Genomic DNA, 57,671 nt, shown 5'->3' with positions numbered 1-57,671 from the left:
ATGGTTAAAACCATAGTGAACAGGATGACTGCGAGATTGCCTATGGACCTCGCAGATAAGGAATCTCTTGTTAATGCTGGGATAATTGGTCTTATGTCTGCTTTAGATAAATTTGATGAATCCAAGAATGTTCCTTTCGATGTTTTTGCAAAGTTTCGTATTCGAGGTGCGGTGCTAGATGAGCTTAGGGCAAACGATTGGATACCTCGGTCTGTTAGACATAAAGAGCAAAAGGTTGAAAAAGCTATCAATCACCTAAGACAAACACTGAAAAGGGAACCTACAGAAGAGGAGATTTCTGTTCATCTTGGTTTATCAATTGAGGAGTATTATGAGTTGCTGGATGAGGCAAAGTTAGTGACTCTTTTAAGTGCTGAGGATTTGTCTTCTGATTACATTGATTTTCACGTTGATGAAGAGTGGCTCAACTATCTCGACAGGGAGAATCCTCTTGATCTGCTTGAGTCTGAGGAACTCAGGAGATTGTTGAAAAATGCTATTGATAGTCTGCCTGAGAAAGAGAGGATTGTTTTGTCTTTGTATTATTATGAAGAGATGACGATGAAAGAAATAGGAGCTGTTCTTAAAATTACAGAATCACGGGTCTGTCAAATCCATTCACAGGCAATCATAAGATTGCGATCACACCTATTACATCTTCGGGAGACAGTGTCTGTTTAGAGAGGGTGTATGGCAAAGAGAAAAGCTAAACTAGATCTTTACGAGATACCTGAAAGTCAAGTCGAAATAACGGATTCACCTTCTAAAGAGCAGATCTCTTTTAAAGAGAAGTTGTGGGGTTCATATATCATACTATCGTTTGTTGTTTTATTTTTGATTGTCGCAGGAGGGAGCTGGTGGTATTTTAGAAACTTCTCAGAGAATTTAAAAGAAAGGACTGGAGTTTCACTAGAATTTGATAACTCAGTTCCGAAGGTGGAGCATTTTAGTGTTGATGATTTGCTCGTATCTGTTAAGGATATTAGAGATCGACAATATATTTTGTCGTGCAGTTTCACCTTGGAGGTTGATGATGGGAGAAGGGAACTTGTTTTAGGAAAACTGGAGGAGATAAGAAAAATTATATATCAGACTCTTGATGATGAGAAGGATGATTTAATCTCCAATACGTTTGTCAGGAAAACGTTGAAAAAGAAGCTTAAAGATAACGTCAATAGGATGATAGGAATGAGTTGTGTGCGTGATATATACATAACAAAATTTCTGGTAATCTCATAAGAGGAAGACCATGGAGGCGCAGAATATTTACAAAAAGCTGGAAGAGGATTTCAAGTCAACGATTGTGAGTGAGCTGATACCAGGTATCATTCATAACTTTGCTAATCCATTGAATGGTATCATGGGGCGGGCACAGATAATGAGTAGAAGGATTCAACAACTTGTAGCTCTAATCGAAGAGAATCACCCCGATGTTATGAATCATTGTGGTGAACTTCTTAGTAGATTAATCAGAGACGTTGAAATAATGAACGATGAATCAGAGCGTTTTCACAGGATGTTTGAGGTTGTGGGTACTAAATTCCAATATTTGCACTACCCTGAGGAGGTTACGATTTCGTTAACTGATTTTTTGAAAACGGAGCTTAGTTTTGCTGAGAATTACCTAAAATTCAAACACCAGGTGGTGAAGGAATTTACTTTGGAGGATGATCTTCCAACTTTGAGGACTATACCGGCGTTTCTTTCTGTTTGTATATGGGCAATTTTGCATAACGCTATTAGGGACATCGAAAAAACACAAGATAAGAAGTTGAAAATTTCAACGTTAAGAGAGGGGAATCGTGTAGGACTGAAGGTGTATTATCCCTTTGTTTCCAATGGCAGCCTTAATAATGAAAATGCGGATGTGGGGGATGATTGTCTCGTTCCGGTTAAGGATATAATAAAACTTTTACAGCTTATTGGGTGCAATACATCTTGTAGGGTAGAGGATGGAACTCAGGTTGTGGAAATTTGGTTTGAAAGTTAAAAAAAAGAAGAACCGTAACCGATTATTATAGCATAGACGGTAAATTCATTTCTTAAGTAGAAGCGGTGAAACCTATAGATACTCAACAAGCTATAACACAGTTGCACATAGCTGAGAAAGTGCAGAATATTCAGCAGCAGTACTCTGATGTGCAACAGCGCCACTTTGCCCATCAGTTTGATGTGGAAAGAAAGAAACAGCGGGAGACTGTAAAATTTACACCTGAAGAACAGCCTCTAAGTTTTCAAGTGGATCGCTACGAAGGCGGTGGTGGCAGTCATAAGAGAGAGAAGGGTAGTGGAAAGGATAAGGGAGAGGAGAAAAAAAGTGGGGGTGAGCTTCCACGGACTAAAAAGGATCACATTGACATTAAGGTGTGAAATGACGTTGATCACCTTGCAGATTATTCAACTACTTATAGATGTTTTCCTCCTTGCTGTTTTGATGTTGCTTTTTCGGACTATACGCTCCAAGGAAAAAGAGCAGTTAGTAGTCTCTCAGGCTGATTTTGTTGAACTTAAGCGTTTGATGGATGAATCGCAGACTTTTGCCTCCGAGTTTATGGCAAAATTGGATGAGGGCAAAAGGGAACTACAGACTATTGCCACATCACTTGATGAGCGAGAGAAACGCCTCCATGAAATTGTTGAAAAAGCGGAGAAGATGTACAGCCTTCCGTCGAATAGAGAAGATGAGGAAGTGGAACGGGAGAGATACGGTAAAGCTTTAAAGTTGTTAGAGATGGGGCACGAACTTAAAGATATAGCGAGGGAACTTAATTTAACGGCCGGCGAATTAGACCTCCTCAATAATATCATAAGGTTCAGAAGTTCTCAGAAAGAATGAATTTCAACGTAAAACCACCAGAGTTGTTACGTAGTCAAGGCGCTTTTATGGGTGGGGTCCAAAGTGAGATGATTCTGAGGGAAATCTTTAGACCCGGTGCCGTATTTGAGGCTTATGTTTTGAAAAAAAATGGCGATGCTGTGGTTTTGCAGATAGGTAATAGAAATCTTCTTACAGTAAGAACAGAAACACATGTTGAGGCAGGCAGTAGTCTTCTGTTGCGTGTTAAAAATGTTTTCCCTCGTATAGAATTGGAAATTCTCTCTACGAAAGAGTCTGACTCTGGTATCAAGTATTATTTGCTGCTACATCGGTCCAATCCCCAGCGATTCACACATTCATTGATGGAATTCTTTAAATGTATTGATGCACTAAGAGATGTCTCTCCATACACTCGAGAGGTTGTTACCAAACATGTTGAGAGGGTTAATCATTTCTTGAAGAGGATTTTATTTTCTTTCGTTAGAGGTGGTGAAGGATCACCTGATATTAGTGGATATGTTAAGCACATGGGGCTTATCTTTGAAAGTGGTTTGTTGAAAACTCTCCATGATAACAGGTCTGATTCGAAAATCAGAGAGAGGGCGGGATTAAAGGGTGCATATTTGGAACTTCTGCAGGTATTGAGGAACTTAATGGAGAGTACGGATGACTGTTTAGAAAGGATGTTTATTGAGCAATTCTGCAAAAAAGTACAGGAAGCGGTTGAATCGATAGAAACACTACAGATTTTAAATGTCGTAGCTGAGCAGTACGGTGATCCGTATTACTTTCCCATACCAGTGATGATTCCAGGTGGAATACTACAACAGGACCTGTATATAGAAAGATGGATACAGAGTGAATCCACCAACGAAAGAACGTATCACTTTGTTATGTTGCTTAATCCCGATATGTTGGGTGAGATATTTGTCGAAGTGTGGATAAAGGGTAAGAGTATGGATTGTCATATTTGTTGTTGTGAAAAATCCACACATTTTGAGATTTCAGAACAGTTGCCAAAATTGAAAGATCTTTTGATTGATGCCGGATTCATAGTTAATTATTTTACGTGCACATACGAAGCTGATTTTAAAAGGATGATTACGGATTACAGAAGTAGACTATTTGTAAATAATCTGGAAACGTTGAGTGTTTTCGCATAGGTCAGAGAATGAAGAAAAGGTCCGAGAAACTCCTTGCCGCTGCTGTTGCTTATGATGCACAAAGGGACAGAGCCCCACGCGTAGTCGCAAAAGGCCGTGGTTTTGTCGCTGAAAAAATAATCGCACTTGCTCGGGAGCATGGAATACCAATAAAAGAAGATCCCTGGCTTGTTCAAGTGCTGTGCCGGCTGGAACTGGAAGAGGAGATTCCTTCAGAACTTTACCGTGCGATCGCAGAAATTTTGGCTTTTGTTTATCGACTAAACGAGAAAAAAAGGGAAAATCTGCCAAATAATTGACTCGGGAAAAAAATTCCTTCCTTAACTTTCTACGCACGTTGAAATCTATTTTGCAAACTTAGCTGAAATTTCACTCTGTTGAGTGAGATAAATTATTGGCACATCAATTGCAAAATAAAATCACAAAAAAGAATTTTTGAGGTAGATGATGATAAACGATGTGGTTCAGGTATCTCATTTTGCTGAACGGGTGATGAAGCGTATGGATGTTGTTTCTAACAACCTCGCAAATGCAGCAACCACCGGTTTTAAGCAGGATTGTATCGTTTATGAATCGGGTAAAGAAAGTAAAATGTTTGATGAGAAAACGGTTATTGATTTTCGTCAAGGCTCTGTTCAGTTTACGGGTAATCTTTTCGATTTTGCCTTATCGGGAGAAGGTTTTTTTGTTGTGCAGACAGCAGAGGGACTCCGATACACAAGGAGGGGAGATTTTACAATTGATCATGAGGGTTATCTTGTTACTCAATGGGGTGATCGTGTGATGGGGATCTCGGGTCCTCTGAGAATTCAGGGAAGCAATGTGGATGTGAGTTCAGATGGTACGTTGGTTGTTGATGGTAATCCCGTTGGTCAGTTGTCCATTGTAACGTTTAAAAATTTAAACAAACTGTCGCGAGATGTCAACGGTTACTTTAGATCAGAGGAATCTCCGGAGCAGGTAGAAAAACATCACAATGTGAGGCAACGCTACCTAGAATTTTCCAATGTGAATGTAATACGAGAAATGGTGAACATGATCGAACTCCACAGGTTAATGGAAACATATCAGAGATTGATTCAAACGATAAATGATGGAGACAAATTATCCACAAGCCGCATTGGTCGCATTGCGTAGAAAGGAGGCATCATGATTAGATCTCTTTACACGGCAGCTACTGGAATGACAGCACAGCAGATTGAGCAGGATGTTATTGCCAATAATCTTGCAAACATAAATACAGTCGGTTTCAAAAGGTCGAGGGCCAATTTTCAAGATCTTATGTATCAAGTTTTGACAAAGGCCGGCTCAACTTCGGCAACGGGTAACCAGCTACCAGCAGGAATGGAGATCGGTATGGGTGTGAAGGCTGTCTCTACCCAGAAGATATTTACTCAAGGTGATTTTGTTCAAACGGGTAATTCCCTTGACTGGGCTATAGAGGGAGAGGGATTCTTTCAGGTTGATGACGGTACTGGCAAAACGGTTTATACTAGGGCGGGTAGTTTTAAACTAAACAAGGATGGTAATATCGTTAACTCAGAAGGGCTTTTATTGGTACCCACAATAAACATCCCCAGTACCGCTCTCGTTATAACGGTAGACAAGACAGGGGTTGTTTCAGTCACGGATCAGGCAGGTAACATAACGCAGGTAGGTCAGATTCAGATAGCACGTTTTGTCAATCCCGCAGGTCTTACTAGTCTAGGAAGGAATCTCTTTGATAAAACGGATGCCTCTGGGGATGCCCTTGTGGGAAATCCCGGCACAGAGGGTAGAGGCTATATAAATCAATTCTTCCTCGAAATGTCTAACGTTAATGTTATCGAAGAAATGGTCAAAATGATTGTGGGGCAGCGTAACTATGAGATCAATTCAAAGTCGATACAAACTGCTGATTCTATGTTGGGCATTGTTAATAACCTTAAACGCTAGTCATCAATTGGGTGCCTCTGAACTCCACAAAACCCAGATGGTGGATGAAAGATCTATAAGACAGGTTGTGCGTCAATACATTGAAGGAGGTATCCCATGGGCGAAGGAAGATGTGCATATTGAATTCTTGGAAAATGCTTGGGCGAGGAAATTGCCTGTAGGGGAAAAGGTGATTATTTATGTGGAAAGGATCGGAAGTGGAGAGTTTATAGGAAATCTTTCTTTCAATGTCACTTTGGAAACTTCTAAAGGTATGAAAAAAAACATTGTGGTTCCAGTTCGTGTTGCTGTGAATAGGCCGGTTGTAGTTGCCAGGGAGTCCCTTGGTAGAAATAGGATTCTGCAGGCTGAGGATGTAGAAGTTAAAAGTAAGTGGGTTTATCATTTAAATCCGAAGCTTGTGTCCTCTGTTGATCAGGTCGTAGGGAGAGTGCTTGTTGCACCTGTTGCAAAGGGTGTAGAAATTACGCAGGACGTTTTAAAGGAACCTATCCTTGTGAGAAAAGGAAAGGTGGTTAAACTTCAGCTCGATAGAGGGTCGATACAGATAGATACAGTGGCCATCTGTGAAGAGGACGGCATGAGAGATGCGATAGTGAAGGTTAGAAACATGTCTTCTAATCGGATTGTATATGCAAGGGTGGTAGGTGAGAACCATGTTGTTATTGATTATTAGAGGGGTTTTGATATTTATTGTTTCTATGCTGTTTATCTGTGGGTGTGCGGAAAGGTACAGCGTGAAACCGGAACATTACAATGCCTTTCCTGAAGCAAAACATGCACCGAGTGTTCAACCAGCTCAAGGTTCCTTGTGGGTTGGCGAAAATAATAGGAATATGCTTTTCACCGATAACAAGGCTCGTTACGTCAATGATACAATAACAATTGTAATAGAAGAATCGTCTCTGGGACAGAACAGGGCTACGACAAATACCAGCAGAACAACTACTACTGGTACCTCAATCTCAGCGCTTCTAGGTATAGATACCTCAATTTTAAAGCGAAACCCCAATATGGGAAGTTCCATCTCGGTGGGTGGGGAATCCACGAATTCTCTTAAAGGAAGCGGAGACACGAGCAGGGGAAGTACGTTGAAGGCTGTGGTAACTGGTAGGGTTGTTAAGGTGCTGGAAAACGGAAATCTGTTAATTGAGGGACGTAAGCAAATAACGATAAATGCAGAGGATCAGTACCTTATAATAACCGGTATTGTTCGTCCACAGGACGTTACAGCTGAAAATTATGTGTATTCAACAAGTATTTCTGATGCGCGGATAGTATTTACAGGTTCTGGTGTTATTAATGATAAGATGCGACCGGGATGGGGTACACGTATCCTTGACTGGATATGGCCTTTCTAGCCTACTGATGGGGGCGTGCTAATTTTATGAAATCTGTTGGTTCTTTTGTTTCTAAAGTTTTGATTGTTGCAATTATAGCGGAATTTTTTTCAATCTCAGTTTGTTATAGTGCACGCATAAAGGACATAGCGGGTATTGGTGGGGTGAGGTCCAATCAACTTGTTGGTTACGGACTAGTAGTTGGTTTGATGGGGACAGGCGACGATGTCAAAAATGGTTTCACAAGGGAAACTATCGCCAACATGTTAAGCAGACAGGGACTTTCCGTTAAAGAACGTATGGAGAGTATAAAATCAAAAAATACGGCAGCTGTGATAGTTACTGCGAATCTCCCCCCTTTCGCAAAGAATGGGACGCGCTTGGATTGTACGGTTTCCTCCCTTGGGGATGCTACAAGTCTACAGGGTGGGACACTTATCATGACACCACTTAGAGCGCCGGATGGAGAAGTGTATGCTGTTTGCCAGGGGCCGGTTTTTATCGGAGGTTTTACCGCAGGGGGTGCAACAGCGTCAGTGACCAAAAATCAAACGAACGTGGGTGTAGTGCCTAACGGTGCTCTTGTGGAAAGAGAGGTTCCTCTAGATTTCACGAAGGTGAACACGTTCACAATTAACCTCTACAATCCTGATTTTACCACTGTTAAAGATATGGCTCACCGCATAAATGCATTAATGTCCGATAGGGTTTATGCCCAGCCGAAGGATTCGGGGACTGTCCTTATTACATTGCTTGAAGGTGTACAGAAGAAGATAATGGAAGTTATTTCCGATCTGGAAAATATCGACATTCCTGTAAGCCAGCCTGCTGTTGTCGTAATAAACGAAAAAACCGGGACAGTAGTTATGGGGGAGAACGTAAGAGTTTCCACTGTGGCTATTGCCCATGGTAATCTTAGTATAACCATTAAGGAAAGTATGCGGGTTTCACAGCCGTTGCCTTTTTCACCAAGACCTCCGGAACAGGCGACTCAGCCTTCCTATGAAGGGAAGAGTGGCACAATTGTGGCTCCAGGGGGACAAACCGTGGTTACCAAAGACACTGACGTTAAAGTGTATGAAGAAAAGAGACAGTTGCACCTTATTCAAGAGGGTGTGAGCATCCGGGACATAGTGCAGTCTCTTAATGCTATTGGGGTTTCTCCCCGTGATCTAATAACAATACTACAGGCAATTAAAGCTGCAGGGGCGTTACAGGCTGAACTTAGGGTGATTTGATGAAGCCATTTGGTAAAATTGACGGTGTTTCAAATCAAGGAATAGCTTTTGAGAATCAACAAAGCAACAATGAGAAGCGTTTGAAAAGAGCCTGTGCTGATTTTGAGGCACTCCTCATTTACCAGATGTTGAAGACAATGAGGCGGACCGTTCCAAGGGGGGGTGTATTCAGTCAGGGGGTTATTACAGATACGTGGTATATGGTTATGGATCAAAGTATTGCAGAAAGTATAGCTCAACGAAACGGTGGGTTGGGTATTCAGAATATACTTTACGATCACCTTGTGTCGAATACGGGTAAAAAAGATCGCTTAAGGAAGTAAAGTTTTCTTTTGGATTAACCGATAATTGTGTTAAGAACAATAACAAGGTCATTGAAGGTACGGCCATGAAGATAGGAGACTATAAAGAGATTGTACCTGATGCAGTACAGAGGTATCACAAAAACGAATCAGTAGCAGGTGCCTCCGAGAAAAAAGAGCAAGTCGGTGCCTACCCTTTGCCTGAAGAAAGAGTTAGTCTTTCTGATAGGGCAAAAGAATTCAATGAGATGAAGAAGTTAATAGAGTCCCAACCTGAAGTGCGAGATGATTTGGTCAAAAAAATGCGAGAGAAGATAGAGAGCGGTGAATACAAAGTTCCTGCTGAAGATCTGGCGAGAAAAATAGTGGGCGAGAATTTGATAGACATTTTTGCCTGAGTTATCCGACCAAGGTAGGAAAAATTTTCCGAGCTGCAGATGTATACGGCCTTATATAAGGCCGTTTTTTTTGGAAAAATACAAGAATTTAACATGGTATGTTAATTGCTTAATTAAATAGAAAACGAGGTTACTTAAATTTTTACGAGATCTATCATGGGTGAGAAAGAGAGTTTAAAGACGATTTTAATTCTTACGTTAGAACTTTACAGGAATCTTGAGGAAGTCCTGGTAAATGAAAGAAAGGCCATAATAAAGGCTTCTCTGGATGATATGATATCAGTAATAAAAGAAAAAGAGAGAATTGTGCGTGAGATCGCGTTGTTGTGGGAGGGGAAAGGGGAACTAAAGTTGTTATTTCACAAGAGTGGTTCATCCCGTAACGTGGGTTTACATGATTCATCTGAGAGTGACTTGGTTAATGATGATAGGGTTTTCTCCTTGATAAAGGAGTTAAAAGATCAGTGTTCAAGAGTTCATTCGCTGAATTTAGCCAACAAAGAGTTGATAGAATCTGCCATTTCGTACCTCAGGGATTGGCTTTTGTACCTTCAGAATTTGATGAGTCCCCACTTAATTTATGCAAAGGGGGGCAAAGTTATACTTAACAGTCGGCCAGGTTGTGTGATCAATAGGGAAGGATGAGCGATGTCAATAAGCACAATACTTAACGTAACGAGAAATGCCCTTTTTGCCAATCAGTTAGCCATTGATGTTACGGGTGGAAATATAGCCAATGTGAACACAGAGGGTTACTCCCGTCAGGTGCCTGTGTTTACGGCAACTGGAAATGTTCAGGCTGGGGCTGCTTCAGCTCAGCTGAGTGTGGAGATTACAAAGATCCAGCGGATGTTTGATAGCTTTACAGAACTTCAAAGCGCTCAGCAGATTCAGCGACTTGGTTACTGTGAGGCGAGGAACGATATATTGAAGAAAGTCGAAACGGTGTTCAATGAAGTTTCAGGTGGTAAGTTAAGTGATGCTCTGAATGAATTCTGGAGGGCGTGGTCAGATTTAGCCTCTAATCCAACAGGACAGGTCGAGCGGCATGCAATTATTGCCATCTCTCAAAGCCTTGCGGATCAGTTTAACTTTTTTGCCGATCAGATTTATAATATTCAGGTAAGTATTGACAACACCATTAAAGATGTGATCTCGGAAATAAATAATCTTACCTCCGAGATCGCATATCTTAATACACGCATAGGGCAAATATCGGGCGAATCGGGTGAGGCAAATCGTCTTTTAGACGAGCGTTCAAAGCTTCTTCTGAAACTGAGCGAACTCTTGGATTGCCACTATATTGTCGATGAAAACAACGCCTTGAATATTTACCTGCCAGATGGTGAGGCAATTGTGGATGGTGTAACTAATTATGACTTGAGGTTGGTTAAGAACAGTTCATCCACCTTCCATGATGTGTATTTGAGTAACGCCAACCAAACTGTTTTGAATTCCTTTCTGACGCGTGGTGAGCGGGGGAGATTGGGGGGACTTATAATGGTGAGGGACGATAAACTTGAGGATTATAGGGACAAACTGGATGAGATGGTTAAGGGGTTCATGAAATCCGTAAATGAAATCCACGTAAGTGGATACGACCAGTACGGAAATCCTGGTATTTGTTTCTTTGTACTTCGCACCTCAGGTTCTGAATCCTATGCACGGGATATTATGTTGAATCCTGAAATTGTTGGTGATCGAGGTAAAATTGTGGCATCTTCTACCGTCAACGGTAATGGGGAAAAAGCGGGGGAAGTTGCAGCTCTCAAGGATAAGCTTATAATGAGCAATGGAATAGAGACGATTGGGAGTTACTACGCGTCTTTTATTGGTGAGATAGCTAGGGATATAAGCCAGGCGGCACGTAGTGTGGATTACCATAGAACAGTGTATGAGCAGTTGAAGCAACAGAAAGAGAGTATAGCCGGTGTTTCGCTTGATGAAGAGATGATAAATCTCGTCAAATTTCAACTGGCTTATCGTGCGGCAGGTAAACTCTGTCAAACTGCAAATGATTTAATGGAAAATTTGCTGGAGCTTGTTAAGTAAGAGGAGGTTCATATGGCACTTCGTGTTACGGATAGCATGAAATACTTCACGATTTTAGACAATATTTTTTACGCAAACGAAAGATACAATAATGTTATGGCTAAGCTTTCAAGTCTCAAAGAGATTAACAAAATTTCTGATAACCCTCTCGGGGCTTCTCAGTTGCTTGATTTGAAACAAACTGAAAATGACGTCGATATGTACTCGCGGAGTATCAATAATGCTAATACATGGTTAAAAGAGACAGAGTCAAAGCTTTCAAGCATAAGTGACCTATTAACCCGGGTGTCAGAGATTGTTATGTCTCAAGTTTCGGCCACAGCGAACAGCACTAGCAGAAGAATTGCTGCTCAAGAGATTCAAGAGGTATATGGGGAAATATTGTCCCTGGCAAATGCGAAGTTGGGGGATAGGTATATATTTGGTGGTTCCCGGGATGACACTGTCCCTTTTGTAGGGGGTTGGAGTGAAGCTTATGTAGATACTCCTGTTGGGGCAAAGGATAATAAATACACCGGAAGCCTATCGGTAACAGGTGCTTTTACGGGTGTAAAAAATAGAACGATAGTTGTAAGGATTGTCCACGGTGGTAATGAGGAAGAAGCAACGTATAAGCTATCCACCGATGGTGGAAAGACGTGGTCCGAAGAGAGCGCACCTGGTGAATTGAGTGATGGAATTGATCTTGGGGAAGGATTGGTTCTCATTTTTGAACCAGGAGAGTTCGCAGAAGGAGATACGTTTTATGTACGTGCGTATGCACCTGGTAATTTCCGAGGTGATCTAGAAGAACAGTGTATAGCTGTGAGTAAAAATGCCAAATTCAGTTACAGTATTTCTGGAGCAGAGGTTTTTACCAAACAGGGCGGGGGTAAAGTAGAAGTTTTCAAGCTTTTGGCAGATATTAAGACAGCTCTTGAGGAAAACGATGAAAAACGGCTTTCAGAACTACTTCCAGATCTGGGAGCCGCGCAGAATCAAGTCAACATTGCCATTGCGAGCTGTGGGGCCAAGATGAATAGATTGGAGATTGCAAAGAGCAGCCTTGATCAGATCAGGTTGGAAGTCAGTAAGATGATTAGCGATATTCAAGATGCCGATGTGGTTCAGCTGGCCACTCAATTGTCTATGAAAGAATTGGCGCTTAAGGCATGTTACTATGCGGCCTCGCGTATACAGGAGATAAACATTATGCCGTATCTTGAGTGAAATGGCTTCCAGGGGAAGTAAGTTTTATGCTCGTCCTAACGAGGAAAACTGGTGAGAAAGTAAATATAGGTGACAGTATACAAGTTACGGTTTTGGAAATAAGAGGAAGCGCAGTGCGGTTGGGGATAAAAGCACCAAAGAACGTACCCGTTTATAGGGAGGAGATATATAGAATGATTCAAGAACAGAATGAAGCAGCCGCACTTACAGTTATGTCACTTGCCGATATAGTGGGAAAAATTGAGAAGGGGGAAGTAAAGTGAATGTTTTAACTACCCGTTTCGGAAGTATAGAAATTGAAGAGGATAAGATAATTTTTTTTAAGGGTCCCATACTGGGATTTGAAAAGTGGAGGCGTTTTATCCTATTAAAGTCTCACGAGAAGGATGCACCATTTATGTGGTTGCAATCTATCGATAATGCGGCTTTAGCCTTTGTTGTTGTCAATCCTCAGATTATCAAAAGGACTTATGACCCATTTCTGAAGGAAACCGATTTGGAATTTCTGCAGATAGAAAAAATTGAAGATGTGGCACTGTTCTCCATTGTAACGGTTCGATTGAATCCCTTGCGAATTACGGCGAATCTTAAGGCTCCCCTTGTAATAAACGTATCAAAACGTTTTGGAGCTCAATTGATAATAGAAGAAGAAGATTACCCTGTTCAATATGACCTTATTGATCATAAAGACGAAATTTTAAGTTCAAATCATCTGATAGAAGACACAATCATGGAGAGGATTGTTCATGCTGGTTACATTGCAGGGTGACTTTCAAATTTTACCGTTATACAGGAGGCCTGAGAGTTCACACATCCTTTGGTAGAGTCTCTGGAGTTCTTCTGGGGGTATTTCGCGGATCACTTTCCCCGTTTCCTTTTCTACAACAAGGATCGCTATTCTTTCGTTTTTCTCTCCATATGTTGTGAAATTTATGGATATGTTCATGTTTTGAAGATAAGTTTGCATTTTTTCTACGAGTCGGGAGATTTCGTTTTTGGAAGCGCTTGTCATTCCATGTTGGCTGGTGTTGTTTTCCTTACCTGAGGTTGTGAGAGTAAGCGTTTCTTTGCCCAACATAAACGTAGATATTAAATCTGCAGGTTCTACCTTCAAGTGATGGTCACCTCCTTACCATATCCTTGCATCATATAAATCGGCAGCTCAGAAAATAAACTTGAGATTTAATGCACTAGATTCAATATAGACTAAAGTTTGACATCTAAATAGAGGGGAGTTAATTTTTCTTCATTCTTCAATTTTTTTAGTAATTCTTTTTTCTTAGTAATCTCTACAGCTTCTAAGTTCAAGGTTCTCAGGTAGTCGTTCATGAATTCGATGCACTTTTCTTTTTCATGAATTATTTGCTGTAATATCGCTTTCATTTTAGCCAGTAAATTTGCTGTTTCTTTCTTGATTTGCAAGATCTCGAATTCTCGATACTTATCCTGTTTTTTGTCAATGGAATTTATGAGTTCCATTAGTTTTTCACATTTCATTATACATTCATTAACTTTTTGGGGGTTTTTGTTCTTCAAAAAGATATGGAGATTTTGCATGGTGAGGTATAAAAGATTATAAATTTTGAGCTTTCTTTCGAGTAGCTCCAAGGCTTTAATCTGGTTCATTTTAATTTATGCGCTCCATGCATGTAAGAGCGTACTTTGAAGGGCTTTTGAATCTATTTTGAGCTCTTCGCTACTGGGATGTGCCTCTTTTGCTGTGCTTTTGTTATTTTCAATGGCAATCCATGCCGATTCCAGATCAGATAATATAGAGATAACTCTTTCAATCATAGCAATATCCTTTTTAAGATCAGCATTGACGAGTGTTTTTATGATGAAATGGTAAAGACTTCGCAGGTTAGCAGCTATATGACCCCCGCTTTTCATATCTAATGCACTGTCGAGCAAATAGATAATGTCCAATGTTTTTTGTAAAGCTTGAGCCTTCTTAATATAGTTACCTGCTTCATAGGCCACTTTTGCTTCTTTTAAGTTCTCTATAGCAGCACTATAGCACATTACCACCAACCTTAAGGGATCGGTGGTGGTTTGTTTAGCTTTTTCGTAAGATTTAAAAGCCTCTCTGTACATAGTTTAAATCCTCCATGGATCCTTGTTTTATTTACAAATTCCAAGATTTCTTGATTGTTTCTAACTGTCCAGTGAGCCAGTCACTCTGGTATTTGAGTTTTTGTATGGCCGCTTCCATTTTTTGGAAATCTCGCAAAAGTTGATCCTTGCGTTTGTCGAGAAGTTTTTCCATATCATTAATTTGATCTTCGTAGTCCTTTATTGAATTCTCTAGAGATTGTTTTTTTGTGGTTACGTATCCATTGGTAGAATCTGTCATGTTGTAGAGAACCCTGTCGAAAAGTTCGGCCACACCAATGGTAAGAGTTAACGTTCCCACATGGCCTGTCTGAGTACCGGTGTACTTTATTACAAGACCGTCTATGTTTGGTTTACCGGCTGTTCCTCTGAGTAGCTGTCCTGTGCCTGTGGCCAATTCCCCGTTTATCGTGCCCTCCACATCCTCTCCATTATCTACTACCTGATCGCCGCTGTACCATAACAGATTGTTTTTCTGGTGGATGGTAAAAGAGTGACCAGAACCATAGTGGTTGCTTCTTATAACTAGGTGACCCTTTGTGTCGAGATAGGCTGTGAGCCCGAGATCAGTCACCTCGCTGTTTATGGCATTAACTATTTGGTCCATTGTCATTCCTTGTGTTAATTCAATTACTGCAACCGATCCTAGCGAAGTGATGGTTAATGTTTCATCTCCGGACAGTTCAGTGGCATCAGAAGGATTGGATGTACTTCGTGTTGCAGCTTTCGTAATGTAAACGTCGTATGTACCTGGTTTTGTGTGTGTCCCGTGTGATATGTACGTAATCATTGACGAAGATGTTGTTGCGGATACTGCAAAAACCTTCATTACGTCCATGAAATTGCTATTCAGCAAACTTCTTAGTTTATTCTCGTCTATGGAAAGTTGACCGTATCTGTCCACACTGACACCGATCAAACCGAGGGAAGAAAGATGTTTGTTTACTCCCGATATACTCTGAACTAGAATGGAAGCAAGGTCTGCTTTCACACGGTGGAGTGTTCCATCTCCGAAGAGGACTCCGCCTGCTTTGTTGTTAGTGCTGTTGTACGAGGTTTGTTGGCGAATATAGGAGGATACGCTATTATAACTGTCAACAAAGTTACGTATATAACCCAAAATAGTATCAATGTCTCTTGTCACATTAATAGTAATATTAGTGTTTCTGTCTGCTTTTAAGAGGTTTAATGTTAAACCGGGGATAAGATCGTCAATGTTATTGTTTTTTCTCGATACATTTATTCCATCAATGGTTATGGAGGCGTCTGTTCCTGCTGTGATTTCCCTTTTTCTTACTGCAGTGGCTGTTCCCATGTCGTAATCGCTGTCAAATTTCAGAGTTTCATCAATTTGCCCATTTTGGTTTCTGACGTATATTTTGAGGCTCAAAGGACTTTCACCTGTTGTGTTATCCACGATTTTCAGTTTACCGTCATATGTTATAGAAGCTGTGACATTTCCAAATGTGGATTCTATTTTGTCAAGGAGATCAGCAATAGTTGTGTTTTCTGATATAGTAAGGGTATCGCTAACGGCGTTTCCATCAGTATCAAATCCCTCGAGGTGTATGTAATCTGTGGGAGAAAATCCAATGTAACCATCTATGTCCTTTATCAAAGTGTTTGGTGTAATGGGGGATCCTTTTGATGTGTTGCCCATATCCCCTATAAGTCCATACACGTCAGAATAACCCGCTCTAATGAACCCAAGTGTTTCAAGAATGTTATTTTTGTCTGTGAATGAAAAAGTAGCTCCTTCGATTAAAAGCCTGTAGTACGTTTTGCTGTCCTCTGTCTCTGAGATGATGGAAACTCTGAGTCCAGCGTTTTTTAATTTTGTCTCCAGTGACAGGAGAGTGTCAGTCGCGAGATCTAAAGATCCAATGGGGATACCGTTTATGACAATTTCTCCTTCAGCTGCCATCTGAGGATTATTCAACCCCAAAAGTAAATGAAATGTTTCTGTGGTACTCAAAAAACGATCACTAAGAACACCGCCTGAGATAGTATTTTTTGCGACCCGTGAAGTGTCAGTAAATCCAAGTTTGTTCAAAATATCCAAATTCCCGCCGTTGGCGAGTTTTATACCCTCGGATCCGGTTTTGTCGCTTGTAAGGATGAGTTTATACTCACCCGGATTGGAACTTATTATAGAAGCTGTGACTCCGATGGGGTTTTCACCACTGTTTGCACTGTTTATCTTATTACACAGGGAACGGAGGGTGTCTGATGGAGTTATGTTTAAGACTCTGCCGTTAACGATGATATCTCCTTCGTAGCCATTCCCAAATGGCGTGTCTATACTGGAGAAAGTATCCGACGATAGCTTTTGTGCTGTGGCGAGACTGTTTATTTTTAACGTGTATGATCCAATGGAAGCATTTGTGCTGGTGGAAACTGTAAGAAGATCTGGAGCTTTGACGTTCTGGTTATCCGTCGCCAGTGTAGTTTTGAAGAGGTTAAAGTTCTCACTTTTCTTTAGATTATTTAGCGAATTTTTAAATGCTAGAAGTTTTGTATTTAAAGAGTTCCACTCCGAGAGTTTTTCGGAGTATTCATTTTTTTTATTAGTTATGAGATCGATCCTCTTGTGTTCAATGGCGATTATCTGATTTACGATTTTTTCCCAGTCAAGTCCCGTTGATAATCCACTTATAAAATTTGTACCCGTAGCCATTTAGGACCTCGGTATCTTGCTTTTAATTAATATATCGGCAATTTTTGCCCATTTTTTTACCTGACAAAATAATAACTGCAATTCCCTTACCAAAAGGCCCCACAATAAACTGTGGGGCCTTTTGGGTAGAATTCATCGAGTTGTCACCTGAATAGCGACAGTACCAACTGCGGTACCATATTTGCCTGCGCAAGCATGGACATACCCGCCTGAACAAGGATCTGGTTTTTGGTGAAGTTCGTCATCTCCGCTGCCATATCCACATCTCTTATTGTGGATTCTGCTGCTGTGAAGTTCTCAAGCGTAATTGCAAGGTTGCTGGCAGCGTGTGTTAGCCGATTCTGGTAGGCACCGATCTCGGACCGACTTGCAGCAAGTGTGGAGATGGCATTATCAATTTTAGACAGAGCGTTATACGCGTTGCTTTGCGTGCTTATATCGCCTGTTGCCACTCCAAGTTTTGAAGATTTCACAGAATCGATGGAGATTTCAAGCTGGGCATTTGTATCCTTTTCATAGCCAATCTGGAACGCTTTCTTGTCGAAACTGCCATCTGTGAGAGCTACACCAGCGTACTTTGTCGAATCAGCAATACGATCAATTTCTTGAACCAGAGTAGCATATTCTTGTGAAAGCTTATCTATATCCGTTCCTACATTCTTGGAAGCAGCTTGTGTAGCGAGCTCTTTGAGACGCACAAGGATATCACCGATGCTGTTCATGGCACCTTCCGCTACCTGGAGCAGAGCATTGGCCTCTGAAATATTTCTCTGTGCCACCTTAATCGAGGCAATATCGGATTGGAAATTCAGAGAAATAGCCAATCCAGCGGCATCATCCTTCGCGGAGTTTATCCTGTAACCCGATGATAGTTTTTCAAGAGATTTATTTAGGTTCGATTCTGAAATGCCAAGATTACGCTGTGTGTTTAACGCTGCTATGTTGTTTTGAATTCTGAAACCCATAATTCAATCCTCCTTGATTTTTTTGCTTCCTTGCTAGTTTTAAAGAATTAGATTAACTGGTTAAACGTTAGTTTTTGATTCGTTACTTGTTCATCCCTCCTTCCTCTAATTAACTTCAATCCATTAATCGGTAACAGAGAGGATGAACTTTAGGTTTTATGCTCGAAAAAATTTACTGTTGAAGTGTATTGGAAATTTACGGATTGTGTTTTTCGAGGATTTCCAAATAACGTTCTTTTACAAAGAAGTGGGGAGATATAATTATCCCTATTTTGATAGCGTCTTTCGCCTCAGGCCACATTTTTGAACGGCAAAAATATTCCCCCAAGCTGAAGAATATTTTTCCCAAATCATCGATGTTATTAATATTGAAATCTATGGGCAATTCTGTTTTTTTGTGTAAGAATAAAAGATGTGAAATAGTTTCTGAAACGTCACCCTTGTGCCAGGCAAGCAACATCTTTAGGAAGCTAAAGGTGATTTGCTGTTTGTCAGTCAGTTTTTCTTCATCTATAAGCTCTAAACATTTCTCTGAATTTTCTGTTTTATTAATTTGCATGAATCTCCTTGCTAAGATCAGACATAATTCGGGAGATTTGTGTAAGATAGTTTGTTCATGTTCTCCTCTGTTCTCCCATAAAGTTTCCAACCATCGAGATGTAAAATCTGTTAAACCAAAGCGTGTATATATTAGGCATATTTCTTCAGCCACTTTGATGTTACGTTCAGATTTTTCCCAGGCTTGAAGGAAATATTTTTCCGCCTCTTCCAATTTTTTGTTGATGCAGTTGATGTAACCAAGCATCAGGGGAATTCTGTAAAATTCGTTTACATTTATCAGGTAGGATCCTCCCAGAGCTGAAGGCTTATTTAAAATCTCATCCATTGTTGCAAGTGCCTGCCTGCCATACTTTTCGCATAATTCCCATTTTCGTTCTTGAAAGTATATAGATGCTAGAAGGTAGTTTATATCGAAGCTTTTGGGAAAAATACTTAGTGCTTTCAAACATATGTGTTCCGATTTACCATGGTCGTTTAACTGAAGGTAACAACGAGCTAATAGGTAGTAGATATTAAGAACATAGTCAGCACATAGATTTTTCTTGTTCGCTAATTCCAATGCTATTTCTCCGAACATTAAGGTATTTGCTAAATTACCAATAAAATCGTAAGTTGCGGCGAGCTGGAAATAGTTGTATGGGTCATCAGGTTTTTCAGAAATAGCATCGCTTAGCATATCTCTTCGTTGTTGAAGTTTGATCTGTATCTTTTGTTCGTCCATATAGTACCCGTAGTGCTTGAATCGGATATCACTGAATGCTCCTTTGCCACGTTTTTCTATTTGTTCGTGAATTTTACCCACATAACGCATACCAAGCCCTTTGCGGAAAAGACGGACCATGTTGTATATACTTTTAATTGAATTATTATGGTCTACGTCGTAAAAGATACAGTAGTAGTAGTCCGCTTTGCCTGTGTTCACTGTTGCTTTCAATTTGTGGCCGTCTTGATCAAATAGTTCCTCATCTGCATCTACCTGCAGAATCCAGTTGCCCGTGGCGTAGGAAATCGCTTGATTACGGTGTTTGCTGAAATCATTTTCCCATGGATGGTAATATATTTTTGCACCGTATTTTTCGGCAATGCTGCACGTTTTATCTGTTGATCCTGTATCAACGATGATTATTTCATCAACGAAACGATGAATGCTTTCCAAACAGCGTTCTATGGATGCCTCTTCGTTTTTCACTATCATACACAGTGATATTCTGTTTGTTTGATTTTTTTCTCTGTTTTTTTTCTTTTTCATTTGTCTATCTCACCTCGTTCACTTGGTTGATGTTTAGCGAATATTCTTTACCTTCTATGCTTTCCAATATCTCTCTGAGGTGTGGTTGTTCTTCATTTATTTCGTATGATTGCTTGAAGAATTTCTTAGCCTTATCTATTTCTCCCATGTTCATCAAGCAATATCCAATGGAATTTAGGAGTTGTGGATCGTTTGGTCTTGATGTTAAGGCTCTTCTAAAGTAAGAGAATGCCGATTCATACGACCCTTCACTATTCATAACGTGTCCTAAGTTTTCAAGAATGTCAGGATGTTCAGGGTTTATGCTTAATCCCCTAAGGAAGTAATCCTTAGCCATTTCGGTTTTGCCTTCTTGGAAGTAGATAAATCCCAGATCATTATAGGCTTCAACGTTATCGGGGTGGGATTCAAGGATCTTCAATAAACAGTGTTTTGCTCCCTCTATATCTCCTTTTTCATAGAGTTTTTCTGCCCAAGATACAGTGTGTTCTTGTATTATTAATGGTACGTAGTGGAGGTCGGGATCAAACTTTATATTTAGCAATGATTGTACGTCAAATTCTTCACCGTATGAAAGATCTTGATTCAGATTCCACTTCTTTTTGAAAACTTTCCAGTTTTCTAACAGAGTTTCAGAGTAATTTATTCCTGATTCTTTAAATGTTCTGCTTCCAAAATGATGAACGAAGCAATCTCCTACAATAACTGATTTGAATCCGGCGATATTTGCCCTCAATGAGAAATCGTCATCCTCAAAGTTTCCTATTCTAAATCTGGTGTCGAATCCTCCTATTTTATTTATCACTTCCCTTTTTATAAGCATGCAGAAACCAACTACTCTCCAGAAGATTTCAGAATGACCATCGTATGTTTTTGCAATTTGCTCACTGAATTCGTTAAGTCCTTCAAGTGTCTTTGTGTTGTATTTTACACTTCTGACCATCTGTGGTCCTGAAACAAAGTTAGTCAAAGGACCGGCAATACCTAAGTTTTCTGACCAGTCAATGGCTTCTATCATTTTTTCCAGCCATCCTGGAGTTACAACTACATCGTTATTTATGATTACAATGAACTCACCATTGGATACGGCAATTCCTCTGTTGTTTCCTTCTGCGAATCCCAGATTTTTTCCGTTCTCGATAATTTTGATGTTACTGAGAAACTTTATGGTGTCTTGCGTTGTGCATTTATTTTTGTTGGTCTTTTTTTGATTTTTGAGGTGAATATTTTCGTATTTCACTACCTTACCGTCTTCTTGCACCTCTAAGCGGTATCCGCAAACCGTGCTGTTGCCCCCAATGATATTCTGGAAGTATTGTGCTGTTCCATCAGTGGATCCATTGTCCACTATTATTAGTTCGTACGGTGAATATGTGGATTTTATTATGGATTGGACACATTGTTTTGTGTAGTGTAAACCGTTATAGGTTAGGATTATTATGGAAGTTAACTTTGGCTCCGGTTGTGGTTTATTTGCCACAACGATGTATGGATGTGTACTCTCCCCTTCGGTTATCTCCGTAGATAATTTGTAACAGTTAAAAAGATGATAGTCTTGCGAATCGTGAGGATCACTCTTTGGTGTTGTAGTTGACATTTGAGAAATTTCATAACCAGCATTGGTGAATAGTTTTATGATTGAGTTTTTAGTAAAATAAAGGTAGGGACCTCCATCTATATAATCACGATTGAGGCTGCTTACATAGTCAGCTGGCAATTGACCTTCAGTAAGTCTATGTATGACGTTAGGAATATAAACGATAATTTGACCACCGGGCTTTATGGTTCTTATCAGTTTTTTCAGTAAAGTCTCAGGATTGCGGTATTTCTCTAAAGAGTTTTCGAAGATTACGCAATCATAGTTATTAGAGGGAAGGTCGTTAACTTTCTCTTCAATATCACCTGTAATGACCTCGTCCAATATAAGCTTTGCTTTGTTCGCGTCTTGGATATCACTCTCGATACCGGTTACCATGCAATTTACTTCCTTTTTAATTGCATCTCCGAGGAGTCCTTTTCCACATCCTATATTCAGTATTTTTTTTGCATTGGGAGGTACTAGATTCTTCAACTTCTCAATGATTGTTGAATCATTGTTTTTTTTCCTATATTTACTTCTTTCTTCTTGGATCGAATGAAGGCAAAGTTGCATCATTTCTTCTGCCCTCGACATCCATGTATGAATGTAAATTCTCTCCTTTCTCAGGATCTGCTTTTTAACGGAGTCCTGATTTAGGGCTTTCTCTATTGCATAAAGAAACTCTGAGCTACTTGAGGCTACTTCTATAACATCTCTAAACATGTCTACTCCGGCAACATCGGTTGATACAATCGGTTTTCCGGATGCTAGGTATTCGTATAATTTAATGGGATTCATATAATCAGTGAAAGTATTGACACTGTGAGGTATAATGCAGACATCAAAGTTGTTTATGAATCTATGTATATCACTGTACAATTTAGGTCCAAACCAATAGATGTTTTCTAATCTGAACAATTCTTGAACCTTTGGATGGGGTACAGTCCCTATAAGCGCGATACTCCAGTTTGGTCTTTCTTTTGCGATAAATTTTAAAAGATCTACATCGATCCTCATTGAGAGGGCGCCTGTGTAACCTATTATTGGTCGTTTTAAGAAAGAGAATTCTGGAGGTGGTGGCTCATTGTGATGCAGCACTTCTTCTGGAATCGCGTTTGGAATATAGTAGATTTCAGAGTTGAATTTTTTCATTTCTTTTTGCATGCTCTTTGATACAGTAAAAACAACGTTGGATTGACCTATGACTTTCTTGTATCTTTTTTCAATCTGATCTTTTTCAAATGTGTCTTTTGCGTAGTGGCGATGGTCATCAACACAGTCGCTTACAATTAAGGTAGCTTTTTCTTTCAGAACATCAAGGATCATCTCAACGAATGGATGGGGTGGGTATAGCCAGAGGATGAAGTTTTTGATACCACATCGGTCTAAGGCACTGTACAGTTGGTTTGTTAAGTAGGTTTGTAGTTTTTCAGGATGCATGCCCGATACTAGGTGGGGAGTGAATGTGTACACTCCGTCGTCGCAGTAAAGATTAATTCTTTTTAAATTCGTTTTTATATTGAGGTCAAGGATATCAGATTCTATGTTAGCGTACAGGAACTCTAGATCAATGGGTGGTTCGATGTGCAAAATTTTGCGGATGCATTTGTGTTTCTTCAGAGATTTTGCGAGTTGCTCGTTCCTTCGACCGTACAATCCCCAATCGTTTTGGTACCATACCATGACTATGTCAAAAAGATGTTTGGAGTGCGATATCATCTTGCTATCTCCTTTAGTTCCGTGATCAGTGACAATAGGTGATTCTTTGCCATGTCTGTTTCACCATGTTCATAATAAGACAGAGCTTTTAAAAGATGAGAGTGATAGTTAATTGATTTTTCTTGTCTCTCGTCGAGAATAATCTTAGGTATTAGTTGATCATGTCTGGCAAAGAATTTCTTCCATGTGGAGATAATCGTGTCCCACTCTGGGTATTTTTTCTTCAAATCAGAGAGAGATTCTTGTTGTTTTCGGATCTTTTTTGCAAGATGGGCATTATCAGTTGCAAAATCATGGTATATTATAGGTTCCGGTGAGTATATCTGCTTCCTCGGATCATTCTCTATTCTCAATAGTCTGATAGCTAATTCTTTGCCTCCATGACCAAAAAATATTTCATCATTCCAGCCCCCTACTTTGTAGAAAATGTCAGCCCTGTAAGAAGAGTTTCCCTCCAGATTTGATGGATATGGGAAAGGTTTATCCCCTAGGAAGTAATGTGCTGCGTATCTGTTCAGAACATTCGAGGTTTTAGGTTTATACACGCCTCTTACAGCAATTACGTCGTATTTTTTATGGATGTCAAGGTGTGATTTAATGAGATTACTTTCAGGTATGCCATCATCCTCAAGAAATAGGAGGATGGGGGCAGAAGCAAAAACGCTCCCAATATTTCTTGCCAGGTATGCACCGGTATTGTTTTTTAATCGAATGTAAATATCTACATATGGCTTAAGGAGTTCAAATTCTCTTTCTTTTCCACCGTTGTCAACAAAGATGAGTTCAAAATTCTGATTTCTCTGTTTATTCAGAATTTGGAAATTCTTTACTGTATCCTCATGTAAACGCCACGAAATGACAATAACGGAGATAGAGGGGCTTGATGTTTCCTTTAGTTTCAGAACGTAATCAAAATGCTCAAGATATAAATCTTTTTTGTACTCCCAGCCTTTGGTTTGCAAAGCATTTATTAGGGGATGCTTATACGGTTCTTCTCTGGATGCATTTGAACGGTTTATTCCTTTTGCTTCATAATCGTTTGTGTATTTTAACAAGGGAAGATCTGCCAAACATTTACAAGCATCAAATGGGCAAACGATAGGCCCTTTTACTTTTTCCAAAGCATTTTCGTCTTCGAATATGTTAAAATTCTTTGAACTGCTTCTTAAGCATACGGCAGGGGAAACGAATCCGTTTTCGTCAATTGAAATCATGTTGATGCCAGCATTACACAGCATTCCTTTGAATTTGTTTATTTTCAGGGTAATTGCTTCATTTAAATTATAGAATTTTCTCGTTACCCTACCGAGATTCTGATCATACGTATCCATAAAGAGTATTTCGCCATCGTCTGCAAATTGGTTTAGCCATTTTAAATCCTCTATTTTGTATCTGTTATCTGGAAAAGCACTTCGCCCGAATTCGTCTCTTATTGCTTTCGGAACAACTCTGGTGTTTTTTAAGTTCAAATCCTTTATGCGGTTGTAAATTCTTTTTACCTCATCCATAAAAAGGGGATGTGCAAGTATCCAGGCGAAGACTCTAAATCCTCCACTCGATAAAATCTCCAGATTTCTGATAAAATTGGATTCGTTTGCGTTTTCTATGTGATACGAGGCAACAAAGGATATGTGGTTATTTCTTTCACCAAACTGTTCAACAAAGTTTTCGAAGTAGTTATGGCTTCTACTTAGATTGGTAATTACACTTATATGAATGGTTTTGTTATCCTTATCAAGCAAAGAGCTAAGTATGTAGTTTAAATTAGGATCTATGGTCGGTTCGCCTCCAGTTATAGTTATTCGAATCTTGTCCCTGCTTAGACGGTTTGATTGCTTCAATAACTTTTTTGACATCAGTTGTGGAAGAAGTGGGAAATTTGTTGTTGTGTGATCCACAATAACTACAAGAGTAATTGCATTTTCTAGTCAATACCCAATTAATTTGTAGTTCATCTTTTTCCAGCGCTCTTAGACTTCCAAATTTTAGGATCTTATTTGTGTCCGTTATAACTTCTTCTTTTGAACCGGTTGATATGGGATCTTTAACTTTTGGGGATATGTGGATTTCCGTTTTGTTTTCGTTTTTTAACTCGTGATTGTATTTTGTTTCATGGTGGGCAATAATGGATCGGAGCGTTTTATCCACTTCATCGTCGATTATGTCACGGTAATCGGTGAATATTCTTTTTACTTCTTCGCATTCGGTAGTGTTGTATGACACAGATAACTTTAGTACTCGTTTGAAGTGTTCTATTGTTTCTTTTTTAAAATGATCCTCCCACTGTGGGAGATTGATTCGACGGTAGTAGCGAGAAAGCCATGCCCTTGTGTTTCCATTTATGAATATTTGTTGTAATTTGCTTAAATTGGACCATATGCTGTTATTGTGTTTTCGATATACAGCTTCAGTAATTTCTGGCATATATTTACCTTTTCCGTAATGGCCGAGAAGGGATGTTAAGAATTTGTCAACATTTACAACTTTATGAATTTCTTCTGGAAAATCCTTGATAGTGTTTCGGAAGCACATACTCAGTGTTAGAACCATTTTGCCGCTTATGAGGTCATCCTTTGAGAAATCTCTTTTTAAATGTTCTTCTAACTTCGAATCGCTTAGAAGATTCCCCTCTTCATCTACTATCACAGCGTTATGGTAAGTTATTACGTAGTCGGGATTATTTTCCAGGAAATCGACTTGTTTCTTCAGCTTGTATTGGTCTGTCCAATAGTCGTCTCCATCGCATAGCGCAATATACTTGCCCTTAGCGTGTTTTATAGCTAGAGGAATGGGTTTCAATCCCTTTGAATACTGATTTTCTCTTTGGGTTATTAGTTTGATTAAGTTTGGATGTTTGCTCGCAAAATCTTCAACAATCTTTGTAGTCCCGTCTGTTGATGCATCGTCATGGACTATAATTTCCATAGGCGAAATATCTTTCTGCATAAGGAATCCTTCTAGGGCATCAATTATGTATTTCTCGTGGTTATATGTAATGCAGATAATGCTAACCAAAGGTTGTTCCATGTGGTTCCCCTTTAAAGTGTTATTTGCTCATTAGTATGTTGGTGTTTGCGACCGTTTTGCATGCCGTTTAATTAAATCTCGGATTTGAGGATTGCATAACCCAGGCCCGACTGGCCGAATCCGTTACCATTGTAAAATAAAAACCGCTTGCCCAGATGATCAAAGATGTAGGGATACTCAATCATCTCTGAATCCCAACCGCTTTCGGAAATATCTATACCCACTAGTTCATCCAACCTTGTCCATACCAATCCGTCTGTTGACTCAGCGTAACCTATTCTGTAGCTGCAAGACCCACGTCTTCTGTAATCCTTCCCCCCCCTGTACGAATACCACATTTTATAAATGTTTCCGTCTTTTACGACACATGGTCTGGAGATTCCTCCTTCGTCAGGCGATTTAAAATCTATGCAGACTCGTCCTTCGCGCTTCCAGGATATGCCGTCCTTTGACTCGGCATATTTCATGTGATAGTATGGTTCAGGTTTACCGTCGTGGATTTCCCATCGGACCGTGGAGAGATACCACATGCGCCAAATGCCGTTTTCAACAATGATACAGTGGCTACCTACAAAATGAGGTTCTGTATTTGTGCGATCCAGAATCGGTCCTTCGAAGGCTCTTTGGAAAGTTAAGCCTCCGTCGTGACTTATAGCTAAACCGATTGAGTTTCTATATGGGACTGTGACACCCACGTTACAACCAATGTAAAAAAGCCACTTTTCAGAACCGCGATTTACGATCCAAGAAGGTATCGCGCCACTGTCATCGAAACATCCCAGTTTTCCCAGGCCGAGGACCTGTCTGTTATGCACATAAAGAACATTATCAGGTTCATTTGCGTCAACTTCTATGAAAGTAATAGTTGTACGATTCTTGGCATCCCTTGTCCCAAAATATATTCTCAATCTTTGATCATCAACTTGTTCCACTATAGGAACTTGAGTATGCGAAACCATCCAGGGAAAGTTATTATCCGCTTTGAAAATCAGGCCCTTTTTGATCCACTCCATAGTTACACCCTGCATCGAAAGATGTTCAAAAATCCAGATCTTTACTTAAAATTTTACCCTTTTTAGCGGGTACTCCGCGATAGACGCCCCATGGTTCAGTATTTTTTGTGACGCACGCAGACATGGCCACCAAGGTTCCCTCAGCTATGTGCAGGCCGTCCCTGATAGTGGCGTTAACACCAAAGAAACAGTATGGTTCTACTATACAGTGACCAGAAAGAACAACATGGGAGGTAAAGAATACGTGGTCCCTGATTTGGCCATGATGGCCAATGTGATTTCCGCTCCACATCACCACGTTGTTCCCAATGGTGGTAAAAGGTTGGATGGTGTTATCCTCCAATATGAAACAATTTTCGCCTATCTGCGCTCCGGGGTAAACCGTTGCTCTGGAACTGACATAGCTGATCAGTGAATATCCTTTGGCTTTGGCTAATAGGTAAAATTTCTCCCTAATCCGGTTCATGTTCTTAGCTGTCATCGGTACAAAAAAGGCGTAGTGCTCAGGTGGGTATATCTCTTCTACATTTTCAAATGGGACTACTGGTATCCCCTTAAATTTTTTATTTTTTATGTAATCTGATGTTACACTGAAAGCCACCACTTCATGACAGGAATCGTGAGTTAAATAGAAATGTGCTAATTCCGCAGTATCCAATGTTCCAAAAATTACAACTTTAGCCATTTTTGCTTTCCGTACCTCCAAATTCAGTTACTCGGTAAGCGGGAAAGAAAGTAGTCGATGGAATTTTCTTCTCCTGTAGAATGTTTTCGTATTTTCGCCTATCTATAATTCTTCCGCAGAAATATGCCACTCTCGTACCTGTCGACCAGCCTTGTTTAAATCTGATCAAACCGTCACTTGGCTTCTCTCTAAGCCCTGCACCTCCACCAAGATCTAGCCATTTAAGGCCTAAATCCCTGAAATAATTTATAGAGTACCAAAACAAAGCGAAGGAAGCCCTCAGCGTATACCCTTTTTCGCTGTACGCACCTAAATGATAGTATGCTCTATTATCGTTTACATACCATAGTAACATGCCAACGGTTTCGGATTCATCGAAAGCTCTGAATGCGATAAGTCCTGGTACCTTCAGTTGTTGTGCGAAAGAATCGTCGGAAAATGCACTTATTCCACTGATCTGGTGGCGTTTTATAAGAACACTGTAAAGATTTAGCCATTCGTTTAGGAAGTTTTGAGCATTTGGGCAGACTTCAACGTTTACGTGGTTTAATGCCTTACGGGTATTACGCAAATGGTGTTCTGAAATGTATTTTTTTAAGGGTTTTTGGAGATCTATAATGTAATGTTTTTTAAATGGAATTACTAAATCGGGAAAGCATGTTTTTAGATCCTCGAGTGTGTAGTTGCCGAATGGATCTGCAACAATTGATAGAGTAACCCACTCTCTGTTTATCTCTTTAAAATCGAGGGTTAAAGCTGACCAGTCCTCACATAAGAAGAGAGGGTAGCAACCCATCGCATCGGTTTCTTTACAATCGGGTATCTTACGTTCTAATACCCACCCTCCACTATTTTTCAGGTAAAAGGGTTCACCAAATTCTTTTAAAGCACAGGCATATGTAGGGGATAAATAACCAGCTCTCATCTACCTATCCATTATTATCTCACAGATTTGATTGATTTCTTCTTCGGTTAACCTATCGTACATTGGCAGACATAAAACTTCATTTGTTATCTTTTCCGCTACGGGAAGATTGCTGGGAGACGCTGACGGTAACCCTCTATATGTGGGGAATTGGCTTATCAATGGGTAGAAGTATCTTCTAGAATGGATATTATTTTTTTTCAGTTTATCGTACACTTCGTCTCTATTTTTTCCAAATTTTTTCCTATCAATAAATATCGGAAAGTATTGAAAATTGTGTCTGATATGATTTTGATACTTAATTGTTCTTATGCCACTTGCGTTAGAAAGCTTATTTGCATATATTTCAGATAACTTTTTTCTTTTTTCTATAGATGAGTCGATGTACTTCAATTGGAGAAGACCTAAAGCTGCTTGAAACTCGTTCATTTTTGCGTTTATGCCTGGACCAACCACGGTGACTTCGTCTGCAAATCCAAAATTTTTTAGAAAGTCTATTCTTTTTTTCATTTTCTCGTCATGGCAGACTATTGCACCACCTTCGAAGGTTGTAAAAACTTTTGTTGCATGAAAACTCAACACGGAAAGATCACCGAAGTTCAAGATGGAGTCCCCGTTTAGTTTCACACCAAAGGCATGGCAGGCGTCATAAATGACTTTTAGTCCATATATATCCGCTATCTCCTGAATTCTGTAAACGTCGCAGGGATTTCCGTATACATGCACAGCCAGTATTGCCGTGGTCCTTGGTGTGATAAGAGATTCTATTTTTTCGGGATTTATATTACAAAAGTTCGGTTCAATATCACAAAAGACAGGAGTTATACCATTCCAGTGTAGTGCGTGTGTTGTAGCTGCAAAACTGTATGGGGTTGTTATTACTTCTCCAGTGATGCGGAGTGCCTGCAGTGCTGTCATTAACGCAAGTGTGCCATTTGCGAAAAGGGATATGTATTTTACTCCAAGATATTCAGAAAGGGCTTTTTCAAACATCTGATGGTAAGGTCCATTATTGGTAAGCCATCTTGACTCCCAGATCTTCTTTAAAATCTCTATGACTTCTTCAAGAGGGGGCAAACTAGGTTTTGTCACGTATATTGTATTTGAATTGTACATGGTTCGCCCTTTAATGGATTTTTGACGTTTGGTGTTTTAAGTATTTTCTTAATTCTATTGCCTGCGTAAAATTGGGATTTAATTCTAATGCTTTTTCAATAGCTATCTCAGCGAGATCGAAAGCTCCCATTTCCAAATAGGCTCTTGCCATATTGTAGTACACACACTCATCGTCGGGATAAATAAGAAGGGCTTTGTGGTATTCTCTAATGGCTTTTTCAAATTCCCTTTTCTTACGAAATCTGATGCCCAGGTCCACCAAAAGCTCGAACAGCATATTGGCAGCTTCCTCATCGCCTTCCAGTATTTCCTGGGCTTTTCCTAAATCGCCTCTGTCGAGAGCAGCTTTTGCGAAGGAAATTTTTTCCTCTAGGCTCAAATTGCCGACGAAACTGTCAACTATTTGACTGTCGTTGAGGGTTTTTGATTTATCCCGTATTTCCTCTTCTTCCACATCTATGAGCATGTTTATGAAATCGAGGGTGGTTTTCAAATCATTGTTGTGAAATGTAGCTGGTCCGAAGAAATCTCGGTAGATCTTGGAGTCAAAAAGAGCTTTTTGGAAACTGTTTATTTCTTCTAGCACCTGTTTCTCATCTTGAGCTAGCATTTTTGTACTGAGAGCTTTTTTCAGGACTTCCCGGAAATTGATAAGACAGGAGTACAAGTTCTGTTTTTTCAGATGAACTTTACACGTGTTCAGAAGCCTAAGCATTTCATTTGCTGCATCGCGTTTTATTGTTTCTGTCATATAAGATGTTTTCCTTTTCTTTTTGAAGAAATCCAAACATCAAATACTGTGCCATACGAGGTTAAAAATTAGGAAAATTTGAGCTAAAGTTTAAATGGCAGTATGCCGATTAATGAAATGCGGTAGTAGTTAACTCGAAGAGAGGTGTGTACGTGACAATCTCTTCTTATCAGGTGGATGCTGTAATAAAAACGTATACTAAACATACGAGAAGTCATGTTCGTTTTGAGAATGGTGACGAAGTTCTCCCGCGGGATCAGCATGTAGACACAGTAACGTTATCCAGAGATGAGAACTTGAAGGCCGAAGGTTTTTCCAAGATTTCTTACAGTTTGCTTGATCTCTTAAGTAAAAAAAGATCTCCTAAGTAAGGAATTTCGATAGTGGTTCCTGTGATTTTGCAGACTGTTCCAGATGATGTATCGGTTTACACTCGAAGGATTCTGGTTGTTGATGATGATGATTCCACTAGAGAACTTATAGTAGAAGAGCTTAAGCAGCATGGATACAGATACATATGTGAGGCTCGCAATGGAAATGAAGCATTGAAGATAATAAAGGAGGACCAGTTTGATCTTGTTATCACTGATATTGTAATGCCATATATAGATGGGATAAATCTTCTTCAGCGGTTGAAGGAGGTATCCCCAAGTACTTCTGTCATCGTTATTACTGCAAAACCAGCAACTGATATTGCTGTTAATGCTTTGAAATTGGGAGCGGTAGATTTTCTCCCTAAACCTTTTCAGTTGAACGAATTAACTTACAAGGTTGACGTTTGTCTAAGGTCAAAATGTTTAGATTTGGAAAGTCACTCTGATACTTCGGGAGTTTTCCAATCTGCGGAGAAAAAATCCTTTGATTATTCTATTCAGAGTTACATTTACGAATCACTCGAGAATCTTGAGGGAAACAATGAGGAGATATTTAGCAAAATGGCGGAATTGGCTATAAGGGTAGTGGATGGTGATGTATGCAGGATAGTGATATACGATTCACAAATTGGTGATTTTTACACTAAAGTGCTGCGAACGACTTATGGAGTTGTGAAAGAAGATATCCCGCCAGAGGCATTAACTCCATTTCTGTATCAAGTTTTTGAAAAAAAGGAAGCCCTGTTAGTTAATTCTTTTGAATTGCCGGAAATTTCACCTTCTCTAATTGTGGTACCACTGACCATAAGGGGGTATGTGTTTGGAGTGCTCACTGTCAAAAGAAAACCCTATATGGGTTCCTTTGGTAGTAAGGATTTGCACTATGTGACAAGTTTGGCAAGAAGAGCATCCCTTAACATAGAAAACAGACTTCTGTACGAGAGTCTATACAGTAACGTCCTTGATACTTTCCGTGCTCTCATTTCGTCTATTCAGTTGAGGGATGACTATACAGAGCAGCATTGTATGCGCGTCACAAAAGTTTCTCTCGAGACTGCAAAGTTGTTGGGTCTTCCTGAACAGGACATGGAAACTTTGAAAATCGCCGCTTCTCTTCATGATATCGGGAAGATTGGAATTCCTGATTCCATTTTATTAAAAAAAGGGAAACTCACCGAAGAGGAGTATTCCATTATAAAAACGCATTCAGAGATAGGAGAAAAAATGCTTGCTTCCATTGCTCTTTTTGAAAAAGAGAGAAAGATCATACTTCATCACCACGAGAGATGGGATGGTAAAGGTTATCCTACCAATCTATGTGGTGAAGATATTCCCCTCCTTTCTCGTATTATAGCTATGGCTGATGCTTATGATGCCATGACTAATAACCGTCCATACAGAATGGCCCAGGATAGAGGCTGGGCGATTAAAGAAATTGAGCGAAATATTGGTAGCCAATTTGACCCTCAGATTTTCGAATATTTTAAAAAGGCAGTTGCCTCTCCAGAGTAAAAACTCTCCCAATTGAACCCCGTTTTGTTATTCCAATATGGCATGAAATTTGATTTGGCTCTTTTGGGTAAATTAGAAGAGGGTGGAGAGTATTTTAATGAGTATTGATTGTAGCAAATCCATCGGCAAAGTTAATCAGGTTGTGGAACCAAAAGCGAGTAATCAAGAGAAAATATTTAATGGATGTAAAGAAAAAAATACAAGTAATTTCAAATGTTTATTAAAAGATATTCTTAACTCCCCCGTTGATTTAGAAAGAGTTGCCAGTGAAAGTTATTTGCGGTTTTTTTGGAGGCGACACTGTGTATCCCTTACGTTAAAAGAGATGGGAGATCTTGCTGAAGAAGGTGTTTCTCGGAATGAAATGTTTCTTGCCGGAGTAAAAAAGTATCTCTCAATGTCAAATTATCGTCAACGTTTTGAGGAACTCGGGGGTTATCAGTTTTCTACACCGTTCGATAGTATCATTGAAGAAGCATCGAAAAAATACGGTATTGATGAGGCTTTGATAAAAAGTGTTATTCAGGTAGAAAGTGCATTTAGGGTGGATGCCGTTTCCCCTAAAGGTGCGATGGGTCTTATGCAACTGATGCCTGAGACGGCTAAAGAGTTAGGCGTAAGTGATCCCTATAATCCTGTGGAAAACATCATGGCTGGAACCTCCTATTTAAGGAGACTCATTGATAGATACGGTGGGGACCTGATAAAGGCCTTAGCTGCTTATAACTGGGGTCCAGGTAATGTCGATGAATATTTTGATAAAATGCCTGAAGAAACAAGAAATTACGTTTCTAAAGTGTTGAGACTTTATTCATTAACTGTGTAAAAGGTATTCGCTGTCGATTCATCGAGGACGTTTCTTACTTTTGTTGAAAGCTCGCTCAGGCGGTAAGGTTTTTGGATGAAAGCTTTAACCCCTTTTTCTAAAATAGATCTGGCTAGACCATTCATGCTATAGCCGCTGGCTAAAATCACTTTAACCTCAGGATTGATTTCTCTTATCCGTTCATAAAGCTCCGCGGCACTAATATCTGGCATTATCATGTCCATGATAATGAGTTGTATCTCTTTGTTTTTTTCGCTAAAAATTGTCAGCGCTGATTCTCCATTTTCAGCTGTCAAAACTCTGTAACCAAGACTCGCAAGCATTTCTGCTGTTACTTCCAATACCGTTCTTTCATCGTCAATAACGAGTATTGTTTCGTTGCCTCTTGCGGTTTCTTCCCTTAGATTATTATTTCGCAATGTTGATGATCGCTTAGATGCTGGCAGGTAAATTATAAAGGTGGTACCTTGTCCAGGTTCGCTTTCTACGTCAATGAATCCACTATGTCCTTTTATTATACCGTATATTGTTGCTAGACCGAGACCTGTTCCTCTACCCATTTCTTTTGTTGTAAAGAAAGGTTCAAAGATTCTCTTTTTTGTTTCTTCGTCTATTCCAGTTCCTGTATCCTTGAAGGTTATCTTTACGTAGTTTCCAGGTGGAATTTTGTATGGTGCTGCAAAGGAGGTGTCAATGAAAATATTTTCTGTTTTAACGTAAACATTACCTCCGGCGGGCATAGACTGCGAGGCATTGATTAAGAGATTTAAAAAAACTTGTTCCATCTGACCCTGATCAGCGTCGATGAGGTACAAACCTTCTTGATAATTTTCGTGGAAACGGATTTCTTTTTTTGTTTTCCCGAATATGGATACCATTCTACTGATCAACCTGTTTAGATCTGTTGGTTCCACTTCGTAACGCCCCTGTCTAGAAAAAGCAAGGAGCTGCTTTGTTAGTTCCGCGCCGATTTGTACCTGTTTTTCAATACCGCGAAGTTTCTCGTAATGCGCATGGGAAATATCGGTACTTAGAAGCATAAGAGAGGTGTAGCCCTGAATGCCCATGAGTAGATTGTTAAACTCGTGAGCAATGCCGGCTGCCAATGTCCCTATAGCTTCCATTTTGCGAGCCTGAATGAGCTGCGATTCAAGCCGGCGTTTCTCATCTTCTGCGCGTTTTTCTTCTGTAACATCCCGTAAGTTAATGATCATCCCACCGACAGCTGAAATATGAGAAAGGTTTTTTGCCACTCCGGATAAAAATTTTTGTGTACCACGTTTGGTTTTGCAACGGCAATGAATTGGGATCGGAGTCTCTTGCGTGGAAAAAGCCACCTCTATTTCTGCTTTTAGTCGGGGAATGTCTTCATCTGCGACGATGGCCCACAGTTCTTTTTCTATGAGCTCGTCAAGCTGGTAGTCAAGTATAGTCACAACGGAAGGGCTTACGTAGCTTATGAACCCATTTTCGTTAATGATGAGAATAACATCCGACGTATTTTCGATAATGGCTCTAAAAAATTTCTCTTTTTTCGAAAGGAATTCGTGAGCCTTTTTCAGTTCTGTCTGGTCTTCGTAAATCACCTGATAGTGCCAGTTGTTATCCCACTGTATCGCTTTACGAAAGACTTTGAGGTGTCTCACCTGCCCGTCCTTTCGGATAATATCCACTTCATATTCAGAAGGATCTGCTATGCCTTTCTTTCTAAGTTCTCTTCTTTTGTAATGGAGCTCCAGTGATTCTTTTGTGTAACGTTGTTCAACTGGTGTCCTTTTGAATTCCTCTAAATCATCGTAACCGTAAAGATCCAGGAAAGCTTTATTTGCATAGATTGTTTTGCCTTCAGGAGTTACTATGCGGATTCCTAGCGTTGACTCCTCAATGAAGTTACGGAAATTTTCAGCTGCCTGTTTTAAATGTAATGCTGTTTTTTTCTGTTCGGTGATATCTACGGCAATACCCTGGGTGCAGATGAATTTTTTATCCTTTCTGTGGATCTCTTCATCAGGAACGTTCCATTGACCTCTTGCATTGAGGAGCATGGTTCTGTAAGTTATCTCATTGTTAAGATTGCCCGTACTTTTGACTAGAAATCTCACTTCAAGATTTTTTATTCTCCTTTCCCCTATGCTTTTCTCAACGAAGTTGTACGGTGATTTGAATCGGTCTTGAGGATGAATGAGGTCTACAAAAGGTTTGCCAATTAGCTCATCTGGTTCGTAGCCGAGCTGTTTGATACCATCAGAAATGCTTATTATTCTACCTTGATCGTCAAGACGGTAAACGATACCGGGCATTATAGCAATGAGAGATCGGTAGTAGTTTACAATCTCCCGCAGGACTTCAATGTCTTCGTTGGATTGTGCACCGTAACGTGGACTATTAAGAACATCAAAAAGTTTCATCTGATAACCCCAGATATATTACTTAATGCAAATATTGTTCCGATTTGTATAATTCCATTACGAGATTTTGAAAATTTCTCCCAATAGGTTTACTTTTTTGTGGCAATAGCTGTCAGCTCGTACCTTTTTTCTTCCACAACGCCTATGTCTTCTTCATTTTTTAAAAAAATATTGAGTGTTTCTTTCACTAGTTCGGGATTCAACGACTCTGCATTGAGCATGAGAAGTACCTTTGCCCAATCCAGTGTCTCACTGATGGAGGGGAGTTTTTTTAGATTGAGCTTCCGGACCTCGTGAATGAAGGTAACTATTTGGTGGTTGAGACGTTCCCCTATGCCGGGGACACGTACGCGTATAATCTCTCTTTCCAATTCTGGTGTTGGGAACGGTATAAACAGATGGAGGCAACGTCTTTTCAGTGCTTCACTTAACTCCCGGGTGTTGTTACTTGTTAGAAAGACAAAAGGTTTTGACACAGCCTTTACAGTTCCTATCTCGGGGATGGTTACCTGGTAATCGGAGAGTATTTCCAAAAGGAAGGCTTCAAATTCATCATCCGCCTTGTCAATTTCATCTACTAGTAGAACGGATCCCTCCCGCTGCTGTAACGCTTTTAATAGGGGTCGGGGTTCCAGAAATTCATAGGAGAAGAATATGTCGTCGTATCTGTGTAGCTTTTCGATGGAAGCCGTGAAGCTCTCTTCAGTACTGATGATGCTGTCAAGTTTGTCCTTGAGGAGTTGCGTGTATAGCAGCTGTTTTCCGTATTTCCATTCGTACAGTGCTTTTGCTTCATCAAGACCCTCGTAACACTGAAGTCTTATTAGCGGTAAGCCCAGGTATTGTGCCGTAGTTTTGGCCAGTTCTGTTTTTCCGACTCCGGCAGGACCCTCTACCAAAATGGGTTTTTCCAAATGGTATGCTAGATATACGGTTGTCGCTACATGTCTGCTTGTTATGTAAGAAATTTCTCTAAAACCTTTTTGCACTGCTTCTATTGAAGAAAATTTTTGATCTAGGGTTGATGGCATCTTATGGTTTCCTCGCCTATTTTTCGTTGTTTCAATAATAGCACATTTGAAGCCAACTTTATAAGCTGCCACAAATCTCTTGTGATGATTTCATAATCATCGCATACTGGAATATTATTTTTAGTTACGAAGCGTTCAATGATCTTGCTGCGCCGTCTGGATAGAGCGCGGAACGACAAAACAAAGGGGGTTACGTCATGTTTTCCTTCTTTTTTATCCAGTATTAATGCTGTCTCATAGGCGATGAGCCTCAAGGTATGGTCTAGGTAGGCTATGTGCCCCAGGGTTTCCGTGCCGGCCTCACCTATATTTTTAATACGATTATGCTCTTTCAATTTTTCAACAACATGGGATAGCTGGTATGACATCCCTCCCAGTATAGGTCCCATTAGTCCAACATCTTCGGCACTACGAAATGGTATGACCAACTTCTCGTAAGCGTGATTTTCTATTACTGTATTATCTTCAGATACCCAGCAGTTCTCAAGTTTTATACCACAGTGGGGGCTTGGATGAAGAGAATTGACAGGGATCCCCTGCGTTAGAGTAAGGCCATCTGCATTACAAGGGACGATAAATGCGGAAAACATTTTTCTATAACCGGAAGTGCCCGTTATGGCAATGACAACGAAATAATCAGCTATAGGACCGTTCGTTACGTGAGATTTCTCACCACTTATTGAGAATCCTCCTTCTTTCTTTACCGCGGTTGTTTTTAAGTATTTTGGGTGGGCACCGACTTCTGGTTCGGAGATTGCAAAAGATACAGTGGATAGACCGGACGCAATGCGGCTCAAGTACTTATCCTTGATATTTTCAGAGGAGATATCATCAAATACGAGCTTTGCAATAACATTGTGCACAATTATCGATAGGACAAGACCAAGATTGTGACCACTGGCCACAAGTGATTCGCCCACGAGACACATCCCAAGGTAACCTTTTTCTGAACCTCCGTATTCTTTAGGTATAAGGAGCCCGAGAAATCCTGCTTCTCCTATAACGTTCCATAGATCTAAAGGGAATTCTCTGCTTTTATTTAGGGTTAGAGGTTTGATATACTTGCTCGCAAACTCTGATGCATCATTCTTAAGTCTCAGCATGTCGGAGGTAATTTGCGAAAATACATACATAACATAATTTAATCGCATAACTGACATGGGTACGTCAAATAATTTGTGGTCAAACGAGAATAACTGCCTTGTGGGGGATACCGCCTTTCTTAGGTTACTATTAAAAACGGTCAGGAAGCTAGATATTGCGTTAAATAGGAGGGATTTCCTCCGATTTGCTGTCTTCGCTTCCAGTGCTCTTTGGTTCGAATTTTTTGCACCCCCCATTTCAGCTCTTGGAAGGGTCAAAGAAAGGCCCGATATAGTGGTTGCACAGGGAAAATCCCCCACATTAGTGACACGAGCGGCGGTAAACGCTATAGGTGGTATGGAGAGATTCATATCCCGGGATGATGTGGTAGTTGTAAAGCCCAATATAGGTTGGGACAGGACCCCCGAATACGCCGCCAATACCAATCCTGAAGTCGTAGCTGCAATTGTAAGGATGTGTTATGAAGCGGGAGCAAAAAAGGTGAAAGTCTTTGATCGTTCTGTGGCTCATCCACAGCGGTGTTATAAAAGAAGTGGAATTGCCGATGCAGTTTCAGCTGTGGGAGGGGTTGTAAGTTTTATCGATGAACGGAGATTTCGAGAAGTGAAGCTACCAGGTTATGCTTTTAAAACCTGGCCTCTTTACATGGATGTCATAGAGGCTGATAAAATTATAAATGTTCCCGTGGCTAAAACGCATGGTCTTACGGGACTCACCCTCGGGATGAAGAACTGGCTTGGTATTATGGGAGGATGGAGAGGATTACTCCACCAACGAATCAATGAGAGTATAGTCGATGTGTCTTTAACGGTCAAACCTGTCCTTGTGGTACTGGATGCAGTACGGATCCTTGTGGCCAACGGACCCCAGGGTGGCGACCTTTCTGATGTTGTGACCCTAAATACAGTAGTGGTGGGGACGGATCAAGTGGCAGTTGACGCTTTTGGTGCTTCTCTTTTCGGAATGAAGGGTCGTGACATAGGTTACATAAGACTCGGTCATGAGGCGCGTCTCGGTACTATGGATATCGGAAAGCTTAAAATATCGAGGGTTTACGTTTGAATAAACTCTGAGGTTCCATAGCTTTGACTCTCGATATTAAGAAAGGACGTATCGCTACCCAGTGTGTTTTTTTTCTCCTGTTTCTCCTTTTTTTCCTCTTTACGAGATACAGTGGTTCTGAAGAGGTGGAATACCCGGTAAAAATCTTCCTTGATATGGATCCTCTGATTTTCATAAGTACGAGCTTGGCTACTCGAAAGTTGGAGGTGTTCCCCCATCTTGCTTTAGTAATTTTACTGGCTTCTGTTTTCTTAGGGAGATTTTTCTGTGGTTGGATCTGTCCTTTGGGAACCATTAGCGATTTTGTTGGCTTTTTCAGTGGTAGGTGGGCCCGAAAGACTCTGAACCTTTGTTGGCTGAAATACACCTTACTTGTTTTTTTAATAGTGACATCCCTTTTCTCTTTGCAGTTTATAGGTTTTTTTGATCCTCTTGCATTGCTTGTGAGGACCCTGACAATCTCGGTGTACCCTCTCTTTGGTAACATAGTTGATATTCTTATGAATTTTCCCCTTATGTCGGAATTTTTAGGCCCTGTTCGCGAAACTTTGCGGGAGAAGATCACCCTTCAGCCCCCCTTTTTTAAGCAGGGGTTTCTGATGGGTGTTATTTTCGGGGGTATTTTGACTTTGAATTTCGTCAGAACTCGTTTCTGGTGTAGGTATGTCTGTCCCCTTGGAGCTTTCTTTGGTTTCATTTCTCTTCTATCCCCTCTTAAGTTGGTTCAGGATGAAAACTGCAATGGGTGTGGTCTATGCAAGAAAGGCTGTCCCGGGAGGATGGACAAGACTGAGTGTTATATATGTGGTAGTTGTCTAAAACTCTGCCCAGAACGGGCAATACGTTTTTGCTACCGATGGGAAAAACCACCTGCTACAGGAAATTTTTTCCCACGCCGTTTGGTTCTCGCCGCTGTTGCTGGAGTTATTGTTTTTCCGCTATTTAAAGTGTTGCCGGGGAGTAAGAGGAGTTGTCTCCGACCGCCAGGGGTTGTAGAGAGTGATTTTTTACAAAAGTGCGTAAGATGTGGAGCCTGCATGAAGGTTTGTCCTACCAATGGACTCCAGCCAGCTATTTTGGAATCTGGTTTGGAAGGATTGTGGACTCCTGTTCTTTATCCCCGACTCGGTTACTGCGAGTATCACTGTACGCTCTGTGGCCAGGTATGCCCTACCGGTGCAATTAGACGTTTGACCCTCGAAGAGAAGAAGAGGACAAAAATAGGTGTGGCCATCATTTCCAAAGATAGGTGTTTACCCTATGCTTTTTCAGTACCCTGTATAGTTTGTGAAGAAGTTTGTCCTACCTCTAAGAAGTCGATTAGGTTGGAGACGGTTCTGGTAAAGGACGAAAAGGGAGGTAAAATGGTGCTAAAGCGGCCTGTTGTTGATGAAGAGCGGTGTGTAGGTTGTGGAATGTGCGAGAACAAGTGTCCTGTATTAGGAAAGCCTGCCATTGAAGTGGTGAGTGTTTCTGCCCGGGGTTGACGGTGGAATGAACATGTGTTATAGCGGACAACCATGAAGAAATTAACCATCAAATGGCAAAGATTGTTGGTGGATGGAAGGACCTGTGGACGGTGCGGGTCTACGGAAGAGGAACTGGAAAAGGCGAAAGACTTGCTCTCGGTTATGCTTCGTCCCCGGGGGATTGAGGTGGTTCTTGAAAAGGATGTGCTTACCTTCGATGAATTCAGAAAGAATCCTTTAAGTTCCAATCGTATTTGGATAAATGGGATACCCATTGAAGATCTCCTTTCTGGTTCGGAGGCTGAAAGTCCATGTTGTGACGTCTGTGGTTCTTACAGTTGTAGAACTGTGAATATTGGGGGAAGTGTATACGAATCCATCCCTTCCGAATTGATCGTTAAGGCTGCACTGATTGCTGTTGATGGAAAAAAACTAGATGGCTTTTAGAAAAAGGGAATTTAATTCCACTTTTCATGTAAGGATCTTTTTTTTTGTACTTATCTTTCTCCTTTCATGCTTTTTCCCTCGTCTGCCGTTATGCGAGGAAAACCATGTAGTTTCAGGTGCAAATCGTAAAGTAGCTGATAGAAATCCTCTTTTTACGGAAAGGGGTTTTTTTGCTGGGATAGGGAGGGGTAGTCTGCCGGAGGGACATTACGTACCATTTCTGGTAATGGGTCATTTTGGTGTTGATCTCAAGAACTTCGCTTACTTTGATTTTTTGAAGGGACATAGAGGTACGTTGATAGCCCTTATCGAACCTCATTTCAGCTATGTATCCCAACCGAACACCGATTTTGAATGTGGTGTGGGTTTGGGGCTGAAGTATATGTATCCCCTTCATGGAAACCTTCACGGTTACGTTCTGGGGATTCTTGGGCCATCATACATTTCTATTGTAACACAAGAACAGGCCAACGGTCTTCTCTTTTCTGAGTCGTTTGGTGTTGGCATGTACGTGTTTGTGGGTGAAAAATGCGCCCTCAATATCGGTTATCGCATAAGGCACCTATCAAATGCCGGGTTTTCAAAACCCAATGGGGGCATTGATGTTCACTTAGCTGTTGTGGGTTACAGCGTGTTTTTTTGAATGTATCTCCTGGCGGAATCGAAAAAAAAGTTGCAATTGCTTTTGAATATTGCTAACAAACCAGAGGCTTTGCGCCGAACCGAAAGCGAAAACACCCGCGCTTCCAGCAGCCAATTTCGTTGGGTGTGAATATCATATGAGGGGGCTTTTTTATGGGTGATTATGAAAAAATCGTAAGAGAGCATTATGACCGTTTGTTAGAGCAGTGTAAGGTGCGAATGGATCAATTTGAGAGGGAGTATCCTGAACCCAGGGAAGACTTCCATGCACTGCTCAGGGAGAGGGGTATTTCTAGAAGGGATTTCCTCAAATGGACAGGTATTATGACGGCCGCTTTAATGTTGCCACCTGTGTTTAAACCAATGGTGGCAAGAGCAGCGGAGAATTTCAGCCGCTTGCCGGTAATCTGGCTCCACTTTGCAGAATGTACGGGTTGCAGTGAAGCGATCTTGCGTTCATCTTATCCAAATGTGGATGATATACTACTGGAAACTATATCTCTGGAGTACCATGAAACAATTATGGCTGCGGCAGGATACCAGGCAGAGAAATGTTTGGAAGATGCAATGGAACACTTCGCTGGCAAATATGTTTGTGTGATCGAAGGGGCCATACCTAGGGGAATGGGTGGCCAGTATCTCCGCCTCGGGCCAAAAGGAGAAACGGGATTGGCTATAGGAAAGAAGGTTACTGCAAAGGCAGCGGCAAATATAGCCCTCGGAGCTTGTGCTGTGTGGGGAGGGATCCCATCTGCGCGACCCAATCCTACCGACGCAGTGGGGGCAGCAAAGGCATTGGGCATTTCTACAGTTAATATAGCGGGATGTCCTCCTAACACGGTGAATTTCACAGGAACGTTACTCTATTTCATAATGTTCGGTAGTATGCCACCCCTTGACAATCAGGGGCGACCGCTATGGGCATATGGGAAACGGGTACATGATTTCTGCGAAAGACGACCTCATTATGATGCCGGTGAGTTTGTGGAGCAGTGGGGTGATGAGGGTGCAAGGAAAGGGTGGTGTTTGTACAAGGTAGGTTGTAAAGGTCCATACACGTATGCCAACTGCCCTCATCTCCGTTTCAATGATCACATCTCGTGGCCGGTTATGGCTGGTCACGGTTGCATAGGATGTACGGAGACAGGTTTCTGGGATACCATGGCTCCCTATGAGAAGCCTGTTCACGAAGCTACCATCGGTGGGGGTGAACGGACGGTGGATAATATCGGGTTACTGCTGACGGCAGCTACTGTGGCTGGTGTAGCAGCGCACGGTGTGCTCACTGCGGTGCGCCGAAAAGATGAGGAAGAGAAAGAAGAGAAACATTAAAAGGGATAATCTACCAGGAGGTGAGCCATGGCAAAGAGAATGATAATCGATCCTGTAACGAGAATTGAGGGCCACCTGAGAATTGAGGTGGAATTGGATAATAACAATACGATAAAGGATGCGTGGAGTAGCATCACCCTTTGGAGAGGTATTGAAACGATACTCCGGGGAAGAGATCCGAGGGATGCAGGGCTCATTGTGCAACGATTCTGCGGTGTTTGTACGTACGTGCACTACGAGGCAAGTATCATGGCTTGTGAAGATGCCTTTGGCGTGAAACCGCCCACCAATGCCCGCATAATAAGAAATCTTACGCAGGGTATCTGGTATCTTGGTGATCATATTATGCACTTCTACCACCTACACGGCCTTGACTGGGTGGACATTGTCAGTGCCCTTAAAGCTAATCCCAAAGCTGCAGAGGAGTTAGCACGGAGCATTCATCCAAATCCATGGAATTGTTCTGCCACGCACTATAAATCAGTGCAGGAGCGTTTGACCCGGTTTGTTAAATCTGGCAGGCTGGGGCCATTTGCCAATGCGTACTGGGGTAACCCTTCTTACAAATTACCCCCTGAAGCGAATCTCGTAATTGCATCCCATTATCTGGATGCTCTTCAGATATCAAAGGTAGCTGCTCAGGCACAGGCAATTTTCGGTGGTAAAAATCCGCACCCACAGCATCTTGTTGTTGGTGGTGTGACTTGTGTTCTGGATGCCCTTAACCCCAGCCGGTTGGGTGAATTCCTGTTCCGCGCAAAAGAGGTGAAAGATTTTGTGGAGCGTGCCTACATTCCAGATGTTATACTGGCAGCGAAGTATTACAAGGATGAGGGTTTGGCAGGCATTGGTGGTGGTGTGAAGAACTATCTTTGCGTGGGTGGGTTCCCTCTGGACGACGACATGTCGACGTTCCTTTTCCCCCGGGGTGTGGTGAAGAATGGAGATTTGAGCAAAGTAGAGTCTTTTGATGAGAAGTTGATGACAGAAGAGGTTACCCACTCCTGGTATGAAGGAAAGGAACCTTTGCATCCCTATGATGGAACGACGATTCCAAAATACACAGGTCTAGATAAGGATGGCTACTTGAGAGGCGATGAAAAGTACAGTTGGTGCAAAGCTCCACGCTATGCAAATGAACCATGCGAAGTCGGTCCTTTGGCCCGTATGATAGTAGGTTACGCCTCGGGTGATAAGAGAATAAAACCTCTAGTGGATGAAACCCTTAAAACAACAGGGTTGCCTCCGAAAGTTCTTTTCTCCACTTTGGGGAGAACGGCAGCTAGAGCGATCGAAACGAAACTCGTTGCCGACCAGCTTGAGTCCTGGGTTAATGAACTTGTGTCCAACATAAAGAAAGGGGATACCAGAACCTGGACATATTGCGAGGTCCCAAGGGAGGGGCAGGGTAGAGGCATGACTGAGCCACCTCGGGGAGCTTTGAGTCATTGGATCAGGATTAAGAACTTCAAGATAGCCAACTATCAGGCTGTGGTTCCCTCTACTTGGAACTGTTCACCCAGGGATAGGAATGGGAAACGGGGACCATATGAGGAATCGCTGATAGGGATAAGACTGGCGAAGGCAGATCAACCTCTGGAAATTCTGCGCACTATTCATTCCTTCGATCCGTGTATGGCTTGTGCTGTACATATAATTGAACCCAACGGCGATGTTAGGAAGTTTAAGGTGTGTTAAGGAGGATGCTATGGGACATCACGTAGTACCGCAGAAACATTGGACTGTGGCTATGCGTATTAACCATTGGGCCATGGCTGTATCCATATTTGTGCTGATTGGGACCGGTTTCTTGATAGCTTACCCGGTGACGGTTCAGCCAGGAGAGACATGGTTGAAGTTCTCCGTTGGTGAGATACGATTCTGGCATCTTTTCTTCGGTGTTTTGCTCACTTTTCTCTTCATCTGGAGGGTCTACCTCGCTTTTTTCTCTCGCTACCGAGCTGACTGGAAAGATCTCCTCGCTTTCCTGAATTTTCAAGATCTTGTTCATCAGATAAGGTTTTACCTTCTTCTGGAGAAAAAAGGCCCACCACACAGGGGTCTTTACGGACCAATGCAATCACTGGCATACTTGGGGCTTTTTGGTCTGATATTTCTCATTGTTATAACGGGTCTCATACTCATGGGGGCGAGTTACCATGCTGGCATCACTGCATTTGTCTACACACTTCTAAAGCCAGTGGAGGTACTATTAGGTGGACTGGCGATGGTCAGGTACATACACCATATTCTGACGTGGTGTTTTGTGCTTTTTATTGTGGTGCACGTGTACATGGCCTTCTGGTATGATGCTGTTCTTAAAGAAGGGACTCTATCTTCTATGGTGAGTGGTTATATGTTTAAAAAAGAGGGACATTAATGCGGGTTTAGGTTCCTATCGCCTTTTAATTATACTCAGGGGGGAGAATGAAAAGTTCTCCCTCTTTTGTTTGTACGGTGCGTATGTCTGAAAAGAAAAGAATTACCATTCTTGGGTTAGGCAATGTTATTCTCAAAGATGATGGTTTCGGTGTCCATTTTGTGAAGTGGTTTGAGCAGAGATGGAGTTTACCCAAAGGTGTAGAGATAATTGAAGGTGGAGTTATGGCCTATGCGCTTCTGGATCCTATATGCAATTGCGAAAACCTCATTGTTATAGATGCGTTGAAGGTCGATGATGAGCCAGGTTCTATATACCGTTTTACGCTTGCCGAACTGGAACCTAGGTTACCCCCACCTACTTCCGCACATGAAGTTCAATTTTTGGATGTGTTGTGTAAAGCGGAAATGCTGGGCGAGGCACCCACGGTCATTTTTCTGTGTATCGTCCCTGTTAATATCCACGAGATGGGTATGGACATGAGCCCTTTGATGTGGGAAAAATTCCCCCAGATGGAGGAACTCCTTTTGAAAGAGTTAGCGAGATACGAGGTATACCCGGTAAGAAGAGATGCATGAGCTCTCTTTGGTAGAATCTTTGTTGGATATCGTGGAAGAATATGCTAGGAGAGAAAGCTTTAAGTGTGTGAAGGTGGTGCGTCTCTCAATGGGAAGATTTTCTCACGTTGTTCCAGATGCGTTGCGTTTTGCCTTTGAGATCCGTGCCAGAGACAGTATTGCAGAGGGGGCGAGGATCGATATCGATATTTTACCTGCTTCTTTGTATTGTTTCCCCTGTGAGAGGGAAATGGAGATGGAGAGTTCTGATCTGGTTTGTCCGAAATGTGGTAGTAGAGAGGTGCTTCTAGTTAAAGGTATGGAGGAGTTGAAATTGCTCGAGTTAGAGGTAGAATGATGGGCGGATATTAGAAGGAGGTTTAAAAGATGTGCATTGCCATCCCAGGTCGGGTTATAAGCATCAATGAAGAAAACATGGCTGTAATTGAGGTGTTTGGATCTAAACGGGAGGTATCACTCGATCTCCTTGATGAACCTGTAAAGGTGGGTGATTATCTTATCTGTCATGCGGGTTATGCAATTCAGCGGCTTGATGAAGATGTGGCTATGGAAAAACTCGCCTTTCTTAAGGAAATCATAGAAAATGAAGTATATTGAATGTTATCGAGATCCTGAACTCGTTCACGGACTCCTAAAGAGTGTTTCCTTTCTGGCTGAAAGGCTTGCCGGTAATGTAACTATTATGGAGATCTGTGGTACTCACACTCATGCAATGGGTCGTTGGGGACTTCGTCGTCTTGTGCCTCGGAATGTCCGCCTTATCTCTGGTCCTGGTTGTCCGGTATGTGTGACATCTGCTGCGGATCTGGACACGGCCCTTTATCTTGCCGGGTTGCCGGGTGTAATTTTCACGACTTTTGGAGATATGCTCAGGGTACCTGGCACTGGGGGAAGGTGTCTTCAAGATCTACGCGCAGAGGGAGCTGATGTTAGGGTTGTGGCTTCACCACTTGATGCAGTTCAGATTGCGAGAGATAATCCGGGAAGGGAGGTCATTTTTTTAGGAATAGGTTTTGAAACAACAGCTCCTGCTGTGGCAGCCGCGATTATTACCGCGAAGAAAAAGGATGTGCGTAACCTTTCTGTTTTTTCCATTCATAAGACGATTCCTCAGGCAATTAAGGCACTCTTAGATGATCCGTCATTATCCATTGATGGTTTTCTTTGTCCCGGCCATGTGAGTGTTATAACTGGAGTAGCGGCGTATGACGTGATCCCCCAGGTAAGAAGAGCCGCAGTTATTACAGGATTCGAGCCGGTTGATATTGTTGAGGGGATTCTTATGCTTCTCAAACAAATACTTAGTGGCCGATTCGAAGTGGCTGTTCAGTACGAGAGAACTGTAAAGAGAGAGGGCAATTTAAAAGCACGTATGCTTATGAATGAGGTTTTTGTTCCCTGTGATGCCGAATGGCGGGGTCTAGGTATGATTGGAGGGAGTGGATTGCGTATAAAGGATGTGTACCGGGACTACGATGCGCTGGAGAGGTTTTCCGTACCTCCACTTGAGAGCGTGGAACCCCCAGGGTGCTCCTGTGGAGAGGTGTTGAAAGGAATTGTAACACCGAAAGAGTGCAAACTTTTTGGGAAGTTCTGTACGCCCGCTAATCCTGTGGGGCCTTGTATGGTTTCCAGTGAGGGAACGTGTGCAGCTTTTTACAGGTATGGTATGAACCGTGAGTAGAGCTCGTAAAATTTTTTGGAGGAAAGATTCCGATGAAGGTTACAGTTGTGAGAAACATTCTGGAGGCGAATGACAGAATCGCCCTGGAGAATAGGAGGCTTTTTGATGAGAAAGGTATCTATGTGGTGAACATTATGAGTTCTCCCGGTGCGGGGAAGACATCCCTTTTGGAGAGAACCATTGCAGCCCTTCGTAGTGATTACCGGTTGGCTGTTATTGAAGGAGATATTCAGGGTACTGTTGATGCGGATAGGATTGCTGCCCTGGGTATACCTGTAGTTCAGATCAACACCCACGGTGCATGTCACATTGATGGAAATATGACAAGGGAGGCTTTGCCTATCTTAGATCTCGATAATTTAGACCTACTTTTTATAGAGAATGTTGGTAACCTCGTTTGTCCTGCTGAATTTCGGGTGGGAGAAAATATAAAGGTTATGATCCTCAGTACACCCGAAGGGGCTGACAAACCCGTTAAATATCCACTGATGTTTAAAGAATCATCCGTGATGATAATAAATAAAATGGACCTTATACCCTACGTGGATTTTGATTTGGAATTGGCTAAAAAGAGAGCTCTGGCTGTGAATCCCGAACTAAGTATATTCGAAGTTTCCTGTAAGACAGGTATTGGTCTGGATAACTGGACAAGCTGGCTTAAAAGCAGGGTCGCGGATTTCAGGAAAAATGGGTCATGATCGCAAACGGAAAAGGTACGTTTTTTTTGGAATCGTTCAAGGTGTTGGTTTTCGCCCGTATTTGTTCAGGATGGCAAGAAAGCATAAGCTTCATGGATTTGTGCGCAACACACCTGAGGGCGTTGTTCTCGAGGTTGAAGGTTCGGAAGGAAGTATAGTTAGTTTTTTCGAGGATGTAATGGCGCATTTGCCCCCAGCAGCGGAGGTTTCCCGTGTAGACTCTCATGATTTAGATGCTGTTGGTGAAGAGACTTTTAAAATTATCGAGAGTGACAGTGAAGGGGAGAAGGAAGTTATCATCTCGCCCGACATTGCGATCTGCGATGAGTGCCTCAGGGAATTGGAAGATCCTCATGATAGGCGGTATGCTTACCCTTTCATAAATTGCACAAATTGTGGTCCCCGTTTAACCATTATCCGTGATATACCATACGATCGTCCCAACACCTCTATGGGCTGTTTTCATCTGTGTAACGACTGCCTTTCCGAGTATATGGATCCCGTAAATAGGAGATTTCATGCAGAACCAAATGCCTGCCCCATTTGTGGTCCCAGATTGTGGTTGGCAGATAAGGATGGTGGTGAAATATTTTATTTTCGTAATGACCCGATCGGTGGGGCGGTGGAAAAGTTGCGGAAAGGATACTGTGTAGCAGTTAAAGGTTTGGGGGGATTTCATCTTGCTGTGGATGCAACATCAGAAGACGCGGTGCGACGACTTCGTTTCAGAAAGAATAGGGAGGAAAAACCTTTCGCTATAATGGTTCAAGATTTAGAAATGGCAAGGAGGATTGTGGAACTGAGCCAGTTGGAAAAGGATACTCTTGTGTCACCCAGACGGCCTATTGTTTTGTGTGGCAGGAAAGACGGATCTTTTGTGGCACCTTCAGTGGCGCCAGGTGTTCCCGACCTGGGCGTTATGTTGCCCTATACACCACTTCACCATTTGCTTTTGAAACGCATTGGGGTTCCTCTGGTGATGACGAGTGGCAATAGGGTAGACGAGCCGATATGCATTGGTAACAGGGAAGCTATTTCTAGGTTGCGTGACATTGCTGATTTTTTCCTGTTACACAACAGAGACATTCTTGTCAGGTGCGATGATTCTGTAGAGGCTTTTGCTGGGTCTAATAAAATTCTTGTTCGGCGCTCAAGAGGATGGGCACCTAAACCTATTGTACTGAAACAATCCTTCCCCAGTGTACTTGCTTTAGGTGGACACTTAAAGTCTACGCTTTGTATTCTCAAGGACGATAAAGCCTATATTAGTCCCCATATTGGTGATCTCGAGACACCTGAGGCTAGGGATTTTTTTGTCGAGAACATTAGGTTAATGGAACGTATTGCTGGATGTTCTCCTGAATTTGTAGTCTGTGATCTCCATCCTGGGTATTGGACGACCCGTTTCGCTGAGGAGTTACCCTGCAAGGGTGTGATCCATGTGCAGCATCACCACGCCCATGTTGTAAGTGCTATGGCTGAAAACGGATTATTTGGCACAGTTATAGGCTTGGCAATGGACGGAACTGGGTACGGTGATGATGGGAAAATATGGGGAGGAGAGTTTTTAGTGGCCGATTGTGCGAGGTACAAGAGGGTAGGGCATATAAGTTCCTTTTGTTTGCCTGGTGCGGAAAGAGCGGTAAAGGAGCCTTGGAGATGTGCACTGGGGGTGCTCCACGAGAGTTTCGAGCAAGATTGGCAAAATGTGGTCAGAAGGTTGAAATTGGTGAACTCCGATTTGGATCTAAATGTCTTTGATCGTATGATGCGTAGTAGATTCAACGCACCGGAAACAACCAGTTTAGGGCGTCTTTTCGATGCTGTCGCTGCTGTAGTGGGAATCAGAAAGACAATGACTTTCGAAGGACAGGCGGCTATGGAACTTCAGAGTTTAGTTAAACCAGGTGTGACAAAACGTTATCCTTTCAATGTTGTTATTGACGATGCGGATAGGAAGATCCTCGATATCCGTCCATTGATACGTGCTCTTGCTGAAGACGTGCTTTTAGGTGAAGATCCATCGATTGTGGTATCCGCATTTCACTTAACGTTGGTTGATGCCTTTATCGCTATGGCAAAAATAATCAGGGATGTAACAGGTATCAGCACGGTGGTTCTAAGTGGTGGATGTTTTCAGAACAAAATCCTTTTGGGAGAGATGGTAGAGATCTTGCGACGTTGCTACTTTGAAGTCCATACTAACAGAGATGTGCCCATAAACGATGGTGGTATATCTTTTGGTCAGGCAGTTGTCGGTGCGTCTATACTGAAGAAGAGGGATCTTTTCGCATGAAAAAACATAGAAGAGTGCTTATCGAGCATGGTAGTGGCGGTTTGTTAAGTCATGAGCTGGTGAAGGAGTTGTTTCTTCCTGTTTTTAGAAATGTTGCACTGGAAAGACTGGATGACAGTGCGCTGATCGAGGTTAAAGATGTAAAGCTCTGTTTCACGACAGACTCTTATGTTGTGGATCCCATATTTTTTCCCGGAGGAGATATTGGTTCTCTTGCTGTTTTTGGTACGGTGAACGATTTAGCGGTGTGCGGAGGTATCCCTCTGGCGATTAGTGCGGGGTTCATCATCGAAGAAGGGTTTCCTATGGATGATCTTCAACGCATAGTCACATCGATGGCGGAAGCGGCGAAAAAGGCGGGTGTGGTTATTGTAACAGGTGATACAAAAGTTGTAGCGAGAAGAAGTGCGGATGGTATTTTTATTAATACGTCGGGAGTGGGTATTGTTGAACCTGGGATTGACCTATCAGTGGAGCGCATTTCTGAAGGGGATGTAATAATTGTAAGTGGTCCAGTGGGAGACCACGGTGCAGCCATTCTGTGTAAAAGACGCGAGCTCGGCATAAGCGCCGATATACTTTCAGACTCTGCTCCTCTGAATGGCTTAATTAGCAGCATCCTGCGTTCCGGTGTGGATGTCCATTTCATGCGTGATCCCACGAGGGGCGGTTTGGGAGCTGTGCTGGCGGAAATTGCCAAGCAAGCGGATGTTGTACTGGAGTTGCAGGAGGAATGTATACCTGTAAGAGACCATGTGAAAGGTGTCTGTGAACTTTTGGGGTTTGATCCTTTATTTTTAGCCTGTGAAGGTAGGGTGGTAATGTTCTGCCCTTATCCCGATGTGGAAAAAGTTATGGATGTTATGCGCTCCCATGAATACGGCAGAGAAGCTACTGTGGTGGGTGTGGTGAAGGGCAAGGGTCGAGGCCGGCTACTCCTTCGATCAAGATTCGGTGGATTCCGAGAGATAGATCTTCCCGTTGGGGAGTTAGTGCCAAGGATCTGCTGAAGGAGATTTGTTCTCAGGATTCATGTCATTTTACGAATATTAGATTCTCTCTGCCACAACCTCCCATCCTTTTTCCTTGTTGATCTGCGTTATTACATTGTTGTCTATAGTCAATACTCCCTTACCGTGGAGTTCCCACAAGATGGCTTCAATATCATCTCCGTCTCTTCCCGTAAGCGCTGTAATTTTTGTGACAATATAATCCAGTCGGGTAGGAACGGGAACATACGTTAAGAACAAAAGTGTCAGGGTTTTTATCCATTCTTTTGTGGCTGTTTCTAAAGATTCGTTGGTGTTTTTCAGGCGGACGGAAAACTCCCTAAGCATCAGCATTGATATCTCTTCATTTTCCTTTAAAAGATTTTTTACGATATCGTGGTGAAAAATGGCCAGAGAAGTGTCTTCAAGGGCGACGGCAGATGCGGTACGTGGAGTGTCTACAAAGGCTGCCATTTCACCAAAGTATTGTCCCCTCTCAAGGACCATCAGTAACTTTTTGACATGACCTGCTTGTTTCTCTATCCCGACCTTTCCCGAAATGATGTAATACATTTCGTTTCCTGTATCGCCTTCATGAAATATGTAGGTACCTCTGGGATAAATTCGACCGAACCTCTTTAAAAGTCTCTCGTTGATTCGCAAACCTTTAGCCCTGCTTTTTATGAGCGCCCTTTCAAGCATTATCGTATTCTGTCTAATGTATGAAGACATAAACTCAGCACAGAAAAGGAAGATGATACCTGCGTAGAAGACCCATATGATTAGTATTACAATGGTTTCCAAGGAGCCGAAGATAATGCTATACCGTGTGTAGTTAGCGACATACCACGTGAAGAGATGTTTGGCTGTTTCTGTAAGCAAGGAAAAAATTGCGCTACCCAGCAGGGCCACTTTGAAAGGAATATGGACTGTAGGGACAGTTTTGTAAATAATCGTGAAAAAAGTTACCATAATTGCATAGGGGACTAAGTACTTGATGATCATACGCTGCATCGGTGGAAGGAGGGGAGTAAGTTCGTTAGTGAGGACAGGATGCTGAGTAATTACAAGAATAATACTTGTAATTGCAAAGCTTATCATCCCTATTGTCATAACCGTGGGAATCATTACCACTGCCAAAGCTTTAGATAGAAGATAGTTTCTTTTTTTGTGTGAACGGAAGGTTATATTTAGTGCTGTTTCCATTGAGCCAAATATCATTGCGGAAAACCACAAGAGCGATGCGATTCCTATCCAACCCAGAGCCTTTTCTTTCTGTTGTATATCTCCGAGGCTTTTTAGAAGATTTTCTGAGATTTGGGGTATTACATTGCGCATACCTTCCAAAATCTGTTGCTGTAATGCCTCTTGGGTTCCAAAGAAGTGTGCTGCCATTATCAAATAAAGAATGATAAGGGGGATAAGTGAGAGAAGTGCATACAGTGATATAGCTGCAGCTTGATTTGTATCTCCGTTATCGATGAAGTTTTCCACCGCATCTATAAGAATATCCCAAAGTTCCGCAAGGGTATTCTGAATGCGGCCGAAAAACTCAAGATGAGTGTTAATGAAGAAGTTTAATTTTTTTGCTAAGTTTAACATAAAAATGTATTAAAGGAACGCCCGAATTATTTTCAAGAAAAAATTGATCTGCTTCTTTCCCTCGGCATCTGTCTTGCAAACGAGATAGTGAAAAATTGTGGAGGTTTTAGGCATGTACATGAGAGTAGGTTGTATTAGGATTCTTTTGTTTTTAATTTTATGTTCCCTCGTTCCCTACGAGAGTTTAGTTCATGCAGAAACGGAGGGTAAGGTTAAACCAACAACAGAAATTACAGTTGCGATGTTGAATGCGTATGTTTCCAACGGAGATGAGCTGTCACGGCATAGCTTGGTTATTCAGCCTCAGTTGAAGTTCTCCTACGCTCCATGGAGTGTCGTAGTATGGGGCAACCTCGACACCAAACCCTATTTGGAGGAGACTTCAACGAAGAAGGGAGATACTAGACAGAAATGGACAGAGACGGATATTAAACTCTCTTACGAGCGAACATGGGGTATCGTCCGTGGTTCTGCCACGTATACTTATTATGCAAACGCAGGCTCAGGGCAGAAGGATGATCAAGACTTCACTTTGGCGTTTGGTATTAACACCTATCTGAACCCTTATTTGAGTATTTCAAGGAGTTTCGATAGTTCCCAGAGGTGGTATATTTTGATGGAGCTGTCTCACACCTTTGATCTATCGAAGACTGTGTCTCTGAGGTTAGCCGCCTCGGGTAGCTATCTCATCAGTCAGGATGATGAAAGACGTAGGATAAACGATGATGGAACAGATACGAGGCCCGATGGATCAAAGAATGACCATTACCGAAACTTCCATGATGGGGTTGTATCGATATCCTTACCTGTGAAACCTGTAGACTGGATTACTGTGACCCCCCAAGTGTCTTATGTTTTTCCCCTGTGCCATGATGCGAAAAACGATATGAAAAAGAGAAGTATTCAGCAGGACACAGCGTTTGCTGACAGAGAAAGTTCGTTTCTTGTGTGGGGGGTTAGTTTTACATTTACCTTTTGAAGATGAGATTTGGAAGCGCGGTGCTGAGGGGTGGTAGGAAAGTCACCGTAAGGAGTACCCCAACGGCAATTAAAAAAGGTATGGATATACCCCGGGTTAAACGTTCCAGTGAAAGTCCTGAAATACCGCATATGGAGAAGAGTACAGCTCCCACCGGCGGTGTTATTAGTCCTAACACGAGATTGAAACACACAACGACTCCAAAGTGTAATGGATCTATGCCCATTTTTTCCGCAATGGGTGCCAACATAGGGGCCATTATAACTAACGCCGGCGCTGTTTCTATGGGTACTCCGATGAGGAGTAAAACTATGTTGACGAGAACGAGAAACACGTACGGATTAGACGAGTACGGGACAATAAGCTCGGTGATTTTGCTGGGAAGTTGTTCAACTGCCACTATCCACGCAAAAGGTTCAGAGAGCCCCAGGAGGATGAGTACCACAGATGATTCCACACCTGATTTGAGAATTATTGAGGGAAGTTGTTTCAGCCTAAGCCGCCTGTGGATTAGAAAACCTGTTATCAGGGCAAGTGTGACAGCTACGCCTGCAGCTTCGGTTGGTGTGAATATTCCAGCGATGATTCCACCCACAATTACAACTGGCATTGCAAGAGATGGAAGGGATTGGGAAGTGACATTGATGATTTCTTTTATAGTTGCCCTCTCATGGCGGGGGTAACCCCGTGTGCGAGCTACGAGGATCATGTACAGCATAAGTGAAGCACCGAGAAGTAAACCTGGCAATACTCCTGCTACAAATAGAGAGGCTATGGACACGTTAGTGATGATTCCGTAAATGATAAAGGGTATGCTCGGTGGGATTAAGGGTCCCATACAAGAGGCAGTAGCAGTGACACCTGCGGAGAGTTCTTCGTCATATCCTTGTTTTTTCATAGCTGGTATCATTACAGTACCAATGGCTACCGCTGTAGCAACGGCGGATCCTGAAATGGCAGCAAATACTGCGCTGGCAAGAATGGTGGCTAAACCCAATCCGCCCCTTATGTGTCCCAGGATGACTTTTGAAAAGCGGACGAGATCCTCTGTTAAACCGCCGGCATGCATAAGATGACCGGAGAGGATAAAAAGTGGGATGGCAAGGAGGGGAAAGGAAGCTATGCCGGCGAAGGTTGTTTGGGTAAGAAGGGTGAGTGAGATTTCTTTTTGGACAAGTATGTAGATGAGTGAGGCTGCCCCAAGGGTAAGAGCAATGGGGATACCTAGGAGGAGGAATAAGAGAAAGGAGATGAGAAAAAGGATCAGTTCCATGTTCCAGAGGTTTCAGCAGAGGGATATTCTTGGTGATTTTTCTTGAAGTTATTGGTTAAAAGGATTTCCAACGATACGGAAAACATAATTCCAAACCCAATGGGAAGTGCACTGTAAGGAAAGGCCATCGGGATTCCCAGGGCTGGTGATTTCTGATGCCAGTTAATCAAGGTTTGGTGAACGCTGAAGTATGTCATGATAGCAAAGAAAAGGTTTGTGAAAATCAGAGAAATTGTAAGGATTGTGTTGCGAACTCCCGGTTGTAGTTTTTTTACCAGAAATTCCATAGCTATTAGGTACCCTCTTTTGAAAGCTGAAGCGGTTCCCATCATAGTGAGCCATACGAGAGAGAAAACAGCCAGTTCTCCGAACCATGCTGGCATCGTACCTAGTATGTAACGGCAAAATACTTCACCTGGTATAAGAATGGCGATTAGGGATAGAAAGATAACTGTTGCAAAATCGGCAAAACGGATAGCTAACGAGTTGAGACGGAATAAAAGGTGCGCCACTGCCTTTTTTCTTTGATCAACGTGTATTTACAATGGCTTGGATGTTTTCTTTTCCGAATTGTTTTTCATATTCAGCGAGCGCCGATGACATTGCGTTACGCCATAGAGTTTTGTCAATTTCTATAACATGCATCCCCTTCTGCTTTAATTCCTCTATTTGTTTTGCCTCATTATCGCGCCCCAGTTTTCGCTGGTAAGGTGCCACTTCTAAAGCTGCTTTGAGGAATATGTCCTGGTCTTCGGGTTTCATAGCCTGCCATTTTTTTGCACTTACAATAACTACAGCAGGAGAGTACACATGTTGGGTTAGGGTCAGGTATTTCTGAACCTCGTTTAACCTCGAAGAGTGGATTACAGCGATGGGATTCTCCTGTCCATCTATCGTTTTCTGATGCAGAGCTGTATACACCTCACCCCAGGGCATGGGAACAGGATTTGCGCCAATGGCCTTCCAGGCAGTAAGATGAATTTTGTTTTCCATAGTTCTTATTTTGAGACCTCGGACATCAGCGGGAGTTTTCACTGGTCTTTTTGAATTCGTGAGATGTCGAAAGCCGTTTTCCCAGAAAGCCAGTGCTTTGAATCCAGATTTTTCTAAACTGTCTAGTAGTTGTCTCCCTATGGGGCCGTCAAGCACCTTATCTACATGTGTGTGGTCTAGGAATAAAAAGGGAATATCCAAAATGCCTATGGAACTGTTAAATCCACCGAGGGGACCTGTTGAGCCTACATAGATGTCTATTGTTCCCTGTTGAACGGTTTCCAAGATTTCCCTTTCACCCTTCCCAAGCTGACCATCAGGGTAGAGTACGATTTCTATGCGACCCCCTGTTCGCTCTCGAATAAGTTCTGCGAATTTTAAAGCCCCTTGGTTGTATGTGTGTGACATTGGGGTCATTGTGGCAAGCTTCATGATCCATTTTGATCCTTCTTTAGTTGGTTTTTCCTGGGGTCCTCCGCAGGAAAGTGCACAGATAATGGTAAAAACATAAAGGACTGATGATAACTTTATTCTCTTCATTTTTCCCTCTTTGTCGGAACGTACCTTTTGTTAAAAAAGTTATGCCACGTCAAAAGATCTCCATTCGTACCAGTTTACCAAATTGAGGTGAACGGACCATAGATCTATGATTGTTCTGTCACCCTCATGACTGTTTTCGTGGAGCCTCTCCGTCAGTTTTGCCAGTGAACTTCCCTCATAAATGAACGCTGTTTTGTGGTAGGGGGATACGTAGTCGAAATGAAGATGATCCTCGAGTATTTTGAAGTATACGTAGTTCATGATGTTAGATGCGTTGTATATGATACTCGGCGTGATTTTTCTTACCTCAGGTGAGAGGGCATGAATAGCAGTTACCCGCTGTTTTGCTAAGGATTTTAGCATTGCCGGTCTGAGTTCTGGGAAAGAATCGTATATCCATTTGTTGGTCATAATCTCCGGTGGCATAGTGGTCAACTGGTATACCACTCCCTCGTACCACAAAGGAAGCAGAACTTTCATTTGTTCGCGGGGAAAAAAATAAGAGAGCCTTCTTATCTCCTCTTCTGTTTCCATGAGGAACGAGGCCATTGTACGGCGATTAGCCACTGCGACATAGCGTTTACCTCTTGGTGCAGAATCTGTCTCTTATACACATCT

At 41.8% G+C, this 57,671-nt stretch carries 59 protein-coding genes (1 of these 59 running past the window's edge); 37 read left to right on the top strand and 22 right to left on the bottom strand.

Features of this window, described 5'->3' with window-relative positions:
• From N2317_06160 to fliW, 19 genes are all read left to right on the top strand, one after another.
• Positions 1–681 carry the 3' portion of a FliA/WhiG family RNA polymerase sigma factor gene (locus N2317_06160; protein MCX7817075.1) on the top strand. It extends 51 nt beyond the left edge of the window, so 681 of the gene's 732 nt are visible here — the last part of the coding sequence; the start codon falls outside the window, past its left edge; the stop codon is at positions 679–681.
• A gap of 9 nt (positions 682–690) precedes the next feature.
• Positions 691–1,239, top strand: coding sequence for a flagellar basal body-associated FliL family protein (locus tag N2317_06155; protein MCX7817074.1), 549 nt, complete (start codon positions 691–693; stop codon positions 1,237–1,239).
• 10 nt (positions 1,240–1,249) lie between these two features.
• A complete protein-coding gene (locus tag N2317_06150) occupies positions 1,250–1,990 on the top strand; it encodes a hypothetical protein (GenBank protein MCX7817073.1) in 741 nt (246 codons plus the stop codon).
• 65 nt (positions 1,991–2,055) lie between these two features.
• Entirely contained in the window at positions 2,056–2,370 is a 315-nt protein-coding gene (locus N2317_06145) for a hypothetical protein (GenBank protein ID MCX7817072.1), read from the top strand.
• 1 nt (position 2,371) lies between these two features.
• Entirely contained in the window at positions 2,372–2,836 is a 465-nt protein-coding gene (locus N2317_06140) for a hypothetical protein (protein ID MCX7817071.1), read from the top strand.
• Positions 2,833–3,981 (top strand): hypothetical protein, encoded by a 1,149-nt coding sequence (locus N2317_06135; GenBank protein MCX7817070.1) that lies wholly within the window; start codon positions 2,833–2,835, stop codon positions 3,979–3,981. The genes N2317_06140 and N2317_06135 overlap by 4 nt, the downstream gene beginning before the upstream one ends.
• 8 nt (positions 3,982–3,989) lie before the next feature.
• Positions 3,990–4,280, top strand: coding sequence for an EscU/YscU/HrcU family type III secretion system export apparatus switch protein (locus N2317_06130; GenBank protein MCX7817069.1), 291 nt, complete (start codon positions 3,990–3,992; stop codon positions 4,278–4,280).
• Positions 4,281–4,425: 145 nt separating this feature from the next.
• On the top strand, positions 4,426–5,118 hold the full coding sequence (locus N2317_06125; GenBank protein ID MCX7817068.1) for a flagellar hook basal-body protein: 693 nt from the start codon (positions 4,426–4,428) through the stop codon (positions 5,116–5,118).
• Positions 5,119–5,130: 12 nt separating this feature from the next.
• Positions 5,131–5,916 (top strand): flagellar basal-body rod protein FlgG, encoded by a 786-nt coding sequence (gene flgG / locus N2317_06120; protein MCX7817067.1) that lies wholly within the window; start codon positions 5,131–5,133, stop codon positions 5,914–5,916.
• 37 nt (positions 5,917–5,953) lie between these two features.
• The gene (flgA, locus tag N2317_06115) at positions 5,954–6,592 is read left to right on the top strand and encodes a flagellar basal body P-ring formation chaperone FlgA (GenBank protein MCX7817066.1); all 639 of its coding nucleotides are present in this window, start codon (positions 5,954–5,956) and stop codon (positions 6,590–6,592) included.
• Positions 6,573–7,277 (top strand): flagellar basal body L-ring protein FlgH, encoded by a 705-nt coding sequence (locus N2317_06110; GenBank protein ID MCX7817065.1) that lies wholly within the window; start codon positions 6,573–6,575, stop codon positions 7,275–7,277. Before flgA ends, N2317_06110 begins: the two co-directional genes overlap by 20 nt.
• Positions 7,278–7,303: 26 nt before the next feature.
• The gene (locus tag N2317_06105; protein MCX7817064.1) at positions 7,304–8,494 is read left to right on the top strand and encodes a flagellar basal body P-ring protein FlgI; all 1,191 of its coding nucleotides are present in this window, start codon (positions 7,304–7,306) and stop codon (positions 8,492–8,494) included.
• Positions 8,494–8,817 (top strand): rod-binding protein, encoded by a 324-nt coding sequence (locus N2317_06100; GenBank protein ID MCX7817063.1) that lies wholly within the window; start codon positions 8,494–8,496, stop codon positions 8,815–8,817. The genes N2317_06105 and N2317_06100 overlap by 1 nt, the downstream gene beginning before the upstream one ends.
• 65 nt (positions 8,818–8,882) lie before the next feature.
• Positions 8,883–9,194, top strand: coding sequence for a flagellar biosynthesis anti-sigma factor FlgM (gene flgM / locus N2317_06095; protein ID MCX7817062.1), 312 nt, complete (start codon positions 8,883–8,885; stop codon positions 9,192–9,194).
• A 156-nt stretch (positions 9,195–9,350) separates the two neighbouring features.
• Positions 9,351–9,839, top strand: coding sequence for a flagellar protein FlgN (locus N2317_06090; GenBank protein MCX7817061.1), 489 nt, complete (start codon positions 9,351–9,353; stop codon positions 9,837–9,839).
• Positions 9,840–9,842: 3 nt separating this feature from the next.
• Positions 9,843–11,246, top strand: a complete 1,404-nt coding sequence (flgK, locus tag N2317_06085; protein MCX7817060.1) for a flagellar hook-associated protein FlgK — start codon at positions 9,843–9,845, stop codon at positions 11,244–11,246.
• Positions 11,247–11,258: 12 nt separating this feature from the next.
• Complete coding sequence (gene flgL, locus N2317_06080; GenBank protein MCX7817059.1) at positions 11,259–12,455, top strand: flagellar hook-associated protein FlgL; 1,197 nt, start codon at positions 11,259–11,261, stop codon at positions 12,453–12,455.
• Positions 12,456–12,481: 26 nt separating this feature from the next.
• Positions 12,482–12,718, top strand: coding sequence for a carbon storage regulator CsrA (gene csrA / locus N2317_06075; GenBank protein MCX7817058.1), 237 nt, complete (start codon positions 12,482–12,484; stop codon positions 12,716–12,718).
• Entirely contained in the window at positions 12,715–13,224 is a 510-nt protein-coding gene (fliW, locus tag N2317_06070) for a flagellar assembly protein FliW (protein ID MCX7817057.1), read from the top strand. The genes csrA and fliW overlap by 4 nt, the downstream gene beginning before the upstream one ends.
• A gap of 3 nt (positions 13,225–13,227) precedes the next feature.
• Here fliW and N2317_06065 read toward each other — a convergent pair whose 3' ends face one another.
• The 14 genes from N2317_06065 to N2317_06000 form a co-directional block, all read right to left on the bottom strand.
• Positions 13,228–13,569 (bottom strand): flagellar protein FlaG, encoded by a 342-nt coding sequence (locus N2317_06065; protein MCX7817056.1) that lies wholly within the window; start codon positions 13,567–13,569, stop codon positions 13,228–13,230.
• A gap of 92 nt (positions 13,570–13,661) precedes the next feature.
• The gene (locus N2317_06060) at positions 13,662–14,081 is read right to left on the bottom strand and encodes a hypothetical protein (protein ID MCX7817055.1); all 420 of its coding nucleotides are present in this window, start codon (positions 14,079–14,081) and stop codon (positions 13,662–13,664) included.
• A gap of 6 nt (positions 14,082–14,087) precedes the next feature.
• Positions 14,088–14,549, bottom strand: a complete 462-nt coding sequence (gene fliS / locus N2317_06055; GenBank protein MCX7817054.1) for a flagellar export chaperone FliS — start codon at positions 14,547–14,549, stop codon at positions 14,088–14,090.
• 31 nt (positions 14,550–14,580) lie between these two features.
• Positions 14,581–17,244 (bottom strand): flagellar filament capping protein FliD, encoded by a 2,664-nt coding sequence (gene fliD / locus N2317_06050; GenBank protein MCX7817053.1) that lies wholly within the window; start codon positions 17,242–17,244, stop codon positions 14,581–14,583.
• A gap of 143 nt (positions 17,245–17,387) precedes the next feature.
• Entirely contained in the window at positions 17,388–18,209 is an 822-nt protein-coding gene (locus N2317_06045; GenBank protein MCX7817052.1) for a flagellin, read from the bottom strand.
• 196 nt (positions 18,210–18,405) lie between these two features.
• The gene (locus N2317_06040; protein ID MCX7817051.1) at positions 18,406–20,019 is read right to left on the bottom strand and encodes a glycosyltransferase; all 1,614 of its coding nucleotides are present in this window, start codon (positions 20,017–20,019) and stop codon (positions 18,406–18,408) included.
• Between the two features lie 4 nt (positions 20,020–20,023).
• Positions 20,024–23,071 carry a glycosyltransferase gene (locus N2317_06035; protein ID MCX7817050.1) on the bottom strand — a complete coding sequence of 1,016 codons (3,048 nt, stop codon included), beginning with the start codon at positions 23,069–23,071 and terminating at the stop codon, positions 20,024–20,026.
• A 242-nt stretch (positions 23,072–23,313) separates the two neighbouring features.
• Positions 23,314–25,158, bottom strand: a complete 1,845-nt coding sequence (locus tag N2317_06030) for a glycosyltransferase (protein MCX7817049.1) — start codon at positions 25,156–25,158, stop codon at positions 23,314–23,316.
• Positions 25,082–26,344 carry a glycosyltransferase gene (locus N2317_06025; protein ID MCX7817048.1) on the bottom strand — a complete coding sequence of 421 codons (1,263 nt, stop codon included), beginning with the start codon at positions 26,342–26,344 and terminating at the stop codon, positions 25,082–25,084. The genes N2317_06030 and N2317_06025 overlap by 77 nt, the downstream gene beginning before the upstream one ends.
• 71 nt (positions 26,345–26,415) lie before the next feature.
• A complete protein-coding gene (locus N2317_06020; protein MCX7817047.1) occupies positions 26,416–27,357 on the bottom strand; it encodes a hypothetical protein in 942 nt (313 codons plus the stop codon).
• Between the two features lie 25 nt (positions 27,358–27,382).
• Positions 27,383–28,042 (bottom strand): acetyltransferase, encoded by a 660-nt coding sequence (locus tag N2317_06015; protein MCX7817046.1) that lies wholly within the window; start codon positions 28,040–28,042, stop codon positions 27,383–27,385.
• Entirely contained in the window at positions 28,035–28,967 is a 933-nt protein-coding gene (locus N2317_06010) for a GNAT family N-acetyltransferase (GenBank protein ID MCX7817045.1), read from the bottom strand. The genes N2317_06015 and N2317_06010 overlap by 8 nt, the downstream gene beginning before the upstream one ends.
• Positions 28,968–30,083: a DegT/DnrJ/EryC1/StrS family aminotransferase gene (locus N2317_06005; GenBank protein ID MCX7817044.1), complete on the bottom strand. Its 1,116-nt coding sequence runs from the start codon at positions 30,081–30,083 to the stop codon at positions 28,968–28,970.
• Positions 30,084–30,093: 10 nt separating this feature from the next.
• Positions 30,094–30,834 carry a tetratricopeptide repeat protein gene (locus N2317_06000; GenBank protein MCX7817043.1) on the bottom strand — a complete coding sequence of 247 codons (741 nt, stop codon included), beginning with the start codon at positions 30,832–30,834 and terminating at the stop codon, positions 30,094–30,096.
• Between the two features lie 152 nt (positions 30,835–30,986).
• Here N2317_06000 and N2317_05995 point away from each other — a divergent pair, with 152 nt between their 5' ends.
• The 3 genes from N2317_05995 to N2317_05985 all read left to right on the top strand — a co-directional run bounded on the left by N2317_05995 (position 30,987) and on the right by N2317_05985 (position 33,546).
• Entirely contained in the window at positions 30,987–31,205 is a 219-nt protein-coding gene (locus N2317_05995) for a hypothetical protein (protein ID MCX7817042.1), read from the top strand.
• A 12-nt stretch (positions 31,206–31,217) separates the two neighbouring features.
• The gene (locus N2317_05990) at positions 31,218–32,720 is read left to right on the top strand and encodes a response regulator (GenBank protein ID MCX7817041.1); all 1,503 of its coding nucleotides are present in this window, start codon (positions 31,218–31,220) and stop codon (positions 32,718–32,720) included.
• Positions 32,721–32,817: 97 nt separating this feature from the next.
• Positions 32,818–33,546 carry a lytic transglycosylase domain-containing protein gene (locus tag N2317_05985; protein ID MCX7817040.1) on the top strand — a complete coding sequence of 243 codons (729 nt, stop codon included), beginning with the start codon at positions 32,818–32,820 and terminating at the stop codon, positions 33,544–33,546.
• On the opposite strand, the gene N2317_05980 is transcribed toward N2317_05985, so the two are convergent.
• The 3 genes from N2317_05980 to N2317_05970 all read right to left on the bottom strand — a co-directional run bounded on the left by N2317_05980 (position 33,528) and on the right by N2317_05970 (position 38,118).
• The gene (locus tag N2317_05980; GenBank protein ID MCX7817039.1) at positions 33,528–35,954 is read right to left on the bottom strand and encodes a PAS domain S-box protein; all 2,427 of its coding nucleotides are present in this window, start codon (positions 35,952–35,954) and stop codon (positions 33,528–33,530) included. The two genes, N2317_05985 and N2317_05980, sit on opposite strands and share 19 nt — an antisense overlap.
• 89 nt (positions 35,955–36,043) lie before the next feature.
• The gene (locus N2317_05975; protein MCX7817038.1) at positions 36,044–36,985 is read right to left on the bottom strand and encodes a MoxR family ATPase; all 942 of its coding nucleotides are present in this window, start codon (positions 36,983–36,985) and stop codon (positions 36,044–36,046) included.
• Complete coding sequence (locus N2317_05970) at positions 36,970–38,118, bottom strand: acyl-CoA dehydrogenase family protein (GenBank protein ID MCX7817037.1); 1,149 nt, start codon at positions 38,116–38,118, stop codon at positions 36,970–36,972. Before N2317_05970 ends, N2317_05975 begins: the two co-directional genes overlap by 16 nt.
• A 25-nt stretch (positions 38,119–38,143) precedes the next feature.
• Here N2317_05970 and N2317_05965 point away from each other — a divergent pair, with 25 nt between their 5' ends.
• The 14 genes from N2317_05965 to hypE all read left to right on the top strand — a co-directional run bounded on the left by N2317_05965 (position 38,144) and on the right by hypE (position 51,687).
• A complete protein-coding gene (locus N2317_05965) occupies positions 38,144–39,151 on the top strand; it encodes a DUF362 domain-containing protein (protein ID MCX7817036.1) in 1,008 nt (335 codons plus the stop codon).
• A gap of 23 nt (positions 39,152–39,174) precedes the next feature.
• Positions 39,175–40,638, top strand: coding sequence for a 4Fe-4S binding protein (locus N2317_05960; GenBank protein ID MCX7817035.1), 1,464 nt, complete (start codon positions 39,175–39,177; stop codon positions 40,636–40,638).
• Between the two features lie 33 nt (positions 40,639–40,671).
• Positions 40,672–41,067, top strand: coding sequence for a DUF2703 domain-containing protein (locus N2317_05955; protein ID MCX7817034.1), 396 nt, complete (start codon positions 40,672–40,674; stop codon positions 41,065–41,067).
• Positions 41,057–41,710, top strand: coding sequence for an acyloxyacyl hydrolase (locus N2317_05950; GenBank protein ID MCX7817033.1), 654 nt, complete (start codon positions 41,057–41,059; stop codon positions 41,708–41,710). Before N2317_05955 ends, N2317_05950 begins: the two co-directional genes overlap by 11 nt.
• Before the next feature lie 152 nt (positions 41,711–41,862).
• Entirely contained in the window at positions 41,863–43,041 is a 1,179-nt protein-coding gene (locus tag N2317_05945) for a hydrogenase small subunit (GenBank protein ID MCX7817032.1), read from the top strand.
• A 27-nt stretch (positions 43,042–43,068) separates the two neighbouring features.
• Positions 43,069–44,739, top strand: a complete 1,671-nt coding sequence (locus N2317_05940; GenBank protein ID MCX7817031.1) for a nickel-dependent hydrogenase large subunit — start codon at positions 43,069–43,071, stop codon at positions 44,737–44,739.
• 10 nt (positions 44,740–44,749) lie between these two features.
• On the top strand, positions 44,750–45,421 hold the full coding sequence (cybH, locus tag N2317_05935) for a Ni/Fe-hydrogenase, b-type cytochrome subunit (protein MCX7817030.1): 672 nt from the start codon (positions 44,750–44,752) through the stop codon (positions 45,419–45,421).
• A 47-nt stretch (positions 45,422–45,468) separates the two neighbouring features.
• Positions 45,469–45,999: a HyaD/HybD family hydrogenase maturation endopeptidase gene (locus N2317_05930; protein MCX7817029.1), complete on the top strand. Its 531-nt coding sequence runs from the start codon at positions 45,469–45,471 to the stop codon at positions 45,997–45,999.
• Positions 46,000–46,006: 7 nt separating this feature from the next.
• On the top strand, positions 46,007–46,336 hold the full coding sequence (locus tag N2317_05925) for a hydrogenase maturation nickel metallochaperone HypA (GenBank protein ID MCX7817028.1): 330 nt from the start codon (positions 46,007–46,009) through the stop codon (positions 46,334–46,336).
• 29 nt (positions 46,337–46,365) lie between these two features.
• Positions 46,366–46,596 carry a HypC/HybG/HupF family hydrogenase formation chaperone gene (locus N2317_05920; protein ID MCX7817027.1) on the top strand — a complete coding sequence of 77 codons (231 nt, stop codon included), beginning with the start codon at positions 46,366–46,368 and terminating at the stop codon, positions 46,594–46,596.
• Positions 46,583–47,683 carry a hydrogenase formation protein HypD gene (gene hypD, locus N2317_05915; GenBank protein MCX7817026.1) on the top strand — a complete coding sequence of 367 codons (1,101 nt, stop codon included), beginning with the start codon at positions 46,583–46,585 and terminating at the stop codon, positions 47,681–47,683. Before N2317_05920 ends, hypD begins: the two co-directional genes overlap by 14 nt.
• Before the next feature lie 32 nt (positions 47,684–47,715).
• Positions 47,716–48,381, top strand: coding sequence for a hydrogenase nickel incorporation protein HypB (gene hypB, locus N2317_05910; protein MCX7817025.1), 666 nt, complete (start codon positions 47,716–47,718; stop codon positions 48,379–48,381).
• A complete protein-coding gene (hypF, locus tag N2317_05905) occupies positions 48,371–50,677 on the top strand; it encodes a carbamoyltransferase HypF (GenBank protein ID MCX7817024.1) in 2,307 nt (768 codons plus the stop codon). The genes hypB and hypF overlap by 11 nt, the downstream gene beginning before the upstream one ends.
• Entirely contained in the window at positions 50,674–51,687 is a 1,014-nt protein-coding gene (hypE, locus tag N2317_05900; GenBank protein MCX7817023.1) for a hydrogenase expression/formation protein HypE, read from the top strand. Before hypF ends, hypE begins: the two co-directional genes overlap by 4 nt.
• A 39-nt stretch (positions 51,688–51,726) precedes the next feature.
• On the opposite strand, the gene N2317_05895 is transcribed toward hypE, so the two are convergent.
• Entirely contained in the window at positions 51,727–53,268 is a 1,542-nt protein-coding gene (locus N2317_05895; protein MCX7817022.1) for a YihY family inner membrane protein, read from the bottom strand.
• A 112-nt stretch (positions 53,269–53,380) separates the two neighbouring features.
• On the opposite strand from N2317_05895, the gene N2317_05890 reads away from it, so the two are divergent.
• Positions 53,381–54,247, top strand: coding sequence for a hypothetical protein (locus tag N2317_05890; GenBank protein MCX7817021.1), 867 nt, complete (start codon positions 53,381–53,383; stop codon positions 54,245–54,247).
• Here N2317_05890 and N2317_05885 read toward each other — a convergent pair.
• The 4 genes from N2317_05885 to N2317_05870 are packed head-to-tail and all read right to left on the bottom strand — an operon-like array spanning position 54,237 to position 57,587.
• Positions 54,237–55,520, bottom strand: a complete 1,284-nt coding sequence (locus N2317_05885) for a TRAP transporter large permease (protein ID MCX7817020.1) — start codon at positions 55,518–55,520, stop codon at positions 54,237–54,239. The two genes, N2317_05890 and N2317_05885, sit on opposite strands and share 11 nt — an antisense overlap.
• Complete coding sequence (locus N2317_05880) at positions 55,511–56,032, bottom strand: TRAP transporter small permease (protein ID MCX7817019.1); 522 nt, start codon at positions 56,030–56,032, stop codon at positions 55,511–55,513. Before N2317_05880 ends, N2317_05885 begins: the two co-directional genes overlap by 10 nt.
• 16 nt (positions 56,033–56,048) lie before the next feature.
• Positions 56,049–57,053, bottom strand: a complete 1,005-nt coding sequence (locus N2317_05875; protein MCX7817018.1) for a TRAP transporter substrate-binding protein — start codon at positions 57,051–57,053, stop codon at positions 56,049–56,051.
• Between the two features lie 39 nt (positions 57,054–57,092).
• Positions 57,093–57,587: a hypothetical protein gene (locus tag N2317_05870; protein ID MCX7817017.1), complete on the bottom strand. Its 495-nt coding sequence runs from the start codon at positions 57,585–57,587 to the stop codon at positions 57,093–57,095.
• Between the last annotated feature and the right edge of the window lie 84 nt (positions 57,588–57,671).

It is taken from the genome of Syntrophales bacterium (assembly GCA_026417625.1).
Lineage (GTDB): Bacteria > Desulfobacterota > Syntrophia > Syntrophales > UBA8958 > JAOACW01.
The sequence above is the reverse complement of the archived record's forward strand: the minus strand, read 5'-3'. Positions and strand labels throughout refer to the sequence as shown.

Coding starts and splice junctions, on each gene's coding strand:
- N2317_06155 (MCX7817074.1), top strand. CDS start 691: ATGGCAAAGAGAAAAGCTAAACTAGATCTTTACGAGATACCTGAAAGT.
- N2317_06150 (MCX7817073.1), top strand. CDS start 1,250: ATGGAGGCGCAGAATATTTACAAAAAGCTGGAAGAGGATTTCAAGTCA.
- N2317_06140 (MCX7817071.1), top strand. CDS start 2,372: ATGACGTTGATCACCTTGCAGATTATTCAACTACTTATAGATGTTTTC.
- N2317_06135 (MCX7817070.1), top strand. CDS start 2,833: ATGAATTTCAACGTAAAACCACCAGAGTTGTTACGTAGTCAAGGCGCT.
- N2317_06130 (MCX7817069.1), top strand. CDS start 3,990: ATGAAGAAAAGGTCCGAGAAACTCCTTGCCGCTGCTGTTGCTTATGAT.
- N2317_06125 (MCX7817068.1), top strand. CDS start 4,426: ATGATGATAAACGATGTGGTTCAGGTATCTCATTTTGCTGAACGGGTG.
- flgG (MCX7817067.1), top strand. CDS start 5,131: ATGATTAGATCTCTTTACACGGCAGCTACTGGAATGACAGCACAGCAG.
- flgA (MCX7817066.1), top strand. CDS start 5,954: ATGGTGGATGAAAGATCTATAAGACAGGTTGTGCGTCAATACATTGAA.
- N2317_06110 (MCX7817065.1), top strand. CDS start 6,573: ATGTTGTTATTGATTATTAGAGGGGTTTTGATATTTATTGTTTCTATG.
- N2317_06105 (MCX7817064.1), top strand. CDS start 7,304: ATGAAATCTGTTGGTTCTTTTGTTTCTAAAGTTTTGATTGTTGCAATT.
- N2317_06100 (MCX7817063.1), top strand. CDS start 8,494: ATGAAGCCATTTGGTAAAATTGACGGTGTTTCAAATCAAGGAATAGCT.
- flgM (MCX7817062.1), top strand. CDS start 8,883: ATGAAGATAGGAGACTATAAAGAGATTGTACCTGATGCAGTACAGAGG.
- N2317_06090 (MCX7817061.1), top strand. CDS start 9,351: ATGGGTGAGAAAGAGAGTTTAAAGACGATTTTAATTCTTACGTTAGAA.
- flgK (MCX7817060.1), top strand. CDS start 9,843: ATGTCAATAAGCACAATACTTAACGTAACGAGAAATGCCCTTTTTGCC.
- flgL (MCX7817059.1), top strand. CDS start 11,259: ATGGCACTTCGTGTTACGGATAGCATGAAATACTTCACGATTTTAGAC.
- csrA (MCX7817058.1), top strand. CDS start 12,482: ATGCTCGTCCTAACGAGGAAAACTGGTGAGAAAGTAAATATAGGTGAC.
- N2317_06060 (MCX7817055.1), bottom strand. CDS start 14,081: ATGAACCAGATTAAAGCCTTGGAGCTACTCGAAAGAAAGCTCAAAATT.
- fliS (MCX7817054.1), bottom strand. CDS start 14,549: ATGTACAGAGAGGCTTTTAAATCTTACGAAAAAGCTAAACAAACCACC.
- fliD (MCX7817053.1), bottom strand. CDS start 17,244: ATGGCTACGGGTACAAATTTTATAAGTGGATTATCAACGGGACTTGAC.
- N2317_06045 (MCX7817052.1), bottom strand. CDS start 18,209: ATGGGTTTCAGAATTCAAAACAACATAGCAGCGTTAAACACACAGCGT.
- N2317_06040 (MCX7817051.1), bottom strand. CDS start 20,019: ATGAAAAAGAAAAAAAACAGAGAAAAAAATCAAACAAACAGAATATCA.
- N2317_06025 (MCX7817048.1), bottom strand. CDS start 26,344: ATGGAACAACCTTTGGTTAGCATTATCTGCATTACATATAACCACGAG.
- N2317_06020 (MCX7817047.1), bottom strand. CDS start 27,357: ATGGAGTGGATCAAAAAGGGCCTGATTTTCAAAGCGGATAATAACTTT.
- N2317_06015 (MCX7817046.1), bottom strand. CDS start 28,042: ATGGCTAAAGTTGTAATTTTTGGAACATTGGATACTGCGGAATTAGCA.
- N2317_06010 (MCX7817045.1), bottom strand. CDS start 28,967: ATGAGAGCTGGTTATTTATCCCCTACATATGCCTGTGCTTTAAAAGAA.
- N2317_06005 (MCX7817044.1), bottom strand. CDS start 30,083: ATGTACAATTCAAATACAATATACGTGACAAAACCTAGTTTGCCCCCT.
- N2317_06000 (MCX7817043.1), bottom strand. CDS start 30,834: ATGACAGAAACAATAAAACGCGATGCAGCAAATGAAATGCTTAGGCTT.
- N2317_05985 (MCX7817040.1), top strand. CDS start 32,818: ATGAGTATTGATTGTAGCAAATCCATCGGCAAAGTTAATCAGGTTGTG.
- N2317_05980 (MCX7817039.1), bottom strand. CDS start 35,954: ATGAAACTTTTTGATGTTCTTAATAGTCCACGTTACGGTGCACAATCC.
- N2317_05975 (MCX7817038.1), bottom strand. CDS start 36,985: ATGCCATCAACCCTAGATCAAAAATTTTCTTCAATAGAAGCAGTGCAA.
- N2317_05970 (MCX7817037.1), bottom strand. CDS start 38,118: ATGTATGTATTTTCGCAAATTACCTCCGACATGCTGAGACTTAAGAAT.
- N2317_05965 (MCX7817036.1), top strand. CDS start 38,144: ATGGGTACGTCAAATAATTTGTGGTCAAACGAGAATAACTGCCTTGTG.
- N2317_05955 (MCX7817034.1), top strand. CDS start 40,672: ATGAAGAAATTAACCATCAAATGGCAAAGATTGTTGGTGGATGGAAGG.
- N2317_05950 (MCX7817033.1), top strand. CDS start 41,057: ATGGCTTTTAGAAAAAGGGAATTTAATTCCACTTTTCATGTAAGGATC.
- N2317_05945 (MCX7817032.1), top strand. CDS start 41,863: ATGGGTGATTATGAAAAAATCGTAAGAGAGCATTATGACCGTTTGTTA.
- N2317_05940 (MCX7817031.1), top strand. CDS start 43,069: ATGGCAAAGAGAATGATAATCGATCCTGTAACGAGAATTGAGGGCCAC.
- cybH (MCX7817030.1), top strand. CDS start 44,750: ATGGGACATCACGTAGTACCGCAGAAACATTGGACTGTGGCTATGCGT.
- N2317_05930 (MCX7817029.1), top strand. CDS start 45,469: ATGAAAAGTTCTCCCTCTTTTGTTTGTACGGTGCGTATGTCTGAAAAG.
- N2317_05920 (MCX7817027.1), top strand. CDS start 46,366: ATGTGCATTGCCATCCCAGGTCGGGTTATAAGCATCAATGAAGAAAAC.
- hypD (MCX7817026.1), top strand. CDS start 46,583: ATGAAGTATATTGAATGTTATCGAGATCCTGAACTCGTTCACGGACTC.
- hypB (MCX7817025.1), top strand. CDS start 47,716: ATGAAGGTTACAGTTGTGAGAAACATTCTGGAGGCGAATGACAGAATC.
- hypF (MCX7817024.1), top strand. CDS start 48,371: ATGGGTCATGATCGCAAACGGAAAAGGTACGTTTTTTTTGGAATCGTT.
- hypE (MCX7817023.1), top strand. CDS start 50,674: ATGAAAAAACATAGAAGAGTGCTTATCGAGCATGGTAGTGGCGGTTTG.
- N2317_05895 (MCX7817022.1), bottom strand. CDS start 53,268: ATGTTAAACTTAGCAAAAAAATTAAACTTCTTCATTAACACTCATCTT.
- N2317_05890 (MCX7817021.1), top strand. CDS start 53,381: ATGTACATGAGAGTAGGTTGTATTAGGATTCTTTTGTTTTTAATTTTA.
- N2317_05885 (MCX7817020.1), bottom strand. CDS start 55,520: ATGGAACTGATCCTTTTTCTCATCTCCTTTCTCTTATTCCTCCTCCTA.
- N2317_05875 (MCX7817018.1), bottom strand. CDS start 57,053: ATGAAGAGAATAAAGTTATCATCAGTCCTTTATGTTTTTACCATTATC.
- N2317_05870 (MCX7817017.1), bottom strand. CDS start 57,587: ATGGAAACAGAAGAGGAGATAAGAAGGCTCTCTTATTTTTTTCCCCGC.